Genomic DNA, 56,600 nt, shown 5'->3' on the forward strand with positions numbered 1-56,600 from the left:
GCGACTCGCGGAGATCGCCGCCCGCGATGAACGGGATGCCCGGCGCGAAGCGGCGCGCTGACCGCGCTCAGTCGGCGGCCGAGACCGCGATGGACGCCGTGCCGTCGGGGAGGATCGTGATCTTGCCGGTGAGGAAGAACGGCACGAGCTCGTTCACGTCGTAGACCGAGCCGTCGAAGATCGAGCGGATCTGCACGTCGATCTTCGCGACCGCCTGCGTGCGGGTGATCGCCCAGCCGGCACCGTCGGGCTCGAGGGTCACGACGGGGTTCTCCTCGATCTTCCACGTCGGGGGCTCGACGATGCGGTTGCGCACGTAGTAGCCGAACGGGCACCCCGTGGGCTGGAGGACCTTCTGCGTCGCGCACTGCGCGAGGAAGTCGTCCACCTCCTGCTGCACGACACCGATGAACTTCTCGGTCGGCTCCGCCTGGAACGACACCGGGATCTCGGCGAGGGGCGTGTCCGAGAGGACGGCGACGCCGGGGCTCTTCGTGGCGGCCGTGTCGACGGTGATGGAGTACAGCCCGGGCGAGAAGGCGAGCAGCGGGATCGGTTCGAGGGGGTCGGCGTCGCTGCCGTCGGGCGAGACCTGGCGCTTGTCGATCGAGAAGCCGTTCACCTCGAACTGCATCGAGCCGCGCACCGCGAGCTCGATGACCGCGAGCGGGCTCTGCGCGAAACGCCACCGGGGGAGGAGACCGCTCTCGTCCTCGTCGCGCTCCACCTCGAACGTCGTCGTGCCGGCGTGGCCGCCCACCCGGTACGACACGGTGACCGTCGTCGTGCCGTCGGCATCCGTCGTCTCGGAGACCGGTTCGACGTCGGACAGCGGCGTCAGGGTGTTGCTGCGCAGCAGGGCGCCGCTCGCGTCGGCGGGCAGCTTCGCCGCGGCGAGGGTCGACGACGTGGTCGAGACGCCGGGGACGAGGAGCGCGTCGGTCGCGCGTCCGTCGGCGAGCAGGTGCAGGTAGTCCAGGACGAACGCGGTCGGACTGTAGAGCTGTCGGTAGAGCACGGCGGAACTCGCGCCGATCGCGCCGACGAGCAGGATGCCGACGACCCCCAGCACCGTCAGGTCGATCGCGAGCTTGCGTCGGCGTCGAGGCCCCGCGACGGTGGCCGTGCGGGTGGCGGCGACGGTGGCGTCCGGCGCAGCGGCATCCGCTGTCTGGTCGGTACCGTCGTGTTCCACGTGCCCAGTCTAGGAAAGCCCCGCTGGTAGCTAGCATGGTTCCGGTGAGCACGCCGCCCCTGTCTCCTGAACAGGACGCGCTCTTCCGTCTGATCGAGGACACCCGCGAGCACGTGTTCGTGACGGGACGCGCCGGGACCGGCAAGTCCACGCTGCTCCAGCACCTGTCGTGGAACACGAGCAAGCAGATCGCGGTCTGCGCGCCGACCGGCGTCGCCGCCCTCAACGTCGAAGGCCAGACGATCCATTCGCTGTTCAAGCTGCCGATCGGGCTCATCGCCGACAGCGAGATCGAACAGACCGAGGCGACCCGCAAGATCCTGAACGCGATCGACACGCTCATCATCGACGAGGTGTCGATGGTCAACGCCGACGTCATGGACGCGATCGACCGCTCGCTCCGCCAGGCGCGACGCAAGCGCGCCGAGCCGTTCGGCGGCGTGCAGGTCGTCATGTTCGGCGACCCGTACCAGCTCTCGCCGGTGCCGCCCCGCGGCGATGAGCTGCGCTACATCCAGGACCACTACCGCTCGTTCTGGTTCTTCGACGCGCAGGTGTGGGCGGGCCCTCGAGCGGATGCCGGTGCCATACGCTCCGACGGTCTGCTCGACCTCGGGCGGGTCGGCGCTCCGCTGCACATCGCCGAACTCCGCAACATCCACCGCCAGTCCGACGACGCGTTCAAGACGATGCTGAACGCGGTGCGCCACGGGATCGTGACCGCCGACATCGCAGGCGCGCTGAACGCGGCCGGTGCGCGGAAGCCGCCGGAGCCGGCAGCCGATGAGGTGCCGATCATCACCCTGGCCACCCGCAACGACATCGTGTCGCGCATCAACCAGCGTCACCTCGACGCCCTGCCGGGCCCCGCGCAGACGGCTCGTGCCGAGATCAGCGGCGACTTCGGCCGCGGCGACGCGTCGTACCCCGCCGACCAGGAGCTGCAGCTCAAGGTGGGCGCTCAGGTGATGTTCCTGCGCAACGACATCGGCGGCTTCGGCGGCGACGGCCCGCGCTGGGTGAACGGATCGATCGGCACCGTCACGCGCATCGCGGGCGGAACCGTCCGCGTCGAGCTCGACGGCGAGGAGCACGACGTCGAGCCGACCGTGTGGGAGAAGTTCCGCTACGCGTACGATCCCGGCACGCGCAAGCTGACCCGCGAGATCGTGGCGGAATACACGCAGTTCCCGCTGCGGCTGGCGTGGGCGGTCACGATCCACAAGTCGCAGGGCAAGACCTACGACCGGGCGATCATCGACCTCGGCAACGGTGCGTTCGCCCCGGGGCAGACCTACGTCGCGCTGTCGCGGCTCACGACGCTCGACGGGCTCTACCTCTCGCGCCCGCTGCGCCCCGCCGACATCCTGGTCGACCGTGACGTGCGGCGCTTCATGGCCGGGGTGCGGGCGGCGCAGAACGCGGGCTGACAGGCGGCATCCGTCGCCGTGCGACGTGCGAGCGGAGGGAGCGGACGGGTGTGCTGTAATCATTGAGACGAAAACCGGGGGTGATCTGCGCGTGGCAGGACGTGTGTCGAGGCGAGTGCTCGCTGCAGTGACGGCGCTCGGCCTCGCGATCGGTCTCGGCGCCTGCGCTCCCGAACCCGACCGGGTCGACATCGGCGTGGACCAGGTCGACGGTGCTCTGCCGTCCGATCTGACGGCGCAGATGCAGGAGCTCACGCAGACGGCCATGACGTCGATCGGCGCCAGCGGCGCGATCGTCTCGGTCTCGGTGCCCTGGTCGGGCGAGTGGACCGCGGGCGTCGGCACCTCCGGCGTCGGAGGGCCCAAGGTCGACCCGTCGATGACGTTCAAAGCGGTCAACGCGACCCGCCCGATGACGTGCGACCTGCTCTACGCCCTCGTCGAGAAGGGCACGGTCAAGCTCGACGACACCATCGGGAAGTGGCTCGACTCGTACCCCGGTGAGAGCACGGTCACGCTGGCCCAGCTCTGCGACAGCACCAGCGGCATCCACGGCTACCTGAACGAGATCTTCTCGCGTGTACTCAAGGTGCCCGAGCGCATCTGGAACCCGCGCGAGCTCGTCGCCTACGGTCTCGGTCAGCCCGCGTCGTTCGCGCCCGGAGCGCGTTTCGGCGAGTCCGACACCGGCTACGTGCTCCTCGGCCTCGTCCTCGAGCGCGCGTCGGGGCAGTCCCTCGACGAGCTGTACGACGAGTACGTCTTCCAGCCGCTCGGCATGAGCTCGACGTCGGTGCCGATGGGCATCGGCGGCGGCGACCGCCTCAAGGGGTCGTACCTCGACTCGGGTGAGGACGGCAAGCCGAACTGCAAGGCTCCGCTCGACATGACGGATCTGACCTCGAGCGTGGGCTCGTCCGCCGCGGGCGCGGTCTCGACCGTGTCCGACCTGTCGACCTACGTCCGGGCTCTCGCCGTCGGCGCGCGCCCCTACGACACCGACCAGCGGTTCGAGGGCGCCCCGCCCATCAGCGACAGCCTGCCCACCTGGTTCACGGCGAAGGGCGGCGCCTATCAGGGCGGCAGCCTCGTCGGGCAGTACGGCTCGCTCCCCGGTTACATGGTGGCCGCCTTCGCCGACCGCCAGACCGGCATGTCGGTGGTCGTCGTGCTGAACGACTCACGGGCGTCGTCGAACGTCGCGCGCCTGCTCGCGTGGCAGCTCGCGGCACTCGCGTCGAAGGCGCCGGCCGCCGACGGCCGCACGGCGCCCGAGGTCGGCCTGCCGTGGACGGTCGAGAGCCTCGGCGAGGAGCTCGCCGGTTACGCCATCTGCGGCGGGTGAACGCGCGCAGCACGTCGACGACCGCCATCGGGCTGGTCGTCGTGGGTCTGTGCTGCCAAGAGGTGGGTGCCTCTCTCGCCGTCGTGCTGTTCCCTCAGGTCGGCCCGCTCGGCATGGTGATGCTGCGGCTGGTCTTCTCTGCCCTCATCCTCGGTCTCATCGCCCGCCCATCGTGGCGGGGACGGACGCGCGCGGCGTGGGTGGGCGTCATCCAACTCGGTCTCGCCTTGGCCGTGATGAACGGGTTCTTCTACCTCGCCCTCGAACGGCTCCCCCTCGGGGTGACGGTGACGATCGAGGTGCTGGGGCCGCTCACTCTGTCGATCATCGCGAGTCGGCGGGCCTCGGCGTGGATCTGGGCGGGGCTCGCGCTCGTCGGCGTGCTCGCGCTCGGCGGCGGCGGGTTCGACCGCCTCGACCTGCTCGGTGTCGTGTTCGCTCTCGGGGCGGCGGTCACCTGGGCGCTCTACATCCTCGCGTCGGCCAAGGTCGGCGCGGCGTTCCCGAAGCTCGACGGGCTCGCCTTCGCGATGGCCGTCGGGGCGGTGGTCTCGCTGCCGTTCGGCATCGCGGACGCAGGGTCGGCGCTCCTGCGCCTCGACCTCGTCGCGCTCGGGGCCGCCGTCGCGTTGCTGTCGTCGACGATCCCCTACGCCCTCGAGCTCATCGCGCTCCGGCGCCTTCCCGCGGCCGCGTTCGCGATCCTCATGGCGCTCGCCCCCGCGACGGCCGCACTCGCGGGCTTCCTCCTGCTCGGGCAGCACCTCACCGCGCTCGAACTCGTGGGCATCGCGCTCGTCATCGTCGCCTCGGTCGGCGCGGTCCGCTCCGCGGGTCGTGGTGTCGAGGACGTCGCCGAGCCGATCGGCTGAAACCCGTTCAGGCCACGTCGACGGGAGCGCGGACGGCGGCGAGGTAGCGCTCGACCACGACGGCGGCGACGGCCGCGTCGGGTGCCAACGGGGTCGTGACGGCGTCGGCGCCGGCCCGGGCGATGACGTCGGCGAAGAAGCCGGGGGCGAGGACATAGCTCGCGGCCACGACGCGGCGGGCTCCGGCATCCCGGGCCCCAGAGACGGCTGCGTCGATGCGCGTCCCTCCGCCCGCGGCGAAGCCCACGGACACCGGCGCGGCGACGCGTTCCCGCAGCAGATCGGCCATCGCGGCGACGTCGACGGATGCCGCCGGATCGCTCGACCCCGCGGCGGCGAGCACCACCGCATCGCCCGGTGCGAGGCCGACCTCGCGGAGCCGCGTCGCGAGCAGGTCGGCCAGAAGGGGATGCGGACCGAGCGCGGCGGTCGCGGTCGCGCGGTGCCCGGCATCCGTCACCGCGCGGGCGATGTCGACCTTGGTGTGAAAGCCGGTCGACAGGAGGAGGGGGACGACGATCGCGTCGCGCGGGGCGGTGGCGCGGACGACGTCGTCGATCTCGGGCTGCTGCACGTCGACGAACGCCTCCTCCACTGCTACGCCCGGAAGGAGCAGGCGCACGTTCTCGACGAGGTCGGAGATGGCGGCGCGACCGTCGAGCGAGCTGGTGCCGTGCGAGCAGGCGATGAGGACGGGTGTCATGGTGTCTCTCCCGGGGTGACGACATCGAGGCGGTACCCGCGTTTGACGACGGTGCGGATGAGGGTCGGGATGCCGAGGGCTTCCCGCGTGCGCGCGATGGCCACGTCGACGGCGTGGGTGCTGTCGCCGGTTCCCGACCGGGGGAGGGCTGCGGCGAGCTCGCCGCGCGAAACGACACCGCCTCGCGCGGCGAAGAGCAGGGCGAGGATGGCGGCGGACGTGGGTGACAGGGTGAGGAGCGCGCCGCCCAGGACAGCGGCGCCGCTGCGCAGCTCGAGTCGCCCGGCGGTGGTCTCCAGGGCAGGCGCGCCGCCACCCCCGAAGTGGGTGACGACGGCGCGCACGAGGGAGCCGAGGCGGCCCCGCTCGGCGATGAGCGGAGCTGCGCCGGCGTCGACGAGCGGACCCGCGGTGATCGGCCCGACCGCGGCGAGCAGGAGCGTGCCCGCCGTCGACCGGCGGACGATCGCCTCGAGCGCGCCTTCGCGACGGGCGGTCGCGAGCCACTCCGCGGCGCCGGGCGCGGAGGTGAAGAGGACGGCGTCGACGTCGCCCTGCGCGGTCTGGGTGACCGAGCGGGCGACGGCGGCCGCGTCGGGCGGTGGCCCCCAGCGGTAGACCGTCAGGCTGACGACGTCGGCGCCTGCGGCCGAGAAGAGCTCATCGAGCCCGTCTGCTCCCGACCCGTGGTGCTGCACGGCGACGCGGCGACCGGCGACGCCCTCTGCCAGCAGGAACGCCCCGAGTTCCTCGGAGGTCTCGGACTCAGCCACCCAGTCCGCGGTGAGACCGGCCTGCTGGATCGCCCCGCGTGCCTTCGGTCCGCGCGCGACGATCTGCGCACCCGCCAGGGCGGCGTGGAGTGCGCCCTGGAGCCCGGCCTCGTCGGCGGCCTCCATCCAGCCGCGGAATCCGACACCGGTGGTGGCGACGACGATGTCCGGCGGATCATCGATCAGCGCGCGCGTCGCGCCGATGAGCGCGTCATCGTCGATGTGCGACTCGATCGTCAGCGCGGGGGCGTGCCGCACCGTCGCCCCGTGCCGCTCCAGTGCGGACGCGAGCTCGGCGGACCGACGATCGACGGCGATGACGATCGTGCAGCCGCCGAGCGCGGCCGAGAGGGCGGGGCGGACGGTCGTCACCGAGGCGGTTCCCCCTTCCCCGCGGCGACGGGCGCGGGCAGCAGGAGCCCTGCGGCGGCGACGTCGCCCACCACGATGACGGCGGGATTGCTCACTCCCGCGGCCGCGGCATCCGTCACCGCGTCGGCGAGGGTCGTGCGGGTGGTCCGCTGCGTGGGCGTGTGGCCGCGTTCGACGATCGCGAGTGGCCGATCCGCGGGGGCGCCGGCGGCGAGGGCGGCGGCCACGAGCTTCGGCAGGGCGGCGACCCCCATGAGCACGACGGTCGTGATCGTGTCGTCCGCGAGCGCGGCGCGGGTGGCGGGGGTGACGGGACCTTGGCCGATCGTCACGTGGAGTCCCGCGGCGGTCCCGCGGTGGGTGACCGGGATGCCGGCGGCTTGGGGGACCGAGACGACGCTCGTCAGCCCCGGCACGACCTCGACGGGCACGCCCGCAGCCAGGCACGCCGTGACCTCCTCGCCGCCGCGCCCGAAGACGAACGGGTCGCCGCCCTTCAGGCGCACGACGCGCTTGCCGGCCTTGGCGTGGGCGACGAGGAGGGCGTTGATCTCCTCCTGCGGAACCGGGTGGTTTCCGGGCGCCTTGCCGACGTCGATCACCTCGACGTCGGGGTCGAGCTCGACCAGGATGTCGGTGGGCCCGAGCCGGTCCGCGATCACGACGTCTGCCTCGGCGAGCAGGCGTCGACCGCGGACGGTCATGAGGTCGGCGGGGCCGGGACCTCCGCCGACGAGGTCCACGCGCCCGGCGGCCTTCCGGCGGCGACGGAGCGGCAGCATCCCGTCGCGCAGGGCCGCCCCGATCGCGTCACGCAGTCGAGCGGATCGGCGCGGGTCGACGCCGGCGTCGGAGGCGACCGCGACGATGACATCCCCCGAGCGGGTCTCGGCGGTGAGCCTCGCCGTCCCGTGAGCGCCGTCCGACGCGTTCACGCAGAACACGCGAGCCGCCTCGCACCACGCCGCGACCGTCGCATCGACGGATGCCTGGGCCGTCGCCGCGTGCACGAACCACGCCTCGGCGACGTCGCTCTCACGGGCGGTGCGCGCGATCCACGCGACCCTGCCGGCATCGACGTGCGCGCGCATCGCGTCGCCCAGCGCGGGAGCGACGACGGTCACGAGCGCGCCCTCGTCGAGGAATCGTCCGACGCGACGCCCGGCGACGGCGCCGCCGCCGACGAAGACGACGCTGCGGCCCGAGAAGGTGAGCCCGAGCATGGTGGTCATGACTGCTCCCCCCGCAGGTAGACGATGCCGTCCGCGACGGCGGCGGGCCATACGCGCAGGGTGTGCTGCTCTTTGCCGTTCGTCTCGAGGCAGACGCCCGTACGAAGGTCGAACACCTGCTTGTACATGGGCGACGCGACCGTGGGGACGTCCCCGCGGGTGCCGACGATGCCGCGCGAGATGACATGCGCGCCGCTGTAGGGGTCGAGGTTCTGCACGGCGTGCACGCGGCCGGCGTGGGTGAGGAACAGCGCGATCTGCGTGGCGCCGAGGAGGGCGGCCCGACCGCGCTCGGTCTCGAGGTCGGTCACCGCGCAGATCGCCGTCCAGCCCGCGGGTGGGGCCGCGGCATCCGTGTCGTGCGTCACCGTCGTCACCGCCGCACCTCCAGTGTCGTACCGGCGATGAGCACACCGGCGTCGCGGTCCTCGGGCGTCGCGGGGCGCGCCTGGCCGCGCTCGGCGGTGTACGCCAGCGACGGGTCGGGAGTCGTGGGTGCGTTGACGAACGAGGCGAACCGGCGGAGCTTCTCGGGGTCGTCGAGGGTCGCCTTCCACTCGTCCTCGTAGTTCTCGACGTGCCGGGCCATCGCGGCATCCAGGTCGGCGCAGATCCCGAGCGAGTCGTCGAAGATCACCCGGCGCAGCTCGTCGATGCCGCCCTCGAGGTCCTCGAACCAGGGGGCCGTGCGCTGCAGCCGGTCGGCGGTGAAGACGTAGTACATGAGGAAGCGGTCGATCGCCTGCAGCAGCCCGGCGTCGTCGAGGCCTTCCACCAGCAGCACCGCGTGGCGGGGCGTGAAACCGCCGTTGCCGCCGACGTACATGTTCCAGCCCGCCTCGGTCGCGATGACGCCGACGTCCTTGCCGCGGGCCTCGGCGCATTCGCGCGCGCACCCCGAGACACCGAGCTTGATCTTGTGCGGTGACCGCAGCCCCCGGTACCGCAACTCCAGCTGGACGGCCATGCCCACGGCATCCTGCACGCCGTAGCGGCACCAGGTCGAGCCGACACAGGACTTCACGGTGCGCAGGGACTTGCCGTAGGCGTGACCCGACTCGAAACCCGCGTCGACGAGGCGCTTCCAGATCTCCGGCAGCTGCTCGAGGCGCGCGCCGAACATGTCGATCCGCTGCCCGCCGGTGATCTTCGTGTACAACCCGAAGTCCTGCGCCACCTGCCCGATCACGACGAGGCCCTCGGGGGTGATCTCGCCGCCGGCGATACGGGGGACGACCGAGTAGCTGCCGTCCTTCTGCATGTTCGCCATGACGTGGTCGTTCGTGTCCTGCAGCGTCGCGTTCTCGCCGTCGAGCACGTGCCGACCGGTGAGGGTCGACAGGATGCTGGCGAGCACGGGCTTGCAGATGTCGCAGCCGCGCCCGGTGCCGAACCGCTCGATGACCGCGCTGAATGTCGACAGCCCCGAGACGCGCACGGCGTCGAAGAGCTGACGGCGCGACATCGCGAAGTGCTCGCAGAGCGCACTGCTGAGGGCGGCGCCGGTCTTCGCGAGCTCGCTGCCGAGGAGCTTCGTGATCATGCCCACGCACGATCCGCAGGCCGCCCCCGCTTTCGTGCAGGCCTTGATCGCCTTCACGTCCGTGCAGCCCTCGTCGTGGACGGCCGAGCGGATTCCGCCGGCCGTGACGCTGTTGCAAGAGCAAACCAGCGCCTCATCGGGCAGCTCGCCCGTCGGGGCGGCGACGCCGTCCTGCGGCATGAGGTACGCGACCGGATCGCCGCCGAGCGCGCCGCCGACGAGGGGGCGGAGCGAACCGTAGGCCGACGCGTCGCCGACCAGGATGCCGCCGAGCAGCGTCTTCGCGTCGTCCGAGAGGACCAGCTTCTTGTAGACCCCGGCGATCGGGTCGGCGTAGACCACGTCGAGTGCGCCGGGCGTTTCGGCGAACGCGTCGCCGAAGCTGGCGACGTCGACGCCCGAGAGCTTGAGCTTGGTCGAGACGTCGAAGCCCGCGAAGGACGCCTCGAGTCCGAGCAGCCGCGCAGCCGCCACCTCGGCCATGGCGTAGCCGGGTGCGACGAGCCCGACGCACTGGCCGCCGAAGCTCGCCACCTCACCGATCGCGAGGATGCGCGGGTCGGACGTGTCGCAGCCGCCGTCGATGACGACTCCGCCGCGCGGATCGACCGCGAGCCCGGCGGCGCGGGCGAGCTCGTCGCGGGGACGGACACCGACGGTGAACACGACGACGTCGGTGCGCTCCCACGAGCCGTCGCGGAACTCGAGGCCGATCAGCTGACCGCTGCGGTCGGCATCGAGCCGCGTCGTCAGCGCCGAGGTCCGCACGCCGATCCCGCGCTGCTCGATGAGCCGACGCAAGGCGTCGCCGGCGGGCAGGTCGAGCTGCGCCGACATGAGGCGGTCCGAGGACTGGACGACGGTGCAGTCGACATCGAGGCCCTGCAGTGCGCCGGCTGCTTCGAGTCCGAGGAGCCCGCCGCCGATGACGGTTCCGGTGAGCCGGCGTCCGAGCTCGGCCGACCGGCGCTCGACGAAGCGCTCCAGCGCCTCGACGTCGTCGAGGGTGCGGTAGACGAAGCACCCCTCGTGGTCGTAGCCGTCCACCGCGAGCCGGGCGGCGTACGAGCCGGTCGCCAGGACGAGCCGGTCGTAGCCGATGCGCTCGCCGCGATCGGTCACGACCTCCGCGAGGCCCCGGTCGATGTGGGTGACGGTCGCGCCCCGGACGAAGCGCACGCGCTCGTCTGCCAGGGGCGACGCGTCGAGTTCGAGGTCCTCGGCGGACGCGCCGGCGAAGAACGAGGTGAGGCCGACGCGGTCGTACGGATGCCGCGGCTCCTCGCCGATCACGGTGACCCGCCACGCCTCGTCGGTGCGGCTGAGCAGGCTCTCGACGAAACGATGGGCGACCATCCCGGCACCCACCACGACCACGTGGGGCGGGGTGGGGCCGGTGGAGCTCATGTCGCGACCGTAGGCGGACGACGTTGCAGCCGAGGTCCCGTCGTGTTGCGGGCTCTTTACGGGGCGGGCCACGGTCGTCACCGGACGGCGACGGGCGCGTCCGCCGCGGCGGCGCGGGCGGCATCCTCACGGCGCGAGGCGCGCACGCGGCGGGGGGCCGCGGGGCGTCCGTACGTGAAGAACAGCGGCAGTCCGACGAACAGCAGTCCGCCGACGAGGTTGCCGACCACCGTCGGGATCTCGTTCCAGATGAGGTAGTCGCCGATCGTGAAATCACCGCCCAGCAGCAGACCCGAGGGGAACAGGAACATGTTCACGATCGAGTGCTCGAAGCCCATGAAGAAGAAGAGCATGATCGGCATCCACATCGCGACGATCTTGCCGATGACGTCCTTCGAGACCATCGCGAGGACGACGCCGGTGGCGACCATGGCGTTGCAGAGGACCGCGCGGACGAACAGGGTCAGCATGCCGTTCGCCCCGTGCTCGGCATAGCCGACGGTGCGGCCTTCGCCGATGTGGCCGATCGCCTGTCCGACCTCGTTGGGCGGGGTGGAGAACCCGTTCGTGAAGACGATCGCCATCAGCACGGCGATCGCGAAGGCGCCGATGAAGTTGCCGAGGAACACGAGTCCCCAGTTCCGGAGGATGCCGCCGAGCGTGACACCCGGGCGCTTGTCGAGCCACGCCAGCGGGGCGAGCACGAACACGCCCGTCAGCAGGTCGTAGCCCAGCAGGTAGAGCATCACGAACCCGATCGGGAACAGCACGGCACCGAGGAGCGGACTGCCGGTGGTGACGCTGATCGTGACGGCGAAGGCGGCCGCCAGCGTGAGGATCGCGCCGCCCATGATCGATCGGATGAGGGTGTCGCGGGTGGAGAGCATGACCTTCGACGCGCCGGCGTCGATCACGGTCTGGACGAGCTCGGTGGGCTTGACGTACGTCATCGCAGAATCCCTTTCAGTCGTGGAGCCGGGTGTGAGGCTCGACGCTAAAGGGCGGGTGTTTCCCCCGATCGCGCGGGGATCGACCGCTTTGGTTACCTCTTCCTCTCAAACGAAGAGGTCGCGATGTGAGAAAGGAGGGGTCTCAGGCGTCGTCCGGCTCGTCGTGACCGACGGAACGGGCTTCGAGGTAGGCGCAGAGCTCGGCGGCGACCGCGAGCTCGACGGCCATGCCGTGGAGCTGATGGCTGTTGAGGATCGTCGTCTCGGGCTGCGGTTCGATCGTCACGCGCCACGGGGCACCGCCGATCTCGACGGGCTCCATCGAGATCGAGACGGATGCGTTCTCGAGAGGAACGATGACGAGCCCCGTGTCGCCGCCGTCGGAGCCGTCCTGCACGATGACCTTGATGCGGTCGCCCGCGCCGCGGGCATCGTGGAAGTCGGACACCCACGCCTCGAGGGTTTCTTTACTGCGGAACGGCATCGGGACTTCCCCTCGTGGTCGGGCGGGAGACTAGCGGATCCGAAGAAACAGTGCCACGGGAACTGGGCCGCTCCTCCCCATCACCTATTCTCGACCATGGCGTCGGATACGGCGCGAACGACAAGGAGTGGATGTGGCGGACGGCGAAGATCGAACCTCCGCTGCGGGTGAGTCGAAGACCGGATATTGGTACGACGAGGCCCCCGGCCACCGTGATCGAGCCCGTCGAGTGCTCGAGGCGCTCCGAACCTATCGAGCTGCCGAGGCGGCGATGAGGCGCCGGACGCGGGACTCCATGGCGATGGGGGAGAACGAGCTCCTCGCCCTGCGCTATCTCTTGCGTCAGCCCGACCATTCTGCGCGACCGGCTGAGCTCGTCAAGTACCTCGGTGTCACCTCGGCGTCGATCACCACGATGCTCGACCGGCTCGAGAAGACCGGACGCATCGAAAGGTTGGCGAATCCGACCGATCGTCGCAGCATCTTCGTGCGCGCGACTCCGCATGCGAACGAGGAGGTGCGCGAGACGCTCGGACGCATGCACGGACTCATGTACGACGTCGCCGTGGGCATGAGCCCAGAGGCGCAGGAGCATGTCGTGGAATTCCTCCGACAGATGTCGGACGCCGTCGACGGCGTCGACCCAGTGGTCACCGAGGAGACGGTCGACGCCTGACGACCGGGATGCTGTACCCGGCTCGGGGCGTCAGCGCAACGCCCACGGGCAAACCCGTATCACCGCGCATAGTGGGGGTATGAGATGCATCACCTACGCCGGCGAGACCGTGGTCACGACCGATGACGTGGCGGAGGCTCTCATCACCCTGACCGCCGCCGTCGCCGAACTCGGACGGGCGGATGCCGTCACGATCCCCATCGTCTTCGAGAAGAATCACGAGATCGGCGAGGCATCCCTCGTCATCGGCGTGGGGAACGACGTCCTGTCGGTGGCGACCGAATGGGAAGGTCCCGAGCCGGACTTCGCGTTCGCTGCGGCCCAGCTGCGCCACCATCCGCATTTCCCTCGCGAGGCCGAGAGCTCGGGCGAACAGGCCTACGAGATCGAACCCGACACCTACTGGGACCCCGACCTCGACGGTTTCGGATCCCGCTGAAACGTTTCTCGACACGACGACCCCGCGCCTCGGCGTGACTCTAGGCTGAGCCCTGGTTCACGTCTGAGCGAAGGGGCTCTCCATGCCGGTGTCCGCGTCACCCGTCCCTGTGTCGCCGCTGTCCGAAGCGGTCTTCCTCTCGGCCGAGGCCGCTGAAGGCGTCGCCCCGAGGTTCACTGCGACCGTCCCGCTCAGGGCGCCCCGCGACGACGTCGTCGCCGCCACGCTGTGGGCGACCGCCCGGGGTGTGTACGAGGCCGAGGTCGACGGCGTGCCGGTGACGGACTCGGTGCTCAACCCCGGGTGGACCTCCTACGAATGGCGCCTGACGTACCAGCAGTTCGACGTCACGGATACGGTCCGCGGCGGGCACGGTGACGTGCGGCTGGCGCTGATCCTCGGCAACGGGTGGTGGCGTGGCCATCTCGGATTCGGCGACGCCGATGCGGACTACGGCGACGAGATCGCGGTCGCCGCGACCCTCGAGGTCGTCTATCGGGACGGGTCCGTGCAGCGGGTGTCGACATCGGATGCCTGGGGTGCCGCGGCATCCGATGTCACCCGCAACTCGCTCTACCGCGGTCAGAGCGTCGACGCTCGATTGCGCGAGGGCGGTGCCCCGCTGGCCGTGCGCACGAGCGAGATCGATCACGGCGTGCTCGCCCCGCAGACGTCGCCGCCGGTGCGGCGCCACGAGGCGGTTCCCGCGCAACGCGTCTGGCGCTCGCCGTCGGGTCGGACGCTCGTGGACTTCGGACAGAACCTCGTGGGATGGCTGAGATTCACCGTCCAGGGGTCGCGCGGCGACCTCATCCGCATCCGTCACGCGGAGGTGCTCGAGGACGGCGAGCTGGGTGTCCGGCCGCTGCGTTCGGCCGACGCGACCGACGAGTTCGTCCTCTCGGGCGGGGTCGACGCCTTCGAGCCGACGTTCACGTTCCACGGCTTCCGCTACGCGGAGGTCGAGGGGTGGCCCGGTGAGCTTCGCGCCGCCGATCTGGAGGCCGTCGTGGTCCACTCCGAGATGGCTCGCACGGGTCGGTTCTCGTGCTCCGATCCGCTCGTCACCCCGCTCGTCGACAACTCGGTGTGGAGCCAACGCGGCAACTTCCTGAGCGTCCCGACCGACTGCCCGCAGCGGGACGAGCGGTTGGGGTGGACCGGCGATATCGCGGCGTTCGCGGCATCCGCGTCGTTCTCCTTCGACACCGCGGACTTCCTCGACAGCTGGCTGCAGGACCTGCGGCTCGAGACCGAGCACGCCCCCGACGGCGCCGTGCCGTTCGTCGTGCCGGCCGTTCTGAAGTACGCGAACTTCCCCGCGGGTCACCTGAGCGAATGGGCCGGTCCGACCGCGATCTGGGGGGATGCGGCGGTGTGGGTTCCGCAGGCGCTGTGGCAGGCCTACGGAGATGCCGATCGCCTCGCGGCGCACTACCCGGCCATGGCGATGCACCTGTCGTCGATCGAGCCGCTGATCTCGGAGCGGGGCCTTTGGGAGCGCGGCAACCAGTTCGGCGACTGGCTCGACCCCGACGCGCCTCCCGAGGATCCCGCTGCCGCGAAGGCGGATGCCGCGGTCGTCGCCACGGCGTGCCTGTACCGGTCGGCCTCGTTCGCCGCCGAGGCGGCCGCCGTCCTCGGGAACGATGCCGAGGCGCACCGCTGGCGCGGCCTCGCCGCGCGCACGCGGGACGCGTTCGTCCGCTACTACGTCGACGACGACGGCATCGTCCGGTCGGACTGCGCGACCGTCTATGCCCTCGCGATCACGTTCGGCGTCCTCGAGGGCGACCTGCGGAGCCGGGCCGCCGCGCGCCTCGCCGAGATCGTCCGCGAGTCCGGATTCCGGGTGACGACCGGGTTCGCCGGCACGCCCTACGTGACGTGGGCACTCTCCGAGACCGGGCACGTCGACGAGGCGTACCGGCTGCTGCTCGAGAAGGAGTGCCCGTCCTGGCTCTACCCGATCACGATGGGCGCGACGACCGTGTGGGAGCGCTGGGACTCGATGCTTCCCGACGGGTCGATCAACCCCGGCGAGATGACGAGCTTCAACCACTACGCTCTCGGCGCCGTCGTGGACTGGATCCACCAGGTGGTCGGCGGGCTTCGGCCTGCCGCCCCCGGCTACGCCCGCGTGCGCGTCGAGCCTCGGCCCGGGCCGGGCATCGAGTGGGCCGAGACCTCGCTGCGCACCCGGCAGGGGGATGTCAGCGTCGCGTGGCGGGTCGCATCGGGGGAGCTCACCGTCGAGGTCGCGCTCCCCGATGATGTGCCGGCCGAGGTCGTCCTCCCCGACGGGCGGACGGTCGAGGTCCTCGGCGGGGGACACGTCTTCACGAGCACGCTCTGACCCGCGGTGCTTCCGATGAGACTCATCAGAGGGCGGGCGTAGCGTTTCCCGTGAGGGATGCCCCGACCCGAGGCATCCGTCTATCGATCAGCAAGGAGACCCCATGCCTACTGTCGCCGCTTACGCCGCGCCGTCCGCGACCGACCCGCTCGTCCGCACGACGATCGAGCGCCGCGAGACGGGACCCCGCGACGTCCTCATCGCGATCCGCTACGCCGGGATCTGCCACTCCGACATCCACCTCGTCCGCGGCGACTGGGGTCCGGTGACCTACCCGCAGGTCGTCGGCCACGAGATCGCCGGCGAGGTCGTCGAGGTCGGCTCCGAGGTCACGGACTTCGCCGTCGGCGACCGGGTCGGCGTCGGCTGCATGGTCAACTCCTGCCGCGAGTGCGAGAACTGCCTCGCCGGCATGGAGAACTACTGCCTGAACGGCAACACCCAGACCTACGGGTCGGTCGACCGCGACGGCACGATCACCCAGGGCGGGTACTCGACGCACGTGGTCGTCGACCAGGACTTCGTCCTGCGCATCCCCGAGGCGCTCCCGTACGAGTCGGTCGCGCCGCTGCTGTGCGCCGGCATCACGACGTACTCGCCGCTCGCGCACTGGAAGGTCGGCGCCGGCTCCAAGGTCGCCGTCGTGGGCATGGGCGGGCTCGGACACCTCGCCGTCAAGATCGCCACCGCCATGGGTGCGGAGGTCACGGTCCTGTCGCAGAGCCTGTCGAAGCAGGAGGACGGCAAGCGGTTCGGCGCGACGCACTACTACGCCACGAGCGACGCGTCGACGTTCACGACCCTCGCCAACACGTTCGACCTCATCATCAACACCGTGAGCGCGCCGCTGAAGCTCGAGGACTACCTGCGTCTGCTGCGCCTGGACGGCACGATGGTCAACGTCGGCGCACCGTCCGAGCCCCTGTCGCTGCGCGTATTCACCCTGTTCGGCAACCGCCGCTCGTTCGCCGGCTCGAACATCGGATCGATCGCCGAGACCCAGGAGATGCTCGACTTCTGCGCCGCGCACGGCATCGCTCCCGAGACCGAGCTGATCGGTGCGGACGAGATCAACGACGCTTACGAGCGCGTGCTGCGCTCCGACGTCCGCTACCGCTTCGTGATCGACATCGAGACGCTGAAGGACTGAGTTCGCATACCCGATGGGACGGCGTCATCCGGGGGTGTTACCCTCGCGACAGAGCGCGACGTCGTCCCGCCGGGGGCACCGGCACGCCGTCGCGCCAGGAGGACGAACACATGCCGTACCGCAGTCGCGAAACCTTGCAGCTCTGGTTGGACGAGTTCGTCGCCGCGCGGCAGGACGGGGACCTCATCAAGGTCGTCATCCAAGACGACTCGTGGGGGGATGACGGGGGTCTCGTCGTCGTTCCGCTGCGGAACGCGTCGACGACGGTCTACGTCCGCCCTCCGATGAACGAGGATGCGCGCTGGCGCGTCGTCTTCGAGCCTCAGCTCGACGAGGTCGCGCTGTCGGCGGAGGAGACCGCCGCGCTCGTCGCGGAACTCGGGACCGCCGCGGATCTGTGCGGCTACCTCGAGGTGCGCTCGGTCGCCCACATCGAGGCGTCGCCGACCGCCTGACACGCAGGGGCGGCTCCGCCCCGCACGAGCGTCCTCGCGGGGGCGGAGCAGTGTCGTCAGTGGGCGGAGTAGCCGCCGTCGACGAGGTGGTAGCTGCCCGAGATGAAGGATGCCTCGTCGCTCAGCAGGAAGAGCGTGAGCGCTGCGACCTCGGCATCCGTTCCGAGTCGGCCGGCGGCGTGCTCCTTCTCGAGGGCCGACAGTGCGTCACCCGGGAGGCTCGCGCGCACGAGCGGGGTGTCGATGAAGCCCGGGCCGACCGCGTTCGTGCGCACACCCTGAGCCGTGTACTCGAGGGCCGCCACCTTTGTGAGGCCGACGAGGGCGTGCTTGCTGGCGACATAGGCCGCGTTCTGCGCGAGGCCAACCGAGCCGAGCACCGACGCCATGTTGACGACCGCGCCGCCGCCGGCAGCCACGATCGCGGGCAGCTGGAACCGCAGCCCGTAGAAGACGCCATCGAGGTCGACTGCGCGAACTCGGTCCCACGCCTCGATGTCGTAGTCGCCGATGTTCTGCGGGGCCGCGCCGATGCCGGCGTTGTTGACCGCGAGGTGCAAGGCGCCGTAGGTGTCCTGCGCGTAGCGGACGGCCGTCTCGGAGTCCTGCCATTTCGCCGTGTTCTGAGCGAACGCGGATGCGGTGCCCCCGGCATCCGTGATCTGCGTCACGACCTTCTCGGCCGCGTCGAGCTTGATGTCGGTGACCACCACCGACGCGCCTTCGGCCGCGAGCTTGCGGGCGATCTCCGCGCCGATGCCGCTGCCGCCGCCGGTGACCAGTGCCGTCTTGCCGTCGAACCGTGCCATTGCGTTACCTCTTTTCGCAGGCCTGACGCCGTGACTCTCGCGGCCGGTGCCATGCATCTGAATACAACGGATGCCCGGCGTTGGCATTCCTGCCCAGCGCGGAAAAGTGGGTATCAGAGGTACTGGTCCCGCGCGGCTCGCCGGATCGAGTGATCGCGGATGTCATCCCAGTCGAGCACCACGACGCCGTGCTGGCCCACGGGGTCCGCGCAACGGTCGAGAAGGCGCTCCGTCAGCGCCGGGACGTCCCCGCACTCGCTGACATCCAGGAACGTGACCTCGACGTCGCGCGCATTGTCGCGCTCCAGTTCCGCGTGGACACGCGCACCCAGCGCGGACGCGATCCGGTCGAACGCCAGTGCATGTCGTGGCGCGAGAGTCACCGCGAACACGAGCTGTCGCACCCCGACATGCCGCTTCGTCTCGACAGCCGCCAAGGTCGCGAGCGCACGCAGACGATCCTTGCCCGTCACGCGGGAGTAGTCGCGCAGATCGGCGAAGGCGACGACCGCGCGCGGGCGGCTCACCTCCTCGCCGTCGAGGGGTCGGCGGGCGGTGATCCCGCGGGCGACAGCGGTGTCCGTGTCGCCGAGTGTCACTACGGGGTGTTCCATCACTGGCTTTCGTTCGAAGGGAACGGTCGAGCGACCGCTGCCGACCAGACTTCCCGGCTCACCATTTCTCGTGCGCAGGCGACGTTACCCCTGGTGCGGCGATGTGGGCGCAGGTGCTTCCTGATAGATGTCGGGCGTGCCGTCGGCATCCTCGTCCACGGTCTCTTCGGCTGCGATCCGGCGGTAGCGGCGGTTGCGGGCGATGAGGATGCCGGAGGCGATCAGCGCCGCGAGTACGGACGCGATCATGATGGCGATCTTCGCGTCGTCACCCTCGGTCGAGCCGGCCGGGAAGCTGAGCTCGGCGATCAACAGCGAGACGGTGAATCCGATGCCGGCCAGCAGCGCGACGCCCAGGAGGTCGACCCACCGCAGCGCCGGGTGCAGCCGGATCTTCGTCACGAGTGTCAGCGCCCGGACGGCGAGCAGGATGCCGATCGGCTTGCCGAGCACGAGTCCCGCGACGATGCCGAGGGCGACCGGATCGGTGGCCGCGCGGAGGATGCCGTCGGTGCCGCCCACGGCGACTCCGGCGGCGAAGAAGGCGAAGACGGGTACGGCGAAGCCGGCCGACAGCGGGCGGAAGCGGTGCTCGAACTCGTGGGCGAGGTCGGCCGCGCGGGGGCCGTCGGTCGCGCCACGCGCAGCCTTGACCGGGATCGTGAAGGCGAGGGCGACGCCGGCGATGGTGGCGTGCACGCCCGACGCGTGCAGGAACGCCCAGGCGACGAACCCGATCGGCAGGAGAACCAGCCAGGCCGCGAACGGGCGGCCGGCGAACAGCGACCGGTAGCGCTGCGCGATGAATCCGTAGAGTGCGACGACCGCAACAGCCACCGCGAGCGGGACGACCGCGATGTCCTCGGTGTAGAAGACCGCGATGATGCCGATCGCGATCAGGTCGTCCACCACGGCGAGGGTGAGCAGGAAGATGCGCAGCGGGCTCGGCAGGTGCGACCCGACGAGAGCGAGGACGGCGACGGCGAACGCGATGTCGGTCGCCGTGGGGATCGCCCACCCCTGGACCAGCCCCTCCTGCCCGCGCACCACGGCGACGTAGATCAGAGCCGGCACGGCCACGCCGCCGATCGCCGCCGTCACCGGGACGACCGCCGTGCTGAACCGCCGTAGATCGCCGACGACGAGCTCGCGTTTGAGTTCGAGTCCCACGAGGAAGAAGAAGATCGCGAGCAGGCCGTCGGCCGCCCATGCGCCGAGGGAGAGCTCGAGATGCCACGGTTCATGGCCGACGCGGAAGTCGCGCAGGGCGAAGTAGCTGTCGGATGCCGGTGAGTTCGCCCACACGATGGCTGCGACGGCGGCGATCACGAGCAGAGCTCCTCCGACGGCCTCCTTGCGGAGGATCGCCGACACGCGGGCGGCCTCGGTGTGACCGCGCCAGCGTGGCGCGCGCAGGTCGGTACGGTCAGTGCTCGGCGTGTTCACGGGGCGGTCCTCCGGAAGGGTCGACAGACAGAAATGTCGACCAGACTTCCCGACGCGCCGCGACCAGTTTACCGTCCGACCGCCTGTGGGCCGGGGGTGGCATCTTCCTCGGTGGCGCGCCGAGCCGCGGCATCCTTCGTTGCACTTTTGTTCGGTCGGCTCGCAAAAAAGTCGCGACGGTGCGAGGCGGGTCGGGGAAAGTCCTGCACACGTGTGCATTCCGCACCGGGTTCATAGGAATCTCCATAGATTGGCGGTCGCGCGACGGGAATGAGCCCGGCGTGGATATCGGGCCCGATGTGGGGTCCGCGTGTGAAGGAGCACCTTTCGATGAGGCATCGAACTTTCCGGCGCAACACCTTCTGGTTGGCCATCTCACTTGTGCTGATGCTGGTCTCCAGCGTCGGCGCGTCGCTCGTGCAAACCGTCGGCGGGAGCGTCGCCGTCGAGGACCTGCGGTGGGAGGCCGCCTCTGGTCGCCAGATGAGCGCCCTGCTGTTCAAGCCGGCTGCGGTCTCGGCGGAGGATCCGCGCCCGGCGATCGTGGTCAGCCACGGGTGGTGGAACAACCGCGAGATGCAGGACGCCAATTACGTGGAGCTCGCCCGGCGCGGCTATGTCGTGCTGTCGATCGACATGTACGGGCACGGCAACTCCGACCCGCTCCCCGCCGGCCAGGAAGCCGTCGGCGGCACCGGCATGTACGACGCCGTGAAGCTCATCGCCGACCTGCCCTACGTCGACCCGAGCCGGATCGGCGTGACCGGCCACTCCAACGGCGCGCGTGCGGCGAACTTCTCGGTCGCGCTCGACAACGAGGCCGAGACGCCACTGATCGCCTCGGTCCTCCTCGTCGACAACGACCCGGTGTACGTCGACGACACCGGCGCGTTCACGAACATCTACGGAAGCCGCGACACCGGCGTCATCCAGGCGCAGTACGACGAGTTCTTCTTCCGCAGCTATGACGCCGAGGGCAACGCACTCACGCCGCCGCGCGAATACCTCACCACCCCCAACGCCCAGTCGTTCCTCCACTTCGGGCAGGACCCGTCCGAGGCGTCGGATGTGCGCGAGGCCGGGCAGGTCTACACCCAGGACATCGACGGCGCCGAGGCGATGCGCGTCGTCTGGTCGCTGCCGCAGACGCACCCGTGGTCGACGATCTCGAGCACGGCCGTCGGGCACCTCGTCGACTTCTTCGACGAGTCCCTCGGCGCACCGAACCCGCTGCCGGCAGGAGATCAGAACTGGCAGCTCAAGGAGATCCTGACGACGTTCGGTCTGATCGGCTTCGGCATCTTCCTCGTCGCGTTCACACGGGCGCTGCTGTCGACCCGTGCCTTCGCGGGGCTGCGCGTCTCGGAGCCGATCGCGGCGGTGGCGAACACGCGCCGCGGTCTGGTGTGGTTCTGGGGCGGGCTGGTCGTCACGGCCGTCTTCTCGATCCTCAGCTACGTGCTGCTCAGCCAGGCCGAGTGGGCCGGTGCGATCGCGTTCGGTTCGGTGAACCTCATCGCCCCCGGTGTGCCGTGGTTCATCGGCATCTGGGCCGCGATCAACGGTGTCGCCGGTCTCGTCATCATGATCGTGTCGTACCTGCTGTTCGGTCGCCGCAGCGGTCAGGACCTGCGGGCCGTCGGTGTCATCCCGGGCTGGCGGCGCTTCGGTCTCGGCGTGGCGCTTGCGCTGACGACGACCGTCGCCGCGTTCGGGATCGTGTTCGTGCTGGACTACTTCTTCAAAACCGACTTCCGGTTCTGGGTGATCGCCGTCAAGGCCTTCAACCCCGAAATGATCGGGTACTCCCTGATCGTCCTGCCGCTGTTCCTCGTCTACTTCATCGCGAACTCGGTGGCGATCAACTCGTTCAACCGCTTCACGCTGCGGGGACGCGAATGGGTGAACACCGCACTGCTCGCGCTGTTCAACTCGCTCGGACCGATCGTGCTGGTCGTCGCGCAGTACACGACGTTCTTCATCACAGGGGAGACGATCGATGGCTTCGGTGGCATCTTCAGCATCTGGCTGTTCCCGGTGGTCGTCATCCTCGCCGTCGCCGCGGTCATCAGCCGGAAGATCTACCGCGAGACGAACAACCCGTACATCGCCGGCTTCCTCAATGCAGCGGTCGTGACCGTTATCAGCGTCACGAACTCCCTCGTGATGAGCTGACGAACCGGTGCCCGGGACGGCGAGGCCGTTCCGGGCACCGAGTCAATGTCGAGCCGCTGACGATGCGGCGGGCGGCTAGCCCGCCGTCGCGAGGAGGCGCAGGCGACTTGCCATGCGGAACGCGTCGGGTCGACGCGAGGCTGCCGCGAGGAAGTCGTTCAGGTCGACGTCGGCGTAGAAGTCGACGGGCAGGTCCTCGGCGACGAGCACGTCGATGAGGTTGATGAATCGCTGCTGCGCCGGCGGGTCGACCGCGTCGAAGCGGGGGACACCCGTCACGGTCCACCGGTCGAAATCCTGCGCCCATCCCAGGTACTCGATCGTCGACGTCGGGGTGCGGCAGAGCTGATCGAATGTCAGCGTCAGCTCGCCGGCATCCGCTGACGTCACCGGGAAGACCCGGCCGTTCAGAGTGAGGTGTTGCGGCGGAGTCGTCGCGCGCGGCGGGGTACGCGTCGACCAGGTTCCCGACGCGAATCCTCGTGTGTGGTTGTCGGCGATCGTCCGGTAGTCCGTCGGTCCTTGGAGCGGCATCACGTCCATGTTCGTCTCGATGAGGGCGATGCCGGGGACGAAGATGTGGTGCCAGTCCGGGTCGGGGAGGAGGTCCTCGGGCGCGTAGTTGGAGGTCGCGAGCACCGTGACCTTGCGGGTGAAGGCGTGATCGAGCAGCCGGGTCAGAAGCCGCGCGTCTCCCGGATCGTGCACGTGCAGCTCGTCGAAGAAGAGCAGTCTGCTGTCGCCGACGGCATCGTCGATCGCCCGCTCCGCCGCGTCGGGCTCAGTGCGGTGCCGCTGGATACTGCGGTGCAGTTCGTGGAAGAAGCCGTGGAAGTGGACACGACGCTTCTCGCGCAGCGGGATGGCGGCATACGCGGCATCCGCCAACCAGGACTTGCCGCGGCCGGCGTCGCCCCACAGATAGAGGCTGCGGGCTTCTCCGGTCGCCAGCTCGCCCCCGAGCGCCGCCAGCCGATCCAGGACCGCCCGCTGCCGCGGGTCGAGCGCGAACCCCTGAGCGGATGCCGCGGCCTCGACCGCGTGGACGAGTTCGTCTCTGCTCAGCACGGTTCCAGCGTGTCACGCTGCGAGCATTCCTTCTGCGTCCCGATCGTTACTCAAACGGGTGGTGCCGCCGCCGCGGAGGCCGATAGCTTCGACGCACATGCGAGCTCCATGGGGTGTGGCGACGGTCCTGACCGCGGTCTGCGTGACTCTGCTCGCCGGATGCGCGCCCGTCGCGGAGAAGTCGCTCGGGATCACGGCGGACGACGTCGCCTCCGTCGAGTACTACGAGTACCCATGGGGCGACGTGCCCGACACGATCGACAGGTTGACTCTCGATGTCCCCGAAGTCCTGAGCGAGTTCGTGCGCGCGTACTCCGACATGCCGGTGACCGACGCCTCTCCGTCCGATCTGAACGACCTCACCGGTGGGCAGACGCAGTCGACTCGGTTCGTGTTGACGGACGGGCGGAAGATCGAGATCACTGCTGTCTGGCTCGGGCCGGCAGACGTCATCGTGCTGTGGCCGGATGGGGCCGTGTCGAAGACCGAGTGGGGTTCTCCGGAACTCTTCGACGCGTACGAGAGTGTCGGGACCGTTGACGAGGTGGATGCCGCGGAGCGGCCGGCAGCTACCTTGGGGCGATGAGCCCCGCATCCGCTGATCCCGGAAAAATCGGCCGGGAGGACGGTCGGAAGCCACACGGGACGAGGCACGAGAAGTCACAGTGGAGGGGCTGACGGGAATCGAACCCGCGCTATCTGCTTGGGAAGCAGATGTTCTGCCATTGAACTACAGCCCCAGCGCACCCGGAGGCGCCCCGTAAGCCTAGCAAGGCTCGGGGACACTCGCCCGTCGCGGTGCTCAGGGGTTCGTCGGAGGCACCGGCGGAGCCTGCGGAGGCGTCTGCGGCGGAACCGGCGGCTGAGTGGGGCGCGGCGGCTGACCCGCCTGCGGTGCCTGACCGGGGTAGGGCGGCTGAGCTCCCGGATGCTGAGCGCCAGGCTGTCCACCCCCGGGGTAGGGCGCGCCGGGGCGGGGAGCGAAGGTCATTCCGCTCTCCTGCATCGCGCGCAGCATCCCGTTCTTCACGGCGGTGCGCTGGATCAGGTAACCCACCCAGATCGCCAGGGCGAACGTTCCCACGTAGAGGACGACCGCCCTGATGATCAGGCCGGCGCCGAGCCCCGCGTAACTTCCGTAGTTGTCCATGCCCGGCACTGTAGCGAGGGCTGCGTCGTCAGTCCCGCACCTTGACGGAGGCCAGAGCGACCAGCACGCCGAGCACCGCGACGAGCCCGGCCAACGCCACCCATCCCGCCGCGGTCCACGCGGCGGCGCCGACGGTGCCGAGCACACTCGAGCCGATGTAATACGCGACGCTGTAGAGCGCGACGGCGTGCTGCCGACCAGAGCCGCCGGCCCGCGCCGTCGCGGCGTTGGCCGTCGCGTGGGCGAGGAACATCCCGGCCGTGATGAGGAGGACGCCGACCACGATGACGGCCACCGGCGACGCCAGCGTGACGGCGGCGCCGACGGTCATCGCGGCCCCGCCGGCGACCAGCGGCATCCGTGTCCCGAAGCGCTGGACGAGCGCGCCAGCCAGTCGCGAGGTCACCGTGCCCGACAGGTACGTCAGGAACACGAGCGAGACGGCCGTCGCCGACAAGAAGTAGGGCGCCGCCTCGAGGCGGAAGCCCAGCGCGTTGAAGACGGCGACCATCGCCCCCACCACCATCGCGCCGATCGCGTACAGCGGCAGTGCGCGCACGTTGACGGCCTGCCGTCCGAGGATGCGCAGGCTGCGGCCGAACGGCACCGGCCGATGCTCCTCGGTCGGCGGCAGCAGCACCGCGAACAGCACGGTCAGCGCCGCCGCGAGGATGCCGAGCAGCTCCAGCGACAGCCGCCACCCGACGAGCTCGCCGACCGGGGCGGCGACGAGGCGTCCCGCGAGACCGCCCACGCTCGTCGCGGCGACGTACGCTCCCGCCGCGACCCCCGCGCGCTGCGGGCCGGCGGCCTCGTGAACGTAGGCGACCGCGAGAGCCGGGATGCCGCCGAGCGCCGAGCCGAGCAGGAATCGGCCGACGAGCAGCCCGGCGAACCCGGGCAGCAGCGGCGATGCGACGGCGATGACCGCCGCGGCCACGGCGGCGACGCGCAGCATCCGCCTGCGTCCGAACCGGTCGGCGACCAGCGCCCACGGCAGGATCGAGAGCGCGAGCCCGAGGGTCGCGGCCGACACGACCCACGACGCGTCGGCGGCGGTGAGCCGGTACGTCTCGGCGATGCCCGTCAGCAGGCCCTGCGGCGCGTAGAGCACCCCGAAGGTGGCGATCCCCGTCGTCCACATCGCGGCGCCGAGCCGGCGGGGCGACGCGGTGAGGGGAGGGATGCCGACGGTCGTCACCCGCTCCACGGTAGGCATCTGTCGCATACAGATCCAATACCCATACGCGTGGAGCGATAGCGTTCCTGCATGAGTCGTGATCGCCTGGCCGAGCTGCTGCCGCATCTTCCGCTGCTCGACGCGCTGGGAGACGACGAGCACGTCACCCGCGCGGCCGAGGCCCTCGGGGTGCCGCAGCCGACCGTGAGCCGTGCGCTCCGCCAGCTCGAGTCGCGGCTCGGCGTCGCCCTGGTCGCGCGGGATGGCCGCGGCATCCGACTCACCGACGCCGCGCGTCGGATGCTGCCCGGCGTGCGCGTCGCCCTCCGCGCCGCGCAGGATGCGCTCGACTCCCTCGACGACGCCCGGTCGACCGTCGGGCTCGCATTCCAGAACTCGCTCGGTGAGAACCTCGTCCCCCGGCTCGTCCGGCGGCTGCGCGAGGAGCGCCCCGACATCCGGGTGCAGCTCTGGCAGGGCGCGCGCGACGGGTGCCTGGCCGAACTCGACTCCGGACGGACCGACCTCGCGATCGTCTCGGGGGCCGCCGCGACGCATCCCTCCGGAGAAACGCTCCACCTCTACGACGAGCCGCTCGTGGTCGTCATCCCCGAGGGACACCGGCTCGCGACGGCCGCGCGGGTCACGCTCGCGGACGTCGTCGGCGAGACGCACGTCACGCTCAAGCCGGGGTACGGACTGCGCCGCACGCTCGAGCAGCTCTCCGCCGCCGAGGGCGTGCCGCTCGACATCGCCTTCGAGGGCGACGATCTGCGCACCCTGCACGGCCTCGTCGCCGCCGGGCTCGGCATCGCGATCGGCCCCGAGGTGCCGCATCCGCTCGACGGGTGCGTGCAGCGGCCGATCGACGATCCGCGCGCCGCGCGCGACATGGGCGTGGTCTTCCGGGCAGGCCCCCGCCCGCCTGCGGTCGACGACGTCATCGCCGTGCTCCGGGAGCTCACCCGGTCCTGACGCCCGGCAGAATCGAGGCATGCGCGCGATGGTGATGGAACAGATCGCAGGACCCCTCGTCGTCACCGAGGTCCCCGACGCGGTCGCGCCCGCGGGCGGCGCGGTCATCGAGGTCCACGCGACGGGGCTGTGCCGCAGCGACTGGCACGCCTGGGTCGGACACGACGACATCGCCCTGCCCCACGTTCCCGGGCACGAACTGGCGGGCGTCGTCGTCGAGGTCGGCGCGGGCGTCGAGAAGTGGGCGGTCGGCGACCGGGTGACGGTGCCGTTCGTCTGCGGATGCGGCCGGTGCGAGTGGTGCCGCAGTGGCAACGCGCAGGTCTGCCCCGACCAGCAGCAGCCCGGCTTCACCCACTGGGGATCGTTCGCCGAGCGGGTCGCCCTCCACGCCGCCGACCGCAACCTCGTCGCCGTGCCGGAGTCGATCTCGTTCGCCGCTGCCGCCGCACTCGGATGCCGCTTCGCCACCGCCTACCGCGCGCTCACCGCCCGTGCGCAGCTGGCCGCGGGGGAGTGGGTCGTGATCGTCGGGGCTGGTGGGGTGGGCCTCAGCGCCGTCATGATCGCGAAGGCGCTCGGCGCGAAGGTGATCGCGGTCGACCGGTCGACCGCGGCGCTCGACGTCGCCCGCACGCTCGGCGCGGACGAGGTCATCGTCGCGGACGGGCGTGACGTGCCCGAGGTCGTCCACGCGGTCACGGGCGGCGGGGCCCACGTCTCGGTCGACGCCGTCGGCAGCGAACAGACCTGCGCCGATGCCATCCACAGCCTGCGCCGCCGGGGCCGGCACGTGCAGGTCGGGCTGCTGCCCTCGGCATCCGGCCTCACCCCTGCACCGCTGGCACGGGCCATCGCGTGGGAGCTCGATCTGCTCGGCAGTCACGGCATGGCGGCCGAGGACTACCCCGGGATGCTGGACCTCATCGCGCGCGGCACGCTCCACCCGCAGGACCTCATCGAGCGGACCGTGTCGCTCGAGCAGGCCGCCGAGCTGCTGCCGGTCATGGACTCGGCCTCGCCGGCGGGGATGACGATGATCGACCCGCGGCTCACGCCTTCGGCTTGAGCAGAGCGCCCAGTGCGACGCGCATCGCGGCGACGGGGTCCGTGCCGTCGGCGAGCCACCGCACCTGGATGCCCTCCCACGTGCCGATCACGAGGTCGGCGAGCATCGTCGCGTCGGCCGTCGTGGTCAGGCGTCCGGCCGCGCGGTCGTGCTCGATCGCGTCGCGGTAGTCGGGGATGACCGACGCGTAGCGCTGCCGCAGCCACTCGTGCGCCTCGTGGTCGGCGTGCGTCGCCTCGGCCTGGACGACCGTGAACATGCGCACGAGCTCGCGTCGGGCGATGTTCCGCTCGACGATCGCGAGCACCGTCGGGATGAAGCCGTCCCGCGCGGAGCGCTCGAGGAAGTCCGTGTCGGCGGCATCCTCCTGCGAGAGGACGGCCGCGAGCAGCGACACCTTCGTGGGGAAGTGGTGCATGACGGTCGTGAGGCCGAGGTCAAGCTGCTTCGCGATCTGGCGCAGCGACCCGCCCCGGTACCCGTGCGTGCCGAAGACGGCCGTCGCGGTCGCGATGATCTCGCTGCGCCGCGCGGCGGACTTCGCGTACGGTCCGCGGGCCGGTGCATCGGTCATAGTCGAACAGTAGATCACGTGAAACCGTGCACCTGCACGTTTTTGGGCTAGCGTGGTCGCGTGCAGAACTATCGCTGGGTGAAGGACGGCTCGCAGGAGCCCGGGACCATGCGCTACGGCGCCGACTACAACCCCGAGCAGTGGCCTCGCGAGGTGTGGGACGACGACATCCGTCTCATGCGCGAGGCGGGCGTCAACATCGTCTCGCTCGGCATCTTCTCGTGGGGCCTGCTCGAACCGCGTCCCGGCGAGTTCGACTTCGCGTGGCTCGACGAGATCATCGAGCTGCTGCACGCGAACGGCATCGACGTCGACCTGGCCACCGCGACCGCGTCGCCGCCGTCGTGGATGGCCCGGCAGCATCCCGAGATCCTGCCGCAGACCGTCGACGGCACGATCCTCTGGCCCGGCGCCCGCCAGCACTGGCGGCCGACGTCGCCGATCTTCCGCGAGTACGCCCTGCGTCTCGTGCGCGCGCTCGCCGAGCGGTACGGCGACCACCCCGCCGTCGTCGCGTGGCACATCTCCAACGAGCTCGGATGCCACAACCTCTACGACTACTCCGATGACGCCGCGCGGGCGTTCCGCGTGTGGCTCGAGGCCCGCTACGGAACGATCGAGGCCCTCAACGACGCATGGGGCACGGCGTTCTGGTCGCAGCACTACGAGGAGTGGGACGAGATCCTGCCGCCGCGATCGGCGCCGACGATCCGCAACCCCGGGCAGCAGCTCGACTTCGAGCGCTTCTCGTCGGATGCCGTCCGCGACCACCTGCGCGCCGAGGCGGCCGTGCTCGACGAGGTGACCCCCGGCATCCCGCGGACGACGAACTTCATGGTCGCCCAGAACGTCCGCGACATCGACTACCCGACGTGGGTGGACGACGTCGACTTCGTCTCGAACGACCACTACCTGCGACCCGGCGAGTTCGGCCGCGACGACCTCTCGTTCTGGGCCAACCTGACCGGCAACATCGCCGGCGGACTGCCGTGGTTCCTCATGGAGCACGCGACGAGCGCCGTCAACTGGCGCGAGGTCAACACTCCCAAGCGCTCCGGCGAGCTCGTGCGCGACGCCCTCACGCACGTCGGGCACGGCGCCGACGCGGTCTGCTACTTCCAGTGGCGACAGTCGCGCGCCGGCGGCGAGCGCTACCACTCCGGCATGGTGCCCCACGCGGGCGAGAACAGCCGCGTGTTCCGCGACGTCGTCGCCCTCGGCGGGGCGCTCCGCGACCTGTCGCCGGTCACCGGTTCGCGTCGCGAGAAGGCGCGCGTCGCGATCGTCGTCGACTACGAGTCGTGGTGGGTGAGCGGGCGCGACGCGCACCCGTCGGACTCGCCCGCCTACGACGACGAGACCCTCGCCTGGTACCGCGCGCTGCTCGACCTCGGCGTCCGCGCCGACGTCATCCCGGTCGGTGCGGCCTTCGACGGGTACGAGGTCCTCATCGCCCCGATGCTGCACGTCGTGCCCGACGCCCTGCGGTCGCGTCTCGAGGCGTACGCGGATGCCGGTGGCCACCTCATCACGACGTACTTCTCGGGCATCGTCGACGAGAACGACCGCGTCTGGCTCGGCGGCTACCCCGGCGCACTGCGCGAGCTGCTCGGCGTCATGGTCGAGGAGTTCGTGCCGCTGTTGCCCGGCGAGCGCATCGCCCTCGCCTCGGGAGCCGTCGCGCACGGCTGGACCGAGCGGATCGTGCACGTCGGCGACGACGTCGAGGTCCTCGACACCTACGCCGACGGCGACCTCACCGGTGCGCCCGCAGTGACCCGGCGGAGCCTGTCCACGGGCGGGTCGGCGACCTACGTGTCGGCCGACATCGGACGGGACGGCGTCCGCGCGGTGCTCGCAGGGCTGGGGCTGGACGCCCTCGCCGGCGACCCGCGGTCGGCGGACGGCCGGCTCGACGTCATCGAGCGCGGCGACGGCGAGGCGCGGTACGTCTTCCTCTCCAACCGCACCGACGACGAGGTCTCGGCGCCGGTGGCCGGCGAGGTGCTCGTGGGTGCGGAGGCGGCATCCGGTGTCGTCTCGGTGCGGCCGCGGAGCGTGGTGGTCGTCCGCGTCGCGCGCTGAGGGTGCGATGCGCCGGGTGGCTGGCCGCGTGCTGCCTTCGGCGGCCAGTAGGCTGGCCGCGTGCTGCTCAGCGACCGCGACATCCGAGGCGAGATCGACGGAGGCCGCATCGGCCTCGACCCGTGGGACCCGACGATGGTCCAGCCGTCGAGTGTCGACGTGCGGCTCGACCGGTACTTCCGGCTGTTCGACAACCACAAGTACCCGTTCATCGATCCGTCCGAGGACCAGCCCGAGCTGACGCGTCTCATCGAGGTCGCGCCCGACGAGCCGTTCATCCTGCACCCGGGTGAGTTCGCGCTCGGCGCGACGTTCGAGCAGATCACGCTGCCCGACGACGTGGCCGCGCGCCTCGAGGGCAAGAGCTCCCTCGGTCGCCTGGGTCTCATCACCCATTCGACGGCGGGCTTCATCGATCCCGGCTTCTCGGGTCATGTGACGCTCGAGCTCGCGAATGTCGCGACGCTCCCCATCAAGCTGTGGCCGGGTATGAAGATCGGGCAGTTCTGCTTCTTCCGCCTGAGCTCGCCGGCCGAGAACCCCTACGGCACCGGCCCGTACAAGAACCGGTACCAGGGTCAGCGGGGGCCGACGGCATCCCGTTCGTTCCAGAACTTCCACCGCACCGACGTCGGGACGACCGACGCCGGTGCGAAGGGGAGCTGACCGCGCTCAGTCGCGCTGCGCCTGCTCGTAGCCGCGGCTGAAGCCGCGCTCAAAGGCCTCGGCGACGGCGGGGTGCGGCGCGAAACCGCGGCGCTCGCCGTGGCCGCAGTCGCGACCGTGTTCGCCGTGCCCGTGCCCGCCGTGGCTGTGCCGCGGGCCGAACCCGTGTCCGTGCCCGAACCCGCCGCGCGGGCCGAAGCCGCCGTGCCGGTGGCCGCGCCCGGGGCGGGGCGGCATCGGCTGCGATTCGTCCCAGCCGAGTTCCCGCGCGATCGCGTCGAGCGAACGCAGCAGAGTGTCGTAGTCGTCCTCGGGGACGGCGGTGGAGATGCGGGCCTGGAGGTCCGCTCCGTCCGACGCCGTTTCGTCGTGGAGCTCGCGCGCCAGCAGGCGGTGGACGAGCTTGAGTCGGAATCCGAGGGTGTCGTTGATCGAGGTGTTCATGGGTGTCCTTCCGAGACGTCCTGTCATCGGCGGACTGTCCGCGATGACCATTGCATGTCACTGTGCAAGTACATGCAGTGTGACATGTATCCATGTTGCATGTCAAGTGACATGGATGCCGCGCCGAGCGGTATCGTCGAGGGGTGACCGATCCCACCGGCGACCTCGACGCGCTCCTCGCCGCCTTCGCGCAGATGCGCGGCCGCGGTCCGCACCGCCACCATCCCGGCGGACTCCACGCGCACGGACCTCACTCCGACGGCGGCGGCCCGCCCTGGATGCGGGGGGAGCGCGGATTCGGTCCCGGTGCGCGCCTCGCTGGCGCCCCTGCCCGCATCCGGTTGCTCGACGCCCTGGTGCACGCGGAGAACCCGCTCTCGGTGAGCGAGATCGCCGAGGCGATCGGCGTCGACCAGCCGCGGGCCTCGCGTCTCGTGCAGCAGGCGGTCGAGCTCGGCTTCGCCGCGCGCGAGGCCGATCCCGACGACGCTCGGCGCACCCGCATCGCGCTCACCGCCGAGGGTCGACGCCGCGCGGGCGATTTCCGTGGTGAGCGCCGCGAGCGGCTCTCGCAGGCGCTGGCCGACTTCACGGCCGAGGAGCGCGCGGAGCTCGTCCGCCTACTCGGCAAGCTCGCGGCATCCTGGCCCCGCGACTGAGGCGCTAACCCGGCCGGCCCCCGGAACGCAAGAAGGTGAGCGGATCCCCCTCCGTCAGTAGCCTGGCGGCATGTCCGACAGCGCCTCATCTTCAGAGACCGTCGCCCACCCACCCGCGTCGCGGGCGAAGGCCAGCGTGTGGGTGATCGCGCCGGCAGCCGTGGTGGCGGTCGTCTTCAGCGCGTTCGCGATCGCGCTTCCGGCCCAGGCCGAGGCGTTCTTCGGGACGATCCAGGGTGCGATCATCGACACCTTCAGCTGGTACTACGTCCTCATCACCGCCTTCTTCGTCGCCTTCTGCCTCTTCCTCGGGTTCAGCCGGTTCGGCGACATCCGCCTGGGCAAGGATGACGACAAGCCGGAGTTCTCGACGGGTGCCTGGTTCTCCCTTCTCTTCGCCGCGGGGATGGGGATCGGCCTCGTCTTCTATGGCGTGAGCGAGCCGCTCAGCCACTTCGTCGACCCCAAGCCCGGCGTCGAGGGCACGTCCGCGCAGCTCGCGCAGTCGGCGTTGACGCAGACGTACCTGCACTGGGGCGTCCAGGCGTGGGCCGTCTACGTCGTCGTCGGCATCGCCCTCGCGTACGCGATCCACCGTCGCGGACGCCCGCTGTCGATCCGGTGGGCGCTCGAGCCCATCCTCGGTCGGCGTGTGCGCGGCGGGTGGGGCAACGCCATCGACGCGATCGCCCTCGTCGGCACGCTGTTCGGCGTCGCGACGAGCCTCGGTCTGGGTGTGCTGCAGATCAGCTCCGGCCTCGACAGCGCGGGGATCATCGAGGACCCCAGCCTGCTCGTGCAGGTCATCATCATCGCCGTCATCACGACCGCTGTGCTCTTCTCGGTACTGTCGGGCGTGACCAAGGGCATGAAGTGGCTGTCGTCGCTGAACCTCATCCTCGCCGGGCTCCTGCTGCTGTTCGTCCTCTTCACGAACGACACCTTCTACCTGCTCCGCGAGTGGGTGCAGTCGATCGGCTCGTACCTGCAGAACTTCGTGGGGCTGAGTTTCAGCGTCAGCGCGTTCCAGGGAGCCGAAGGCCAGGCGTGGCAGGCGACGTGGACCTCGTTCTACTGGGGCTGGTGGATCTCGTGGGCGCCGTTCGTCGGCATCTTCATCGCCCGCGTCAGCCGTGGTCGCACGGTGCGCGAATTCGTCATGGGAGTGCTCATCGTGCCGACGCTCGTCGGTGTGCTCTGGTTCGCGGTCCTCGGCGGCTCCGCGATCAAGCTCCAGCTCGACGAGCCGGGCGTGATGACGCAGGCCGACGGATCCGTGAACGTCGAGGGCGCGCTCTTCCAGCTGTTCCAGCACCTCCCCGCGCCGCTCCTGCTGACCATCGGAGCGCTCGTCCTCATCGCACTGTTCTTCGTGACGTCGGCGGACTCGGGTGCGCTCGTCATGGGCATGATCGCAACGGGCGGCGACCCCGAGCCGAGCAAGCCCGTGCGGACGCTCTTCACGCTCATCACCGCGCTCCTCGCGATCGCGCTCCTGATCGCGGGTGGGTTGACCGCGCTGCAGACGGCGGCGATCATCATCGCTCTGCCGTTCAGCATCGTCATGCTGCTCATCTGCTGGTCGACCGTCGTCGCGTTCCAGCGCGAGAGACGCATCTACGAGAAGGCGGAGCGCGCGCAGCTGCTCGATCACATCGGGGAGCACTACGGCCTCGAGGTCGAGTCCGAGAACGAGCGAGGCATCCGACTGCCCTGGGGCCGGAAGCGGGCCGACTGACCCGCCCCGGCGGTCCTCAGGCGGTCTCGAACAGGAGCGCGAACGACGCGTCGCGGGCCGGCAGGCGGTGACGCGGCAGCACGCCGGGGCCGCACGTCGCCGTCCCGACGCCGGACTGCGCGATGTCGATCGACACGTGGGTCGCGGTCGGCGTCGGCAGGAGCGACGCGTGCGACGTCGTGCTGAGGGTCGTCCGGTCCCACGGTGACACGGTCAGGGCGACGCCCGCGTCGAGGGCCTCGCCGCCGACGACGCTCACGCGCACGCCTCCCTCGGTGGTGCGGATGACGGCGGTCCGCACACCGCGTCGCGATCCACTCTCCTGCGGCCGCACGTGCGGGGTGACGAGGTCGTCCGCGTCGGCCTCGAACCAGCCGAACTGCACGCCCGACGCGGTGTCGGGGTAGCTCGGACCGGGGCCGTACCCGGCGAACTCCATGCCGACGGGCGCCCCCGCGAACGTCACGTCGATGCCGAGTCGGGCCCAGTCGACGGTCCACGAGAAGGGCGCCTTCTCGATCCAGGAGTTGTCCCACGAGCCGATGCTGCGCAGGTCCAGCTCCAGCAGCAGCCCTTCGGGAACGGTCGACCAGCGCCACAGCGCGTCGACGCCGCTGTCGAACGAGGGCGCGCCGACGCGGGTGTCGGCGACGAGGGCCGTGGCATCCGATTCGACGCTCCGGACGCGGGTCTGCATCCGGTCGATGCGCGCGAGAGCCCAGCGTTCCGCCATCGGCGGGAGCGTCGGCTCGTCCCACCCGGGGAAGAGATCGTTGTCGGTCGGCGCGCGCCAGATCCCGATGCCCGGTCCGTCGACGACGCCGAGCGAGCCGAGACGCAGGGGACGGCCGCGGCGATCGAACTCGTCGGGCTCGGGCGCCGACGCCTGCCCCACGCGGGGAGTGCCGGCGGCGACGTGCTGACCGGTCGCGACGACGTGCCCGGCCGACGCCCAGCTCGTCCCGTCGCGCAGCACGGCGTCGACGGTGAGGACGTCGGCCACGGTCGAGCCCGACACGACGCGGGCCTCATCGGGGAGGGGCACCTCGGCTCGCTGGCGCGGTCCGACGGCAGGAACGGTCAGCTCACCGTGCGCGACCGTCTCGCCGTCGACCTCGCGCCGCCACCGGAAGGCGAGGTGGCTCGTGTCGACGTGGTCGTAGCGGTTCTGCAGCCGGATGCGGCGACGCGCGGCATCCACCTCGATCACGACGGGCGCGACGATCGCGGCGTAGTCGACGAGGCCGGGGCGCACATCGCGGTCGGCGCTGATGAGGCCGTCGATGACGAAGTTGTGGTCGTGGACGGACTCGCCGAAGTCGCCGCCGTAGCGGAAGGCCCGGCGGCCATGCTCGTCCTCGACCGCGATCGCGTGCTCGATCCACTCCCAGATGAAGCCGCCCGCCAGGCGTGGGAACCGCTCGTAGAGGTCCCAGTACTCCTTCACCCCGCCCGGGCTGTTGCCCATGGCGTGCCCGAACTCGCAGTGCACGAAGGGGAGCGACCGGCGCCGCAGCTCGGCCGCGCCGATGTCGGCGGGCGCGATCTCATCGGCCTCCTCGCCGATCCGCCGGACCTCGTCGTGCGAGGCGTACATCCGCGAGTACACGTCGGTGTCGCGGCTCGAGTGATCGCCCTCGTAGTGGATGAGGCGGGTGCCGTCGTTCTCGCGCACCCACCGCGCCATCGCGCGGATGTTGCAGCCCGCGCCCGACTCGTTGCCGAGCGACCACATGATCACGCTCGGGTGGGTGCGGTCGCGCGTGACCGTGCGACGGATGCGGTCGACGAAGGATGCCTCCCACGCCGGGTCGTCGCTCGGGTTGCCGCGCCACGACACGTACTCGTACTCGTGCGTCTCGAGGTCGCACTCGTCGATGACGTACAGGCCCAGCTCGTCGGCGAGGTCGAGCAGCTCGGCGTGCGGCGGGTAGTGGGACGTCCGGACCGCGTTGATGTTGTGCTGCTTCATCAGGACGAGGTCGCGGCGCGCCAGCTCGGTCGTGTGCACCCTTCCGCGGTCGGGATCGTGCTCGTGGCGGTTGACGCCGCGGAGCATGATCGGGCGACCGTTCAGTGTCAGGACGCCGTCGTCGGCGCGGACACGGCGGAAGCCGATGCGCACCGACACGGTCTCGGATGCCGTGCGGAGGGTCGCGGTGTAGAGGCGCGGCGTCTCGGCGGACCAGGCCTCGACCCCGCCCGCGTCGACCGTGCTGCGCCCGGCGGGGACGCCCTGGCGGACGCCGAGCTCCGCGATCTCGAGCACGGCGTCGGCCGAGGTGGCGACCTCGACCGCACCCCGCCCGGTCTCGTGGTCGAAGTCGCCCGTGACGACCGCGTCGTCGATGCCGCCGACGGGGCGGGCGAGCAGGGTGACGCTCCGGAAGATGCCCGGCAGCCACCACATGTCCTGGTTCTCGAGGTAGGTCCCGTCCGAGAACTGCGCGACGCGCACGGCGACGACGTCCCCGGTGCCGGTGAGGTGGTCGGTGACGTCGAACTCGTGCGTCAGGCGGCTGCCCCGGGTCGAGCCGAGGCGCGTGCCGTTGACGAAGACGTCGGCGGCCGACTCGATCCCGTCGAAGCGCAGGAGCACGCGGCCCCCGGCATCCGTCACCTGTCGGATCGCGTCGTCGACGTCGATGCGGCGCACGTAGTCGCCGACCGGGTTCTCGTCGGGCGGATAGGGCGGGTCGATCGGGAAGGGGAACTGCACGTTCGAGTAGGCCGGGGTGCCGAACCCGCTCATGTTCCAGTGGGCGGGCACGGCGATCTCGTCCCACCCGTCCGTGTCGCCGGCGGTCCAGTCGTCGTGCGGTGCGAGCGCGGGGGACGGCGAGAGGCGGAACCGCCAGCGGCCGTCGAGCGACTGGGTCGGAGCGTCGGACGTCAGGCGCGTGCGGGGAGCGATCGATCCCTCGCCGGGCCCGATGCGGGCGACGTCGAAGACGGGCGCGCTCATCGGGCGGCCTCGACGGGAAGCGATGCGGGGCTGAGGCGCGAGGCGGCTGCGGCGTCGAGGACGAGCGTCACGTGACCGTGGCGCTGCAGGAAGGATGCCGGGAGCTCCGCGGTCTGCGGCCCCTCGACGGCCCGCGCCACGGCGTCGGCCTTCGACTCGCCCCACGCGATCAGGACGATCTCGCGCGCGTCGAGGATCGTGCCGATGCCCTGCGTCAGCGCTCGCGTCGGGACGAGCCCGGCGTCGCCGTCGAAGAAGCGGCTGTTGTCGGCGACGGTGCGCGGAGCCAGGTCGACGACCCGTGTGCGGGAGTCGACGGCGGAGCCCGGCTCGTTGAACCCGATGTGGCCGTTCGCGCCGATGCCGAGGATCTGCAGGTCGACGCCGCCGGCGCCTGCGATCGCCGCCTCGTACCGTGCGGCGGCCGCGGCGGGATCGGCGGCGGCGCCTTCGGGGACGTGCACGCGGGCGGAATCGAGGCCGAGCGGCCCGGTCACCTCGCGCGCGATGACGGCGTGGTAGCTCTCGGGGTGGTCGACCGGCAGGCCGACGTACTCGTCGAGCGCGAACGCCGCCGCCCGCGAGAGGTCGAGACCCGCCTGCACGCGGTCGGCGAGCGCGCGGTAGAGCGGCTGCGGGCTCGACCCGGTCGCGACGCCGAGGACGGGAGCGGGTCGGTCGGCGACGGACGAGGCGATGATCGCGGCGGCGATCTCGCCGGCGCCGGCGGCATCGGGGGAGAGCAGGATCCTCACGAGAGCACCTTTCGGGGGGACGGGGCGTCGGAGTGGGCGAGTGCGAGCGCGAGCGCGCCCGCGACGGGGGGTTCGTCGAGGACGTGCAGACGGAGGGCCTCGTCGTGGCGCTGCAGGTCGGCCCGCAGCAGCTCGGCGAGCAGAGGTTGCGCGGTCATGACGCCGCCCGCGGCGATGACGTCGGTGCCCTGCGCGCCACGGCCGCGGATCGCCGTGACGGCGTCGGCGAGATGGGTGGCGGATGCCGCGATCACTCCGTGCGCGATCGTCGATCCGGCTGCGGCCGCGTCGAAGACCTGGGGGGCGAAGCCGCCCCACGAGGCCTCGCTCGCGCTCGCCTGGAAGCGCAGCGCGAGGTCGACGTGATCGAGGGCGTCGAAGGCGGCGAGGAAGCGCGCCGCGAGCGGGTCGCTCATCGCGCTCGCGCCGTCGCGGTCGACGGCGCGCAGCAGGGCGACGGCAGCGCGCCGCGAGATCCCGGGCGCGCTCGCGTCGTCGGCGATGAGCCAGCCGTAGCCGTCGGCCGTCACGGGCTCCCCGTCGACGTCGAAGCCGACGATCGCCGAACCCGTCCCCGCGATGACGCAGACGGCCGCCTCGAGCCCCATGGCCGGGGCGAGGAGCACGGCGTCGTTGACGACCGCCACGACCCCCGGCATCCGATCGCCGAGCAGAGCCGTGGCCTGGTGACGCTGCCGGGTGCTGTCGATGCCGTGGGCGCCGACGACGGTGACGGCGGGCGCGGTGCCGACCGTGTCGGTCACGAGCCGGGCGAGGCGGTCGAAGTTCTCGGCGTCGTCGAAGATCGCGCCGACGCGCCAGATTTCGCTCGGGACGATGCGGTCGACGACCTCGCCGTCCACGAGGGCGCGCAGCTGCGTCTTCGTGCCACCGACGTCGACACCGACGATCGCGTCGGGGGTCGGGTACCGGATCTCAGGCAAGGTAGACCGCCCCTTTCACATGGTCGATGGTGAGCTGGCCGATGCCGACGAGGGCCGCGTCCTCGCCGAGCGCCCCCACGACCAGCGCGGGAGGACGGGGGATGCGGCCGGCCAGCCGTGACGCGACGCCCTCGATGAGCCGGTCGGTCCGTCGCGGCAGGCGCCCGGCGAGGATCACGACACGGCAGTCGAGGATCACGGCCAGAGCGGCGACCGACATCGCGATGTGGTCGAGCAGCCGCTCGGCGCGGGCGTCGTCGCCCTGGTCGAGGACAGCCATCGTCGAGGCGTCGTCAGGCGATCCGGCGCCGAGCGCGAGCACGCGCGTCTCGAGATCGCCGCCCGTGCCCTGATCCTGTCCGAACGCCGTCGGGTCGGTGATGAGGTAGCCGATCTCACCCGCGGCGGAGCCCGCTCCGCGCACGAGGCGGTCGCCCGAGACGATCCCGGCGCCCACGCCGATCCCGAAGACGAGGGCCGCGAGGTCTCCGGTGCCCTGCCCGGCGCCCCGGGTCCACTCGCCGATCGTGACGGCGTTGGCGTCGTTCTCGACGACGACGGGGAGTCCCGTGCGCCGGTGCATCAGATCGCGGATGGCGACGCCGTTCCAGTCGAGCTCGACCGAGTCGCTGACGGCGCCGTCGGTGTCGACGACACCCGGCACCGATACGCCGATGCCCTGCGCGGGCGTCCCGAGCTCGGCGGCCGTTCGGATGAGCCTGTCCGCGAGCCGGCCGATGCCGTCGAGTCGAGAGGATGCCGACGGCATCCCGTCCTCGCCGCGAAGGGATTCGCGGGCCTCGTGGCGGATGTCGCCGTTCAGGTCGATGAGCGCCCCGCGGGCGACGGTCGCGGTGACGTCGAGGGCGACGACGGTGCGCGCCTCGCCGAGGGGGCGGTACCGGTGCGTCGGGCGACCGACGCCGCTGGCGTCACGCTCCACGGCGAGGAGCCCGTCGGCGACCATCCGGGCGCACAGGCGGTGGACCGTCGCCGAGGCGAGTCCGGTCGCCTCGATGAGTTCGGCGCGGGTGAGGGAGCCGCCGGCCTGCAGGGCGTCGAGGATCGCGGTGCGGTTGATGCGGGTGACGTCGGCGTTGGTCGCCGTGCCCCTGCTCGCCGCGCGTTCGCCGCTCATCATTCCCCTGACGCCCTTTTCGTCTTACTCTGAGATAAAAGCAGACGGATGCCGCTCCCGCAAGACCACCGGCACCGTCCCCGACATCGGAGCAGCCGTGGCCCCCATCCTTTCCCCGTCCACCGAGTCCCTCCGCGCGGCGGGAAGGTTCGGCCTCGGTGCCGCACCCCTCGGCAACCTGTTCCAGGAGATCGACGACGCCGAGGCCACGGCGATCGTCGACGGCGTCTGGGACAGCGGCATCCGCGTCTTCGACACCGCTCCCCACTATGGACTCGGCCTCAGCGAACGACGCCTCGGCGCCGCGCTCGCCCGCCGACCGCGCGACGAGTTCGTCCTCTCGACGAAGGTCGGACGGCTGCTCGAACCCGACCCGAGCGGTGCGGGGCGCCTCGACGACGAGGGGTTCGTGGTCGAGGCGACGACCCGGCGCCGGTGGGACTTCTCGGCCGACGGTGCGCGCCGCTCGCTCGAGTCCTCGCTCGAGCGGCTCGGGATGGACCGGGTCGACATCGTGCACCTGCACGATCCCGAAGGGCGCGTCGACGAGGCGATCGATGGAGCGCTCCCCGCCCTGGTCGCCCTCCGCGACGCGGGCGTCATCTCGGCCGTCGGCGTCGGGTCGAAGGACCCCGCCACCCTCACCCGCATCATCGAGACCGACATGGTCGACGTCGCCATGGTCGCGGGGCGGTACACGCTGCTCGAACAGCCCGCCGCCGCCGACGTCCTGCCCGCGGCGCTCGCGCACGGGGTCGCGGTGATCGCGGTCGGCGTCTACAACTCGGGGCTGCTCGCGACCCCGCATCCCGATCCCGCCGCCCCCTATGAATACGGCACGGCGCCCGAAGCCGTCTATCGTCGAGCTGTACGGCTCGCGGACGCGTGCGCGGCGCGCGGAGTGCCGTTGCCCGTCGCCGCCCTGCACTTCCCGTTGCGGCATCCTGCCGTGGTCAACGTGACGGTGGGGCTCGGCAAGGCATCGCACGTCGCGCAGACAGCCGGATACATGAACGAGCCGCCGACCGAGGACTTCTGGCGCGGCCTCGCAGAGGAGGGCCTGGTGCCCGAGGGAGAACGATGACAGAGCACGTCCTGTGGTACCGCCGACCCGCGGAGACCTGGAACGAGGCGCTGCCCCTCGGCAACGGTGCGCTGGGGGCGATGTGCTTCGGAGGTGCGACCGACGCCCTCCTGCGCCTGAACGACGAGACGCTCTGGTCGGGAAGCCCCGCGAGCGAGCTCGTCGCGCCCGTCGTCACGGCGGATGAGGCGCGCGACGCGCTCGCCGAGGCCCGCGCCGCCGTCGCCGACGGGCGTGAAGAGGATGCCGACCGTCACGTCCGCCGCCTGCAGCACCGCCACGCGCAGTCGTTCCTTCCGTTCGCCGACCTGCGCCTGCGCATCGACGGCGCGACCGCCGACCAGGTCGAGGACTACCGTCGCGAGCTCGACCTGGCGACGGCGACCCACGTCGCCGCCGGCACCCGCGCCGGCGCGGGGCTGAGCCACCGCACGTGGATCAGCGCCCCGCACGGCGTGCTCGTCCACGAGCTCGAGAGCGACGAGCCGATCGACGTCCGCGTCGAGCTCGAGACGCAGCTGCGCGAACTCGGCCGCGTCGAGATCGACACCGCCACCACCCTGCTCGTGCAGGCACCCTCCGACGTGACGCCCCCGCACGACGAGGTCGACGAACCCGTCGTGTACGAGGACGACGCCGCCTCGGTGCGGGGAGCCCTGCACGCGCGCATCGTCACCGACGGCACTCCCGTGCGCGGCGGACGCGTGCTGCGCGCGACCCGGGTGACCGTCGTCCTCGCGACCGCGACGACCTTCACCGGTATGGGACGGATGCCGGCAGGCACCGAGCGTGCCGCGGCCCGCCGCGCGACCGAACGTGTCGACACCGCGATCGCCGCGGGTCTCGACCAGGTGCGGGCGGCGCAGCTCGCCGACCACGCGAGGTTGTACGCCCGGGCCGAACTCGCGATCGGCGTCGCGGCGGACCCGGAGCGCGACACCGCCGAGCGCCTGCGCGACCTCGCCGGGGCCGACGGGGGCGGCGCGGTCGACATCGGCCGCGACCCGGGGCTCGCCGCCCTCCTGTTCCACTACGGCCGGTACCTGCTGATCTCGTCCTCGCGACCCGGGGGACTGCCCGCGACCCTGCAGGGCATCTGGAACGAGGACCTCCGCCCCGACTGGAGCTCGAACTACACGACGAACATCAACGTCGAGATGAACTACTGGGGCGCCCACACCGCCAACCTCAGTGAGGCCGAGGAGCCGCTCCTCGGCCTCATCGAGGCGCTCGCCGACAGTGGCGCCGAGACGGCGCGACGGCTGTACGACGCCCCCGGCTGGGTCGCCCACCACAACACGGATGCCTGGGGCTACACCCAACCCGTCGGTGACGGCGTGCACGACGCCGCCTGGGCGTTCTGGCCGATGGCGGGCTTCTGGCTCTGCCGGCACCTCGCCGAGCGCGACGCGTTCGGTGTCGCCGACGAGGCCGAGCGCCGCCGCGCGTTCCGTCTGCTGCGGGGGGCGACCGCCTTCGCCCTCGCCTGGATGACGCGGGCCGAGTCGGGCGAGCGCGGCACCGCGCTGTCGACGTCGCCCGAGAACACCTTCCGCACCCGCGACGGTGGTTCGGCTGCCGTCGCCGAGTCCGCCACCCTCGACATCGTGCTGCTGCGCGCGCACCTCGACGAGTTCCTGCGCCTCGCGCACCACCTCGGCCACGAGGACGATCCGCTCGTCGCCCAGGCGCAGGACGCCCGTGCCGGACTCCCCGAGATCCCGATCGAGGACGGTTCGATCGCCGAGTGGCCCGGCGGCCGCGAGGCCGTCGACCCCCATCACCGGCACCTGTCGCCGCTCGTGTTCGCCTACCCGGGGACCGAAGCCCTCACGCCCGAGCTCGGGGCCGCGGCATCCCGCTTCCTCGATCTCCGCGAGGACGAGTCCACCGGATGGTCGCTCGCCTGGAAGATCGCCCTCCGCGCCCGGCTCGGGCAGCCGGATCGCGTCGCGGACCTGCTCGCGCTCGTGTTCCGCGACATGTCGATCGACCGCGGCGACCAGTCCGGCGGCCTCTACGACAATCTCCTCGCGGCCCACCCGCCGTTCCAGATCGACGGCAACCTCGGGTACGTCGCCGGCCTCGCGGAGTGCCTCGTCCACTCGCACGGTGACGCGATCACGCTGCTGCCGTCGTGGCCGGCGCCGCTCGGAGCCGGTTCCGTGCGCGGTCTCGTGGCCCGTCCCGGTGTCGAGATCGACCTCGCGTGGGATGACACCGGTGCGGTGACCTCCGCCCGCGCGCGTGCGCGCGTCGCTTCGGCGCACGGCGAGCACACGTTCCGAGCGGGCGAGCGCGAGATCGAGGCGACGCTCGACGACGCGTGGAGCGTCCTCATCGGCGAGTGATCGGGTTCGCACAGCGCGTGTCGGGAATGCGCGCCCGGCGCATGCGTTCTCCCGGCGTATGACACACGTAGGAATCATCGGAGCAGGTCACATCGGTTCGGCTGTCGCGCGCGGTCTCGTCGCGCAGGGGCACCAGGTCGCGATCAGCAACTCGCGCGGTCCCGAGACGCTCAGCGATCTCGTCGCCGAACTCGGTGAGAACGCTCAGGCCCTGACCGCGAAGGATGCCGCAGCCTTCGGCGAGTGGGTCGTCGTCACGATCCCCCTGAAGGCCATCGACGGACTCCCCGTCGACGAGCTCGCCGGCAAGTTCGTCGTCGACACGAACAACTACTACTGGGAGCGCGACGGTCACATCGCCGAGCTCGACGAGAAGAAGACCACCACGTCGCGCATGCTGCAGGAGCGCCTGCAGCAGTCGACCGTCGTGAAGGGCTTCAACCACATCCCCGCCGCCGACATCCTCACCGACGGCGCCCCCGCCGGCACTCCCGGCCGCCGCGCGCTGGCGACCTCGAGCGACTCCGCCGACGCCGTCACCTTCATCACGAAGATCTACGACGACTTCGGCTTCGACACCGTCAACGTCGGCGGCCTCGACGAGAGCTGGCGCGTCGAGCGCGACCAGCCGGCCTACGTCGTGCGCCAGACCGCCGACGAGCTGCGCGAGAACCTCGCCCGCGCGGAGCGCTGAGCCCCGGCGTCCCTCGTCGACCCGACGCGACCTGCGTCCATTCGCGGTGAATGGATGCCGGATGCGTCGGGTCGACGCGTTCGCGGGAGCTGCCGCGGTCAGCGCAGGTGCGCCGGCCGCGGCAGCTTCACGAAGAGCATGAGTACGAGGCCCACGACCAGCACGATCGCGATGCCGAGGATGCCCCAGTAGGTCGCACCGAAGACGGCGATGAACAGCGTCCACATGCCCGGAGCCAAGAAGCTGACGACGCGTCCGGTCGTGGCGTAGAGGCCGAACACCTCGCCCTGCATGTGCTCCGGCGTGACGCGGGCGAGGAGTGAGCGCGTCGACGCCTGTGCAGGGCCGACGAAGGCGCAGAGCGCGAGCCCGAGGATCCAGAACGGGAGCTTGCCCGCGTCGTGCAGCAGGAACACTCCCAGCGCCGAGACGACGAGCCCCACGAGCGACGTGAGGATGATCGCGCGGGCGCCGTACCGATCGTCGAGGCGGCCGGCGAGGACCGTCGAGATGCCAGCCACGAGGTTGGCGGCGATGCCGAAGAGGATGACTTCGTTCGGCGAGAACCCGAATGCCACGGCCGCGAGCACACCGCCGAAGGCGAAGACGCCGCCGAGGCCGTCACGGTAGACGGCGCTCGCGAGCAGGAACCACGCCGTCGGTCGGTGCGAGCGGAACAGGTCGCGGATCGAGCGGAAGAACGCCCGGAACCAGGCGGCGAATCCGAGCGGCGGCTCACCCGGGGGAGCCGGCGGCTCGGGGACGTTCCGGAAGAGCGGGATCGCGAAGACGATCGTCCATACCGCGCAGCCGACGGCGATCAGGCGGTAGGCGAGGCCGCCCGACGTGTCGAGGCCGAACCACTCGACGGCGTTCAGGACGACGACCGCGACGAGGGCCAGGATGCCGCCGATGTAACCGAGTCCCCAGCCGAGGCCCGACACCTTGCCGACGGTGCGCGGCGTCGAGACGCTCACGAGCAGGGCGTTGTAGTTGACGCCGGCGATCTCGGACGCGACGGCACCGAGCGACACGAGGATCGCGCCGAGCCAGAAGTACGACGGGTCGGCGAAGACGAAGAACAGGCTGAACTGCAGCAGTGCGAGGAGGGCCGTCGCGATGAGCAGCCACCGCTTCTTGCGGCCCTTGCGGTCGGCGACCTGTCCGAGGATCGGCGCGAGCAGCAGGATCGCCAGTCCCGCGATCGTCGACACGAGTCCGTAGCCGGTCGACAGGTCCGCCAGAGCAGACTCCTTGATCGGGTCGTCGTCGGCGAGGCGGGCGACGTTCTCGGGCAGGAACGTGTCGGACACGAGGTACAGCGACACGAAGACGAAGGTCAGGATGACCGAATTGAAGGGCTGCGTGGCCCAGTCCCACATCGCCCAGGACGCGACGTTCCTGCCAGGGACGGGACGCTCCTCGAGGTCCTGGAACATCACGGGGAGGGCGCCGCTGTCGGCGGTGGCGGGGATCTCGGGCGTCCCGCCGGTGGAACGCGTCATGAGCCGCACCCTACCGCGCGTTCACGGCGCGCCGGTGACGTGGCGCGTCAGGCTTCCCGCGGGGGATCCCAGACCACGGGTGTGACGGTGCCGTCGCGCCAGTCGCGGCGGAGGACGCTGTAGGCGACGGATGCCAGCAGTCGCCCGTCATCGGTCGGCCACCCCTCGCGGTAATAGGCCTCCTGCACCCAGCCGCAGCGGACGAACACCCGCCGCATCGCGATGTTGTCCTCCCGTGTCTGCCCTTCGAACCTGTTGACCTCGGGCATCGTCGTGAAGACGTGGTCGGTCGCCACGCGCAGGACGTCCACCGCGAGCCCGCGGCCGCGGTGCGCGGCATCCAGCCGCAGATCGAACAGGGGAGCGTCGTCGCTGAGGTCCTCGAGCCGGAAGAACCCGATCCGGCCGTCCGTGTCCGAGTCGATCCAGAACGAGGCGTGATCCTCGTCGGCGTACGCGCCGTCGTCGATCGCCTCTGCGATCTGCGCCGCCGTGGGATCGGTCCGCACGTGGAACGGGAACGACTGCGACGTCATGAACGAGATCAACGCCTCGCGGTCGGCGCCGGTGGGATCGAGGGGCGTCAGGCGGATCGGCATCCGTCCACGCTAACGGCGATCGCGATCACGCCGAGCCTGCAAACTTGATATGTATCGGCTCAAGTTGGTTTGACGGTCGGCGAGGGCCGGAGTAGCCTTGAGTCATCGCGGCTCAGGTTGTGGCCAGAGCCGCCGGAAGACTTCAGATCTACGCAATCGCCACACGAAGGAGAATCACATGGCACGTGCAGTGGGAATCGACCTCGGAACGACCAACTCGGTCGTCGCCGTCCTCGAAGGTGGCGAGCCGAAGGTCATCGCCAACGCCGAGGGTCTTCGCACGACCCCGTCGGTCGTCGCGTTCACGAAGGACGGCGAGGTGCTCGTCGGCGAGACCGCCAAGCGCCAGGCCGTCACGAACGTCGACCGCACCCTGACCTCCGTCAAGCGCCACATGGGCACCGACTGGAAGACCCAGGCGATCGACGGCAAGAACTACACGCCGCAGGAGATCTCGGCCCGCATCCTCCAGAAGCTCAAGCGCGACGCCGAGCAGTACCTCGGTGACACGGTGACGGATGCCGTCATCACCGTCCCCGCCTACTTCAACGACGCCGAGCGTCAGGCCACGAAGGAGGCCGGTGAGATCGCGGGCCTCAACGTGCTCCGCATCATCAACGAGCCCACCGCTGCCGCTCTCGCGTACGGCCTCGACAAGGGCAAGGAGGACGAGCTCATCCTCGTCTTCGACCTCGGTGGTGGAACCTTCGACGTCTCCCTCCTCGAGGTGGGCAAGGACGACGACTTCTCGACCATCCAGGTGCGCTCCACCGCCGGTGACAACCGCCTCGGTGGTGACGACTGGGATCAGCGCATCGTCGAGTACCTGATCAAGCAGTTCAAGGACACGAGCGGTGTCGACGTCTCGGGCGACAAGATCGCCCTGCAGCGTCTGAAGGAAGCCGCTGAGCAGGCCAAGAAGGAGCTCTCGAGCTCGCAGTCGGCCTCGATCAACCTGCCCTACCTCTCTCTGACCGACTCGGGCCCCGTGTCGCTGTCCGAGACCCTGAGCCGCGCGAAGTTCGAGGACCTCACCAAGGACCTCCTCGACCGCACCAAGAAGCCGTTCGAGGACGTCATCCGCGAGGCCGGTATCAAGGTCGCCGACATCGACCACGTCGTGCTCGTCGGTGGATCGACGCGTATGCCCGCCGTGAGCGAGCTCGTGAAGAAGGAAGCCGGCAAGGAGCCCAACAAGGGCGTCAACCCGGACGAGGTCGTCGCTGTCGGCGCCGCCCTGCAGGCCGGTGTCCTCAAGGGTGAGCGCAAGGACGTGCTGCTCATCGACGTCACCCCCCTGAGCCTCGGCATCGAGACCAAGGGCGGCATCATGACCAAGCTCATCGAGCGCAACACGGCCATCCCGACCAAGCGCAGCGAGACCTTCACGACCGCCGACGACAACCAGCCGTCGGTGGCCATCCAGGTCTTCCAGGGTGAGCGCGACTTCACCCGCGACAACAAGCCGCTCGGCACGTTCGAGCTCACCGGCATCGCGCCGGCACCCCGCGGCATCCCGCAGATCGAAGTCACGTTCGACATCGACGCGAACGGCATCGTCCACGTGTCGGCGAAGGACAAGGGCACCGGCAAGGAGCAGTCGATGACGATCACCGGCGGCTCGTCGCTGCCGAAGGACGACATCGAGCGCATGGTGCGCGAGGCCGAGGAGCACGCGGCCGAGGACAAGAAGCGCCGTGAGGCCGCCGAGGTCCGCAACCAGGCCGAGACGCTCTCGTACTCGATCGAGAAGCTCCTCAGCGAGAACGCCGACAAGCTGCCCGAGGACGTGAAGACCGAGGTCCAGGCCGACGTCGACGCGCTCAAGACGGCGCTCGCGGGCGACAACGACGACACCGTCAAGGACGCCTACGACAAGCTGAACGCGTCGCAGACCAAGATCGGCGAGGCGATCTACGCCGCGAGCCAGGCCGACGCCGCACAGGCGCCGACCGATGCTCCGGCCGGCGAGCAGGCGGCATCCTCCGATGAGGATGTCGTCGACGCCGAGGTCGTCGACGACGAGGACGAGAAGAAGTAAGCATGGCGGACAAGGACTTCGAGAAGCCGGACGAGGGCGACGACGTCGCCGCGACCCCGGCCGAGGAGTCGGTGGAGCCCGCCGGGGATGCCGACACGGAGCCGGCCGCGCTCACGGTCGACGACATCCTCGGCGCGGCCCAGTCCGACGAGGCTGCTGTCGCGGATGCACCGGAGGAGGAGCACGACCTGCTCCTCGACCTGAAGCGCGTGCAGGCGGAGTACGCCAACTACCGTCGCCGCACCGAGGAGCAGCGCGAGGTGGAGCTCGCGCGCGCCAAGGGCGCCGTCGCGAAGGGGATGCTCCCCGTGCTCGACGACCTCGACCGCGCTGAGAAGCACGGCGACCTCGCCGAGGGCAGCGCGCTGGCGGCGATCGCCGAGAAGATGCGGGCCGTCGTGGCCCGCCTGGGAGTGGAGCGTTACGGCGCTGCGGGCGACGCGTTCGACCCGCAGCAGCACGAGGCGATCTTCCAGGCGCCCACGCCCGGCACGACCGAGCCGACGATCCTCGAGGTCGTCGAGATCGGTTACCGCCTCGGTGACCTCGAGCTGCGTCCGGCGAAGGTCGTGGTCGCGGTTCCGGCTGAGTAAGGGGCGCTGATGGCCAGTCAGGATTGGTTCGACAAGGACTTCTACAAGGTGCTCGGGGTGTCCAAGGACGTCTCCGACGCCGACCTGAAGAAGACGTACCGCAAGCTGGCTCGCACCTACCACCCCGACTCGAACGCGGGGGACCCCGCGGCCGAGGCGAAGTTCAAAGAGGTCAGCGAGGCGTACTCGGTGCTCAGCGACAAGGAGCAGCGCGCCGAGTACGACCAGCTGCGCGCCATGGGGTCGGGGAGCGCCCGCTTCCAGCCCGGGGCGAGCGGCGGGTTCGAAGACGTGTTCAGCCGGTTCCAGCCGGGTAGCGCGGGCGGCCAGCAGGCCGACTTCGATGACCTCTTCGCGATGTTCGGGCAGCAGAGCGGCGGACGGTTCGGTTCCGGTCGCTTCGGGCAGCCGAGCGGCGGATTCCGCGGCTTCGGCGGCCCGCAGCGCGGGGCCGACGTCACCGCCCGCACGACGCTCGACTTCACGACGGCCGTGAAGGGTGACACCATCACGCTCCAGGGCGACGACGGCAAGCCCATCAAGGTGAAGATCCCCGCAGGGGTCTCGGACGGGCAGAAGATCAAGCTGCGCGGTCGCGGCCGGCCCTCGCCGGACGGCGGCGAGGCGGGTGACATCGTCCTCACGGTCGGTGTGCGCCCACATCCCGTTTTCACGCGCGAGGGGCTGAACCTCCGCATCCATGTTCCCGTCACGTTCACCGAGGCGGCGCTGGGTGCGACCATCGAGGTCCCGACGCTCGGCGGCGACAGCGTCAAGCTGCGCGTCGCGCCGGGGACCCCGTCCGGGCGCGTGCTGCGCGTGAAGGGCCGCGGGGTGCAGACGGCGAAGGGCACCGGCGACCTGCTCGCCGAGGTCCAGGTCGCCGTCCCGACCCACCTCGACGGACCCGCGCGCGAAGCGCTGGAACGCTTCCACGAGTTGGAGCCCAAGGAGAACCCGCGCGCCGATCTGATGGCCAAGGCGCGCGAGTGAGGTGAGACGCATGGCGAACGAGCAGGTCGACGAAGACGCCCCGATCCTGGCGATCGCGGTGGCCGCTGAGCTCGCCGGCATGCACCCGCAGACGCTGCGTCAGTACGACCGGCTGGGACTCGTGGTACCGGCGCGCACCCGTGGCGGGTCGCGCCGGTACTCCCTCCGTCACGTCGCGCAGCTGCGCGAAGTGGCGCAGATGTCGGCTGACGGCGTGAGCCTCCCGGCCATCTCGCGCATCATCGAGCTCGAGAACCAGGTGCGGATGCTGCGCCGCGAGGTCTCGGGACTGCAGGGTCGCCTGCGCGACGAGGTCGCCGCACGCCGCGGTGCCCGCGTGTTCGCCGCCGGCGCGACCGGCTCGGTCGTGACGCTCCGCCAGGGCACGCGCGTGCGCCGCGCGACCGACGTCGTCCTGTACCGCCCCCACCCCCCGACCGACTGACGCGCCGGCGCCGGCGTCGGGTCGTCGAAAGGTCGCAGATGGTCGCCCGGCGACATCGAAAGCGGCCATCTGCGACGTCTCGAGGCGTCTGCACGGGGCGCGCCGCCCGTGGGGCTTTCCACAGGGGGGGCGGATTCGGGGTGGGGCCGGTGGTGAGGGGTGGATCGTGGGCGGATGCCGAGCGTCCTTCCCCCGGAGCTGCCGGACCGCTTCCTGGTCGGGTGGGCGATCGACGCGGGTGTGACACGCCGTCGCTTGCGGCATCCATCACTCGCGGCGCCGTTCTACGGCATCCGCTCGCGCGAAGCGGCGGACGACGTCAGAGCACTCGCCCTCAGCTACCTGCCCAAGCTGCGGTCCGGCGAGCACTTCTCCCATGCGACGGCCCTCGTGCTCGCCGGCGGCTGGGCTCCTGATCGGCTCCGACTCGCCCTCGATGTGACCGCGATCCCACCGACCGTGCGGGCTCGCGGCGCGGGAGTGCGCGGGCACCGTTCGCAGACGGCGCACGTCCGATTCGTGGACGGGATGCCGGTGGTGGACCCGGCCGCTGCGTGGTGCCAGGCGGCATCCCTTCTCAGCGATCGAGAGCTCGTCGTGGCGGCGGACGCGCTCCTCCGTCGCCACAACCCTGTGCTCACCGTCGGGGCTCTGGAGGCTGAGGTCGCTGATCGGGACGGGTCACGCGACGTGCGTCGACTGCGACGTGCGCTTGAGCTCGCGGAGCCAGGCACGGATTCCGTCGCGGAGACGCTCCTTCGACTGGACGCGCGAGACGCAGGGCTCCCGCCGTTCCAGGTGAACGCCGAGATCAGGGATGCACGCGGGCGGTTCCTGGCCTACGGTGACCTGGTCCACGCGCCGACGAAAGTCCTGCTCGAATACGACGGGCAGCAGCACCGCCTCGATGACCGCCAGTACTCGCGCGATGTCGATCGCCTCGACGACCTCGCCACCGCAGGGTGGCGCGTGATCCGGGTGAACCGCTCGCACCGTGGTGCCGCGCGTCGCGGCATCCTGGAACGCGTTCGAACCACCCTGATCGAGCGAGGCTGGCGCGCCGAGACGTCGCAGATGGTCGCTGAGCGGCAGCGAAAGTGACCATCTTCGACGCCTCGCCGACGGCCGAGCGGATGCCGGGGGTCAGGCGGGGTCGATGCGGAGGGTGCCGGGGCCCTCGCCGACCGTCAGGTCGGTCACGAGGCGGAGCGAGCGGGCGAGGGCGTCGACGGCGGGGATGACGGTGCCGAAGCGCTCGCGGTCGGAGATGACGGCGGTGAGGGTGACGAGGTGGGTGCCGGTGTCCCACGTGTACGACGCGAAGGGCGTCTGGCGCGGGTTCGGCGGCAGGGGCATCTCGAGCTTCTCGGCCACGCCAAGCGGGGAGCCGGTGAAGCTGACCGTGTCGTCGTACTCGATCGGCATGCTCGCGCGCATGGTCCGCAGCTGGGGCGTGAGCTCCTGCACCTGCGCCATCGCGACGAGGAGTTCGGGGTCGTCCTTCCACACCCACGCGAGCAGGCGACCGTCGGCGCGGCGCATGAGGGCGGGGATCGCCTGGCTCATCGCCCACGCGGCGACCTTGCTGCCGGGCTGCTCGCGACCGAACGCGGCGTTCGCCTGGGCGAGCAGCATCCCGATCGCCTTCTTGCGGGCGCGGCGCCCTCGGAACCCGAACGAACCGGTGATCGGGACCCACTGAGCGGGGTCCACCTGGGCGGAGAGGCGGAGGCCGGTGAGAGGCGTCATCGCTCCAGCGTAGGTTGCTAGGATCCGCCTATGCTGCGCGCCCCCCACGTCCGCAGCGCCGTCGCAGTGATCGTCGCGATCGCGCTCAGCCTCGCCCTCCCCGTCTCGCCGGCCTCCGCCGCGGGCACCGTTCCCGCCAAGCCGGGGCTCGTCAACTATGTGGGCGCCTCGCTCACATCGCTGACCGTCGACTGGGCCGACATCCCCGGTGCGACGAGCTATTACGTCTACGCGAACACCAGCCACGACCTGGTCACCCGACCCGCGCAGCCGATCAACCAGAAGGTCACCTCCTCGAAGGCGACCGTCACCGGGCTGAAGCCGGGGGTCGCCTACTTCATCCAGGTGCGCGGCGTCTCGGCCACGGGCATGGGGCCCCGGTCATCGCCGGTGGCCCACGAGACGATCACGGCGCAGGCGACGTTGCCCGCGGGCTCGCCGAGCTACCTCGCGGTCAGCTGGAACGTGTGCTCGAACGTCTGCTCCGGTTTCTCGACGCGCAAGAACGTCATCAACAAGCGCATCACCGAACTCGCCCCCGACATCGTCGCCCTGCAGGAAGCGTCGAAGTACACGACGCCGCCCAGCGGCTACACCTTCGCGTACAACGGGCAGAACGACATCCTCATCCGCAACGGCCGGTTCACCCGCGTCGCCGCCAAGTCGGGCGGCGCCACCTCGGGCGCCGTGCTGTTCCCGTCGCAGTACGCCTCGGCGGGCAAGGGGATGTCGTGGGCCGCCGTCCGGCACAGTTCCGGCGCCTACCTCCTCGTCGTCGACACGCACCTCGTGGTCGGGACGTCGGCATCCGTCGTCCGTCAACGCCAGTACGAGGCCGGCAAGCTGGCGGATGCCGTGACCGCGACGCTCACGAAGCTCAACAAGACGCACCGGTCGCTGACCGACTGGACGAAGGCGCCCGTCATGATCGTGGGCGACCTCAACACGCACAAGTCGCGCGTGGGTGACGGCACCATGGCCGCACTCGAGAAGCGCGGGTGGCACGACGCGTACGACCAGGCGCGCACCCTCAGCCTGCAGCACTACAACACGGCGAACCCGACCATGTCGCTGACGCCCTTCACGAGCGTGACCTGGGGCGACCACATCGACAAGGTGCTCGTACGGCCCTCGCGGTCGGTCGTCTACTCGTGGAAGAACGCGGGGAAGACCGCGGGCGGCAAGTGGATCGGACCACTCGGGTCGGACCACCATCCGCTCGCCGTCCGCGTGGGCCTCCGCTGAGGCGCGCCGATCCTCCACCGGAGGACGCCCCGGTCCCGGGCTAGAATCGAGCCCCGGCGCCCCGCACATCCCTGCGCCCCATCGGCGAGAAAGCCCCTTGCCTCCGACGCACAGATTGGCCCGTACCCCGTGACCATGACGCCCCCGGACGATCCCGCCCCCGAGCGCGGACCCCTCACCATCGTGATCGCGGCCGACACGTTCGCGCCCGACGTCAACGGAGGGGCTCGCTTCACCGAGCGCCTCGCCGCGGGCCTCGCCGCACGCGGTCACGACGTCCACGTCGCGACGCCGAGCGTCGGGCACCGCAACCACGGCGTCTTCACCGAGGACATCGAGGGCCAGCCGCTCACGGTGCACCGCCTTCCCGGCTGGCGCTACCGGCCGCACGACTGGCTGCGGTTCGTCCTGCCGTGGATGGGCAAGCACTACTCGCGCCGGCTGCTCGACGAGGTCGACGCGGATGTCGTGCACAGCCAGTCGCACATCGTGATCGGTCGCGCCCTGACCCGTATCGCGAACCAGCGTGGCATCCCCGTCGTCGCGACGAACCACATCATGGCCGACAACATCCTGGACTTCACGCTGCTGCCGAAGTTCCTGTACGACATCTTCCTGAAGATCGCGTGGGCCGACGCGGAGCGCACGTTCAAGATGTCGCGCGCGGTGACGACCCCCACCCGCAAGGCGGCGGAGTTCCTCGAGAACACGATCGACATCTCCGGCGTCGTGCCGATCAGCTGCGGCATCCGCCAGAGCAACTACACGCCGAACCTCGAGCCGCGTGAGAACCGCCGCCGGGTGCTGTTCGTCGGCCGCCTGACGACGGAGAAGCACGTCGAGGTCACCCTCGAGGCGATCACGAAGCTGCCCGACCTCGACATCCAGTTCGAGATCGTCGGCGGCGGCGATCAGCGCAAGAGCCTCGGTCAGGTGACCGAGCGTCTCGGCCTGGCCGACCGTGTGACCTTCCTCGGGCGGGTGTCCGAAGAGGAGCTCCGCGCCGCCTACACCCGCGCCGACGTCTTCGTCATCGCCTCGGTCGCCGAGCTGCAGTCCATCGCGACGATGGAGGCCATGGCCTCGGGTCTTCCCGTCATCGCGGCCAACGCCGTGGCGCTGCCCCACCTCGTCCACGACGGCGAGAACGGCTATCTGTTCGAGCCGGGCAACGCCGACGAGCTGGCCGAGAAGATCCGCACCGTGCTGACGGCGGACCAGGCCGAGTACTCGCGGATGCAGCAGGCCTCGCTCCACGGCGTCGAGATCCACGACATCGAGCGGACCCTCGACACCTTCGAGAAGCTCTACCGCGGCGAACCGCTCGGTGGCTGAGATGCGTCTGTTCTTCGACGCACGTTACATCCGCACCGACTTCCACGACGGCATCAGCCGCTACTCCGCCGAGCTCGCGCAGGCAGTGGCGGATGCCGCATCCGCCTACCGCACCGAGGTCACCTATCTGATCCACGACGAGCGGCAGCGCGCCTTCCTGCCCGCCGATGCGATCACTCTGACGATCCACGCGCCCACGTCGGCGAAGGAACCGTTCTCGTCGCTGCTGCTGAACCGCCACAGGCCGGACGTGCTGTTCTCGCCGATGCAGACGATCGGGTCGGCCGGCCGGCGGTTCCGCCTCGTCCTGACGCTGCACGACACCATCTACTACCGGCACCGGACGCCGCCGCGGGCGCTGCCCTGGTACGTGCGTGTCGGCTGGCGGCTGTTCCACCTGTCGTACTGGCCGCAGCGGTGGACGCTGAACGCCGCCGACCTCGTCGCGACCGTCAGCGAGACGAGCGCGCGCCAGTTCGCGCGCGTGCGTCTGACGAAGCGCCCGGTCGTCGTGATCCCGAACGCGCCGCAGCGCCTCGCCGAACTGCTCCCCGACGGTGCCGCCGTGGGCTCCGGCCCCGTTCGGAACCTCGTCTACATGGGCTCGTTCATGCCGTACAAGAACGTCGAGACGCTCGTCACGGCCATGCGGGAGCTGCCGGATCACACCCTCCACCTGCTGTCGCGCATCACGCCCGAGCGTCGCGCCGAGCTGACGGCGCTGGCCGGCGGGGCGTCGGTCGTCTTCCACGACGGGGTCACGGATGCCGCTTACGCCGCGCTCCTGGCAGACGACGCCGCTCTCGTCACGACGAGTCTCGACGAAGGCTACGGGCTGCCGGTGGCCGAAGCGCTCGAACTCGGGGTGCCCGCGGTGGTGACCGACATGGAGATCTTCCGCGAGGTGGCCGGAGACGGCGCGCTCTACGTCGATCCGCTCGATCCGGAAGCCGTCGCCCGCGCCGTGCGGTCGCTCGATGAACCCGGGATGCGGGGGCGACTCGTCGAGGCGGGGACGCGTCACATCCGCTCGTTCGAATGGGCTCGGTCGGCGAAGATCCTGCTCGCCGCGGCGACCGATCTGACGCGGCGCTGAGCCGGGTCAGGGGCCGGGGTCAGATGCCGCCGGCGCCGCCCGCGTTGCTGCGGTTGTCGACGTAGACGGCCGTGGCCTTCGCCATGCGCGCTTCGGAGTCGGCACCGCGACGCGCAGCCGCGCCGTGACCCTCTTCATCGGTCACCGAGCGGTCGAGTCGCGCGCGTCGACGTGCGACGACAAGGCTCAGGGCGACGATCGCGACGACGACGGCTGCGAATCCGAGTTCCATGGTCACAACCTAGCCGTTACCGCAGCGGGTGGAGAAAAAGAGGTCAGAGGAACTGTCCGCCGACCGTGGAGGAGAGGAACCCCAGGACCGTCCCCACGAGGGTCGCGGCTGCGAGGCCGATCGCGATCCCGCCGAGGAGGCGGGCCCCGGCATCCCGGCGCACCGCGATGAACCCGAGGATGAGGGCGACGACGGCGAGGGCGCAGGTGAAGAGCGAGAACACGGCGTTGACGATGCCGTACAACTGCGGGTCGTAGACCGACCGATACAGCTGGATGGTGATGGCCGGCCAGAGTCCGCCGAGGAGTACGGGAGCCGCCGCCACGAGCAGCGCGGCGATGGCGAAGCCGCGGCCGCTTCCGGCACCGCCCGCCGGAGGAGGAGTGCCGTACGGGTAGGACGGCTGCCCCTGGGGTGGGTACTGGGGTGAGTACTGCGGCGGCTGCTGCGCGTCCGGCGGGACGGGGTCGGTCATGGCTGTCCTCTCGCGGGGCCCCGAGTCTAGGGGCGTGGTCCCGCGGGGCGGAAGGGGGTGCTCCGGGGGACATGCCGCCGTCGTGGCAGGAACGCTATGCTTGCTCGCATCCTGCCACCAATGGCCGCATCGACGCTGCTCGCAGGAATCCTGCCAGCCGAACACCATCCGGGGAGAACGCCATGATCCGCACCGTCGCCTGCGTCGTCCAGAGCGGGTTCGCGCCCTTCGAGTTCGGGCTCGCCTGCGAGGCGTTCGGGCTCGATCGCAGCGACGACGGCATCCCGAACTTCGACTTCCGGATCGTGACCCCTGATCCCGGCGCGA

General features: G+C 70.7%; 54 protein-coding genes and 1 tRNA gene (2 of these 55 cut by a window edge). 29 read left to right on the top strand and 26 right to left on the bottom strand.

Annotated elements, in window-relative coordinates; translation table 11 throughout:
• Nucleotides 1–61, top strand: partial view of a cytochrome c oxidase assembly protein gene (locus tag H286_RS0112615; protein WP_020098435.1) — the end only. The gene continues 1,931 nt to the left of window position 1, outside the view; the window shows 61 of its 1,992 coding nt (coding positions 1,932–1,992); its start codon lies off the left edge, out of view; it ends in the stop codon at nt 59–61.
• Between the two features lie 6 nt (nt 62–67).
• Here the strand turns inward: H286_RS0112615 and H286_RS0112620 are convergent, their stop codons facing one another.
• Nucleotides 68–1,195: a hypothetical protein gene (locus H286_RS0112620; protein ID WP_020098436.1), complete on the bottom strand. Its 1,128-nt coding sequence runs from the start codon at nt 1,193–1,195 to the stop codon at nt 68–70.
• A 35-nt stretch (nt 1,196–1,230) separates the two neighbouring features.
• Between H286_RS0112620 and H286_RS0112625 the strand changes: the two genes are divergently transcribed.
• From H286_RS0112625 to H286_RS0112635, 3 genes are all read left to right on the top strand, one after another.
• Nucleotides 1,231–2,625 (top strand): ATP-dependent DNA helicase, encoded by a 1,395-nt coding sequence (locus tag H286_RS0112625; protein WP_018187639.1) that lies wholly within the window; start codon nt 1,231–1,233, stop codon nt 2,623–2,625.
• A 91-nt stretch (nt 2,626–2,716) separates the two neighbouring features.
• The gene (locus H286_RS0112630; RefSeq protein ID WP_231370962.1) at nt 2,717–3,970 is read left to right on the top strand and encodes a serine hydrolase domain-containing protein; all 1,254 of its coding nucleotides are present in this window, start codon (nt 2,717–2,719) and stop codon (nt 3,968–3,970) included.
• A complete protein-coding gene (locus tag H286_RS0112635; protein WP_020098438.1) occupies nt 3,967–4,842 on the top strand; it encodes an EamA family transporter in 876 nt (291 codons plus the stop codon). The genes H286_RS0112630 and H286_RS0112635 overlap by 4 nt, the downstream gene beginning before the upstream one ends.
• Nucleotides 4,843–4,849: 7 nt before the next feature.
• Here the strand turns inward: H286_RS0112635 and H286_RS0112640 are convergent, their stop codons facing one another.
• The 7 genes from H286_RS0112640 to H286_RS0112670 all read right to left on the bottom strand — a co-directional run bounded on the left by H286_RS0112640 (nt 4,850) and on the right by H286_RS0112670 (nt 12,306).
• The gene (locus H286_RS0112640; protein ID WP_020098439.1) at nt 4,850–5,545 is read right to left on the bottom strand and encodes a sirohydrochlorin chelatase; all 696 of its coding nucleotides are present in this window, start codon (nt 5,543–5,545) and stop codon (nt 4,850–4,852) included.
• The gene (locus H286_RS0112645) at nt 5,542–6,690 is read right to left on the bottom strand and encodes a uroporphyrinogen-III synthase (RefSeq protein ID WP_020098440.1); all 1,149 of its coding nucleotides are present in this window, start codon (nt 6,688–6,690) and stop codon (nt 5,542–5,544) included. Before H286_RS0112645 ends, H286_RS0112640 begins: the two co-directional genes overlap by 4 nt.
• Nucleotides 6,687–7,922: a uroporphyrinogen-III C-methyltransferase gene (cobA, locus tag H286_RS0112650; RefSeq protein WP_020098441.1), complete on the bottom strand. Its 1,236-nt coding sequence runs from the start codon at nt 7,920–7,922 to the stop codon at nt 6,687–6,689. Before cobA ends, H286_RS0112645 begins: the two co-directional genes overlap by 4 nt.
• Entirely contained in the window at nt 7,919–8,299 is a 381-nt protein-coding gene (gene nirD / locus H286_RS0112655) for a nitrite reductase small subunit NirD (RefSeq protein WP_018187633.1), read from the bottom strand. Before nirD ends, cobA begins: the two co-directional genes overlap by 4 nt.
• Complete coding sequence (nirB, locus tag H286_RS0112660) at nt 8,296–10,872, bottom strand: nitrite reductase large subunit NirB (RefSeq protein ID WP_196800640.1); 2,577 nt, start codon at nt 10,870–10,872, stop codon at nt 8,296–8,298. Before nirB ends, nirD begins: the two co-directional genes overlap by 4 nt.
• A 77-nt stretch (nt 10,873–10,949) precedes the next feature.
• Nucleotides 10,950–11,822 (bottom strand): formate/nitrite transporter family protein, encoded by an 873-nt coding sequence (locus H286_RS0112665; protein ID WP_018187631.1) that lies wholly within the window; start codon nt 11,820–11,822, stop codon nt 10,950–10,952.
• Between the two features lie 142 nt (nt 11,823–11,964).
• Complete coding sequence (locus tag H286_RS0112670; RefSeq protein ID WP_020098443.1) at nt 11,965–12,306, bottom strand: hypothetical protein; 342 nt, start codon at nt 12,304–12,306, stop codon at nt 11,965–11,967.
• A gap of 271 nt (nt 12,307–12,577) precedes the next feature.
• On the opposite strand from H286_RS0112670, the gene H286_RS0112675 reads away from it, so the two are divergent.
• The 5 genes from H286_RS0112675 (at nt 12,578) to H286_RS0112695 (ending at nt 17,382) form a co-directional block, all read left to right on the top strand.
• Nucleotides 12,578–12,982 carry a MarR family winged helix-turn-helix transcriptional regulator gene (locus tag H286_RS0112675; RefSeq protein ID WP_231370963.1) on the top strand — a complete coding sequence of 135 codons (405 nt, stop codon included), beginning with the start codon at nt 12,578–12,580 and terminating at the stop codon, nt 12,980–12,982.
• 79 nt (nt 12,983–13,061) lie between these two features.
• Nucleotides 13,062–13,421: a hypothetical protein gene (locus H286_RS0112680; RefSeq protein WP_020098445.1), complete on the top strand. Its 360-nt coding sequence runs from the start codon at nt 13,062–13,064 to the stop codon at nt 13,419–13,421.
• Between the two features lie 82 nt (nt 13,422–13,503).
• Entirely contained in the window at nt 13,504–15,777 is a 2,274-nt protein-coding gene (locus tag H286_RS0112685) for an alpha-L-rhamnosidase (RefSeq protein ID WP_020098446.1), read from the top strand.
• 103 nt (nt 15,778–15,880) lie between these two features.
• Nucleotides 15,881–16,927, top strand: coding sequence for an NAD(P)-dependent alcohol dehydrogenase (locus H286_RS0112690; protein ID WP_020098447.1), 1,047 nt, complete (start codon nt 15,881–15,883; stop codon nt 16,925–16,927).
• Nucleotides 16,928–17,037: 110 nt separating this feature from the next.
• Nucleotides 17,038–17,382 (top strand): hypothetical protein, encoded by a 345-nt coding sequence (locus tag H286_RS0112695; RefSeq protein ID WP_018187625.1) that lies wholly within the window; start codon nt 17,038–17,040, stop codon nt 17,380–17,382.
• Nucleotides 17,383–17,438: 56 nt separating this feature from the next.
• On the opposite strand, the gene H286_RS0112700 is transcribed toward H286_RS0112695, so the two are convergent.
• The 3 genes from H286_RS0112700 to nhaA form a co-directional block, all read right to left on the bottom strand.
• Nucleotides 17,439–18,191 carry an SDR family NAD(P)-dependent oxidoreductase gene (locus tag H286_RS0112700; protein WP_020098448.1) on the bottom strand — a complete coding sequence of 251 codons (753 nt, stop codon included), beginning with the start codon at nt 18,189–18,191 and terminating at the stop codon, nt 17,439–17,441.
• Nucleotides 18,192–18,304: 113 nt separating this feature from the next.
• Nucleotides 18,305–18,805, bottom strand: coding sequence for a hypothetical protein (locus H286_RS0112705; RefSeq protein WP_231370964.1), 501 nt, complete (start codon nt 18,803–18,805; stop codon nt 18,305–18,307).
• Nucleotides 18,806–18,889: 84 nt separating this feature from the next.
• Nucleotides 18,890–20,251: a Na+/H+ antiporter NhaA gene (gene nhaA, locus H286_RS0112710; RefSeq protein WP_020098450.1), complete on the bottom strand. Its 1,362-nt coding sequence runs from the start codon at nt 20,249–20,251 to the stop codon at nt 18,890–18,892.
• A 330-nt stretch (nt 20,252–20,581) separates the two neighbouring features.
• Here nhaA and H286_RS0112715 point away from each other — a divergent pair, with 330 nt between their 5' ends.
• Nucleotides 20,582–22,426 carry an alpha/beta hydrolase family protein gene (locus H286_RS0112715; RefSeq protein ID WP_231370965.1) on the top strand — a complete coding sequence of 615 codons (1,845 nt, stop codon included), beginning with the start codon at nt 20,582–20,584 and terminating at the stop codon, nt 22,424–22,426.
• A 75-nt stretch (nt 22,427–22,501) separates the two neighbouring features.
• On the opposite strand, the gene zapE is transcribed toward H286_RS0112715, so the two are convergent.
• Entirely contained in the window at nt 22,502–23,494 is a 993-nt protein-coding gene (zapE, locus tag H286_RS0112720; RefSeq protein WP_020098452.1) for a cell division protein ZapE, read from the bottom strand.
• 97 nt (nt 23,495–23,591) lie between these two features.
• Here zapE and H286_RS0112725 point away from each other — a divergent pair, with 97 nt between their 5' ends.
• Complete coding sequence (locus tag H286_RS0112725; RefSeq protein ID WP_231370966.1) at nt 23,592–24,080, top strand: hypothetical protein; 489 nt, start codon at nt 23,592–23,594, stop codon at nt 24,078–24,080.
• 80 nt (nt 24,081–24,160) lie between these two features.
• On the opposite strand, the gene H286_RS0112730 is transcribed toward H286_RS0112725, so the two are convergent.
• The 3 genes from H286_RS0112730 to H286_RS0112740 form a co-directional block, all read right to left on the bottom strand.
• Nucleotides 24,161–24,234: transfer RNA gene (locus H286_RS0112730), tRNA-Gly, on the bottom strand.
• Between the two features lie 62 nt (nt 24,235–24,296).
• On the bottom strand, nt 24,297–24,644 hold the full coding sequence (locus tag H286_RS0112735; RefSeq protein WP_028497514.1) for a hypothetical protein: 348 nt from the start codon (nt 24,642–24,644) through the stop codon (nt 24,297–24,299).
• Between the two features lie 28 nt (nt 24,645–24,672).
• Nucleotides 24,673–25,872: an MFS transporter gene (locus tag H286_RS0112740; protein ID WP_231370967.1), complete on the bottom strand. Its 1,200-nt coding sequence runs from the start codon at nt 25,870–25,872 to the stop codon at nt 24,673–24,675.
• Between the two features lie 42 nt (nt 25,873–25,914).
• Here H286_RS0112740 and H286_RS0112745 point away from each other — a divergent pair, with 42 nt between their 5' ends.
• Nucleotides 25,915–26,799, top strand: a complete 885-nt coding sequence (locus H286_RS0112745) for a LysR family transcriptional regulator (protein ID WP_020098455.1) — start codon at nt 25,915–25,917, stop codon at nt 26,797–26,799.
• 19 nt (nt 26,800–26,818) lie between these two features.
• A complete protein-coding gene (locus tag H286_RS0112750) occupies nt 26,819–27,868 on the top strand; it encodes a zinc-binding dehydrogenase (RefSeq protein ID WP_020098456.1) in 1,050 nt (349 codons plus the stop codon).
• Here the strand turns inward: H286_RS0112750 and H286_RS0112755 are convergent.
• Complete coding sequence (locus H286_RS0112755; protein ID WP_018187612.1) at nt 27,852–28,442, bottom strand: TetR/AcrR family transcriptional regulator; 591 nt, start codon at nt 28,440–28,442, stop codon at nt 27,852–27,854. The two genes, H286_RS0112750 and H286_RS0112755, sit on opposite strands and share 17 nt — an antisense overlap.
• Before the next feature lie 60 nt (nt 28,443–28,502).
• Between H286_RS0112755 and H286_RS0112760 the strand changes: the two genes are divergently transcribed.
• Together H286_RS0112760 and dcd are read left to right on the top strand one after the other, a co-directional pair.
• Nucleotides 28,503–30,527, top strand: a complete 2,025-nt coding sequence (locus tag H286_RS0112760) for a beta-galactosidase (RefSeq protein ID WP_020098457.1) — start codon at nt 28,503–28,505, stop codon at nt 30,525–30,527.
• A gap of 60 nt (nt 30,528–30,587) precedes the next feature.
• Entirely contained in the window at nt 30,588–31,193 is a 606-nt protein-coding gene (gene dcd / locus H286_RS0112765) for a dCTP deaminase (protein WP_020098458.1), read from the top strand.
• Nucleotides 31,194–31,199: 6 nt separating this feature from the next.
• Here the strand turns inward: dcd and H286_RS0112770 are convergent, their stop codons facing one another.
• Complete coding sequence (locus H286_RS0112770; RefSeq protein ID WP_020098459.1) at nt 31,200–31,637, bottom strand: hypothetical protein; 438 nt, start codon at nt 31,635–31,637, stop codon at nt 31,200–31,202.
• Nucleotides 31,638–31,780: 143 nt separating this feature from the next.
• On the opposite strand from H286_RS0112770, the gene H286_RS15180 reads away from it, so the two are divergent.
• Together H286_RS15180 and H286_RS14635 are read left to right on the top strand one after the other, a co-directional pair.
• A complete protein-coding gene (locus H286_RS15180; RefSeq protein ID WP_020098460.1) occupies nt 31,781–32,296 on the top strand; it encodes a MarR family winged helix-turn-helix transcriptional regulator in 516 nt (171 codons plus the stop codon).
• Nucleotides 32,297–32,366: 70 nt separating this feature from the next.
• Nucleotides 32,367–34,034 carry a BCCT family transporter gene (locus tag H286_RS14635; RefSeq protein ID WP_036324491.1) on the top strand — a complete coding sequence of 556 codons (1,668 nt, stop codon included), beginning with the start codon at nt 32,367–32,369 and terminating at the stop codon, nt 34,032–34,034.
• Between the two features lie 16 nt (nt 34,035–34,050).
• Here H286_RS14635 and H286_RS0112785 read toward each other — a convergent pair whose 3' ends face one another.
• The 4 genes from H286_RS0112785 to H286_RS0112800 are packed head-to-tail and all read right to left on the bottom strand — an operon-like array spanning nt 34,051 to nt 39,836.
• Nucleotides 34,051–36,999, bottom strand: a complete 2,949-nt coding sequence (locus H286_RS0112785; RefSeq protein WP_020098462.1) for a glycoside hydrolase family 2 TIM barrel-domain containing protein — start codon at nt 36,997–36,999, stop codon at nt 34,051–34,053.
• A complete protein-coding gene (locus H286_RS0112790) occupies nt 36,996–37,754 on the bottom strand; it encodes a glucosamine-6-phosphate deaminase (protein ID WP_020098463.1) in 759 nt (252 codons plus the stop codon). Before H286_RS0112790 ends, H286_RS0112785 begins: the two co-directional genes overlap by 4 nt.
• The gene (locus H286_RS0112795) at nt 37,751–38,698 is read right to left on the bottom strand and encodes an N-acetylglucosamine kinase (RefSeq protein ID WP_020098464.1); all 948 of its coding nucleotides are present in this window, start codon (nt 38,696–38,698) and stop codon (nt 37,751–37,753) included. Before H286_RS0112795 ends, H286_RS0112790 begins: the two co-directional genes overlap by 4 nt.
• Nucleotides 38,691–39,836 carry an ROK family transcriptional regulator gene (locus H286_RS0112800; RefSeq protein WP_231370968.1) on the bottom strand — a complete coding sequence of 382 codons (1,146 nt, stop codon included), beginning with the start codon at nt 39,834–39,836 and terminating at the stop codon, nt 38,691–38,693. Before H286_RS0112800 ends, H286_RS0112795 begins: the two co-directional genes overlap by 8 nt.
• A 97-nt stretch (nt 39,837–39,933) precedes the next feature.
• Here H286_RS0112800 and H286_RS0112805 point away from each other — a divergent pair, with 97 nt between their 5' ends.
• The 3 genes from H286_RS0112805 to H286_RS0112815 are packed head-to-tail and all read left to right on the top strand — an operon-like array spanning nt 39,934 to nt 43,965.
• Entirely contained in the window at nt 39,934–40,920 is a 987-nt protein-coding gene (locus H286_RS0112805; protein ID WP_020098466.1) for an aldo/keto reductase, read from the top strand.
• A complete protein-coding gene (locus H286_RS0112810; RefSeq protein ID WP_020098467.1) occupies nt 40,917–43,271 on the top strand; it encodes a glycosyl hydrolase family 95 catalytic domain-containing protein in 2,355 nt (784 codons plus the stop codon). The genes H286_RS0112805 and H286_RS0112810 overlap by 4 nt, the downstream gene beginning before the upstream one ends.
• A complete protein-coding gene (locus H286_RS0112815) occupies nt 43,168–43,965 on the top strand; it encodes an NAD(P)-binding domain-containing protein (protein ID WP_442852496.1) in 798 nt (265 codons plus the stop codon). The genes H286_RS0112810 and H286_RS0112815 overlap by 104 nt, the downstream gene beginning before the upstream one ends.
• A 98-nt stretch (nt 43,966–44,063) precedes the next feature.
• Here the strand turns inward: H286_RS0112815 and H286_RS0112820 are convergent, their stop codons facing one another.
• Together H286_RS0112820 and H286_RS0112825 are read right to left on the bottom strand one after the other, a co-directional pair.
• Complete coding sequence (locus H286_RS0112820; protein ID WP_020098469.1) at nt 44,064–45,470, bottom strand: MFS transporter; 1,407 nt, start codon at nt 45,468–45,470, stop codon at nt 44,064–44,066.
• A 47-nt stretch (nt 45,471–45,517) separates the two neighbouring features.
• On the bottom strand, nt 45,518–46,069 hold the full coding sequence (locus H286_RS0112825) for a GNAT family N-acetyltransferase (protein ID WP_020098470.1): 552 nt from the start codon (nt 46,067–46,069) through the stop codon (nt 45,518–45,520).
• A 178-nt stretch (nt 46,070–46,247) separates the two neighbouring features.
• On the opposite strand from H286_RS0112825, the gene dnaK reads away from it, so the two are divergent.
• The 5 genes from dnaK (at nt 46,248) to H286_RS0112850 (ending at nt 51,242) form a co-directional block, all read left to right on the top strand.
• Complete coding sequence (gene dnaK / locus H286_RS0112830; protein WP_020098471.1) at nt 46,248–48,110, top strand: molecular chaperone DnaK; 1,863 nt, start codon at nt 46,248–46,250, stop codon at nt 48,108–48,110.
• A 2-nt stretch (nt 48,111–48,112) separates the two neighbouring features.
• Complete coding sequence (locus H286_RS0112835; RefSeq protein WP_020098472.1) at nt 48,113–48,703, top strand: nucleotide exchange factor GrpE; 591 nt, start codon at nt 48,113–48,115, stop codon at nt 48,701–48,703.
• 9 nt (nt 48,704–48,712) lie between these two features.
• The gene (locus tag H286_RS0112840; protein WP_020098473.1) at nt 48,713–49,696 is read left to right on the top strand and encodes a DnaJ C-terminal domain-containing protein; all 984 of its coding nucleotides are present in this window, start codon (nt 48,713–48,715) and stop codon (nt 49,694–49,696) included.
• 10 nt (nt 49,697–49,706) lie between these two features.
• Nucleotides 49,707–50,141, top strand: a complete 435-nt coding sequence (locus tag H286_RS0112845; protein WP_018187594.1) for a heat shock protein transcriptional repressor HspR — start codon at nt 49,707–49,709, stop codon at nt 50,139–50,141.
• Between the two features lie 174 nt (nt 50,142–50,315).
• Nucleotides 50,316–51,242, top strand: a complete 927-nt coding sequence (locus H286_RS0112850; protein WP_020098474.1) for a hypothetical protein — start codon at nt 50,316–50,318, stop codon at nt 51,240–51,242.
• Nucleotides 51,243–51,284: 42 nt separating this feature from the next.
• On the opposite strand, the gene H286_RS0112855 is transcribed toward H286_RS0112850, so the two are convergent.
• Complete coding sequence (locus H286_RS0112855; RefSeq protein WP_018187592.1) at nt 51,285–51,890, bottom strand: hypothetical protein; 606 nt, start codon at nt 51,888–51,890, stop codon at nt 51,285–51,287.
• Nucleotides 51,891–51,920: 30 nt separating this feature from the next.
• Here H286_RS0112855 and H286_RS0112860 point away from each other — a divergent pair, with 30 nt between their 5' ends.
• The 3 genes from H286_RS0112860 (at nt 51,921) to H286_RS0112875 (ending at nt 55,566) form a co-directional block, all read left to right on the top strand.
• A complete protein-coding gene (locus tag H286_RS0112860; RefSeq protein ID WP_020098475.1) occupies nt 51,921–53,135 on the top strand; it encodes a fibronectin type III domain-containing protein in 1,215 nt (404 codons plus the stop codon).
• Nucleotides 53,136–53,270: 135 nt separating this feature from the next.
• Nucleotides 53,271–54,470, top strand: a complete 1,200-nt coding sequence (locus H286_RS0112870; protein ID WP_028497515.1) for a glycosyltransferase — start codon at nt 53,271–53,273, stop codon at nt 54,468–54,470.
• Between the two features lies 1 nt (nt 54,471).
• Nucleotides 54,472–55,566, top strand: coding sequence for a glycosyltransferase (locus H286_RS0112875; protein ID WP_028497516.1), 1,095 nt, complete (start codon nt 54,472–54,474; stop codon nt 55,564–55,566).
• Between the two features lie 19 nt (nt 55,567–55,585).
• Here the strand turns inward: H286_RS0112875 and H286_RS0112880 are convergent, their stop codons facing one another.
• Nucleotides 55,586–55,798 (bottom strand): hypothetical protein, encoded by a 213-nt coding sequence (locus H286_RS0112880; protein ID WP_018187588.1) that lies wholly within the window; start codon nt 55,796–55,798, stop codon nt 55,586–55,588.
• Between the two features lie 43 nt (nt 55,799–55,841).
• Complete coding sequence (locus tag H286_RS0112885) at nt 55,842–56,273, bottom strand: hypothetical protein (RefSeq protein WP_020098478.1); 432 nt, start codon at nt 56,271–56,273, stop codon at nt 55,842–55,844.
• A gap of 182 nt (nt 56,274–56,455) precedes the next feature.
• On the opposite strand from H286_RS0112885, the gene H286_RS0112890 reads away from it, so the two are divergent.
• Nucleotides 56,456–56,600 carry the beginning of a GlxA family transcriptional regulator gene (locus H286_RS0112890; RefSeq protein WP_020098479.1) on the top strand. 824 nt of this gene lie beyond the right edge of the window, so 145 of the gene's 969 nt are visible here — the first part of the coding sequence; its start codon is at nt 56,456–56,458; the stop codon falls past the right edge of the window.

Source organism: Microbacterium sp. 11MF (assembly GCF_000383475.1).
Taxonomy (GTDB): domain Bacteria; phylum Actinomycetota; class Actinomycetes; order Actinomycetales; family Microbacteriaceae; genus Microbacterium; species Microbacterium aquilitoris.

Bases quoted from the DNA above. Each gene is read 5' to 3' on its own strand.
- H286_RS0112625 (WP_018187639.1), top strand. From the start codon at position 1,231: ATGGTTCCGGTGAGCACGCCGCCCCTGTCTCCTGAACAGGACGCGCTC.
- H286_RS0112640 (WP_020098439.1), bottom strand. From the start codon at position 5,545: ATGACACCCGTCCTCATCGCCTGCTCGCACGGCACCAGCTCGCTCGAC.
- cobA (WP_020098441.1), bottom strand. From the start codon at position 7,922: ATGACCACCATGCTCGGGCTCACCTTCTCGGGCCGCAGCGTCGTCTTC.
- nirB (WP_196800640.1), bottom strand. From the start codon at position 10,872: ATGAGCTCCACCGGCCCCACCCCGCCCCACGTGGTCGTGGTGGGTGCC.
- H286_RS0112665 (WP_018187631.1), bottom strand. From the start codon at position 11,822: ATGACGTACGTCAAGCCCACCGAGCTCGTCCAGACCGTGATCGACGCC.
- H286_RS0112670 (WP_020098443.1), bottom strand. From the start codon at position 12,306: ATGCCGTTCCGCAGTAAAGAAACCCTCGAGGCGTGGGTGTCCGACTTC.
- H286_RS0112675 (WP_231370963.1), top strand. From the start codon at position 12,578: ATGAGGCGCCGGACGCGGGACTCCATGGCGATGGGGGAGAACGAGCTC.
- H286_RS0112680 (WP_020098445.1), top strand. From the start codon at position 13,062: ATGAGATGCATCACCTACGCCGGCGAGACCGTGGTCACGACCGATGAC.
- H286_RS0112685 (WP_020098446.1), top strand. From the start codon at position 13,504: ATGCCGGTGTCCGCGTCACCCGTCCCTGTGTCGCCGCTGTCCGAAGCG.
- H286_RS0112690 (WP_020098447.1), top strand. From the start codon at position 15,881: ATGCCTACTGTCGCCGCTTACGCCGCGCCGTCCGCGACCGACCCGCTC.
- H286_RS0112695 (WP_018187625.1), top strand. From the start codon at position 17,038: ATGCCGTACCGCAGTCGCGAAACCTTGCAGCTCTGGTTGGACGAGTTC.
- H286_RS0112700 (WP_020098448.1), bottom strand. From the start codon at position 18,191: ATGGCACGGTTCGACGGCAAGACGGCACTGGTCACCGGCGGCGGCAGC.
- H286_RS0112705 (WP_231370964.1), bottom strand. From the start codon at position 18,805: ATGGAACACCCCGTAGTGACACTCGGCGACACGGACACCGCTGTCGCC.
- H286_RS0112715 (WP_231370965.1), top strand. From the start codon at position 20,582: ATGAGGCATCGAACTTTCCGGCGCAACACCTTCTGGTTGGCCATCTCA.
- H286_RS0112725 (WP_231370966.1), top strand. From the start codon at position 23,592: ATGCGAGCTCCATGGGGTGTGGCGACGGTCCTGACCGCGGTCTGCGTG.
- H286_RS0112735 (WP_028497514.1), bottom strand. From the start codon at position 24,644: ATGGACAACTACGGAAGTTACGCGGGGCTCGGCGCCGGCCTGATCATC.
- H286_RS0112740 (WP_231370967.1), bottom strand. From the start codon at position 25,872: ATGCGACAGATGCCTACCGTGGAGCGGGTGACGACCGTCGGCATCCCT.
- H286_RS0112745 (WP_020098455.1), top strand. From the start codon at position 25,915: ATGAGTCGTGATCGCCTGGCCGAGCTGCTGCCGCATCTTCCGCTGCTC.
- H286_RS0112750 (WP_020098456.1), top strand. From the start codon at position 26,819: ATGCGCGCGATGGTGATGGAACAGATCGCAGGACCCCTCGTCGTCACC.
- H286_RS0112755 (WP_018187612.1), bottom strand. From the start codon at position 28,442: ATGACCGATGCACCGGCCCGCGGACCGTACGCGAAGTCCGCCGCGCGG.
- H286_RS0112770 (WP_020098459.1), bottom strand. From the start codon at position 31,637: ATGAACACCTCGATCAACGACACCCTCGGATTCCGACTCAAGCTCGTC.
- H286_RS14635 (WP_036324491.1), top strand. From the start codon at position 32,367: ATGTCCGACAGCGCCTCATCTTCAGAGACCGTCGCCCACCCACCCGCG.
- H286_RS0112785 (WP_020098462.1), bottom strand. From the start codon at position 36,999: ATGAGCGCGCCCGTCTTCGACGTCGCCCGCATCGGGCCCGGCGAGGGA.
- H286_RS0112800 (WP_231370968.1), bottom strand. From the start codon at position 39,836: ATGAGCGGCGAACGCGCGGCGAGCAGGGGCACGGCGACCAACGCCGAC.
- H286_RS0112810 (WP_020098467.1), top strand. From the start codon at position 40,917: ATGACAGAGCACGTCCTGTGGTACCGCCGACCCGCGGAGACCTGGAAC.
- H286_RS0112820 (WP_020098469.1), bottom strand. From the start codon at position 45,470: ATGACGCGTTCCACCGGCGGGACGCCCGAGATCCCCGCCACCGCCGAC.
- H286_RS0112825 (WP_020098470.1), bottom strand. From the start codon at position 46,069: ATGCCGATCCGCCTGACGCCCCTCGATCCCACCGGCGCCGACCGCGAG.
- dnaK (WP_020098471.1), top strand. From the start codon at position 46,248: ATGGCACGTGCAGTGGGAATCGACCTCGGAACGACCAACTCGGTCGTC.
- H286_RS0112835 (WP_020098472.1), top strand. From the start codon at position 48,113: ATGGCGGACAAGGACTTCGAGAAGCCGGACGAGGGCGACGACGTCGCC.
- H286_RS0112840 (WP_020098473.1), top strand. From the start codon at position 48,713: ATGGCCAGTCAGGATTGGTTCGACAAGGACTTCTACAAGGTGCTCGGG.
- H286_RS0112845 (WP_018187594.1), top strand. From the start codon at position 49,707: ATGGCGAACGAGCAGGTCGACGAAGACGCCCCGATCCTGGCGATCGCG.
- H286_RS0112850 (WP_020098474.1), top strand. From the start codon at position 50,316: ATGCCGAGCGTCCTTCCCCCGGAGCTGCCGGACCGCTTCCTGGTCGGG.
- H286_RS0112855 (WP_018187592.1), bottom strand. From the start codon at position 51,890: ATGACGCCTCTCACCGGCCTCCGCCTCTCCGCCCAGGTGGACCCCGCT.
- H286_RS0112860 (WP_020098475.1), top strand. From the start codon at position 51,921: ATGCTGCGCGCCCCCCACGTCCGCAGCGCCGTCGCAGTGATCGTCGCG.
- H286_RS0112870 (WP_028497515.1), top strand. From the start codon at position 53,271: ATGACGCCCCCGGACGATCCCGCCCCCGAGCGCGGACCCCTCACCATC.
- H286_RS0112875 (WP_028497516.1), top strand. From the start codon at position 54,472: ATGCGTCTGTTCTTCGACGCACGTTACATCCGCACCGACTTCCACGAC.
- H286_RS0112880 (WP_018187588.1), bottom strand. From the start codon at position 55,798: ATGGAACTCGGATTCGCAGCCGTCGTCGTCGCGATCGTCGCCCTGAGC.
- H286_RS0112885 (WP_020098478.1), bottom strand. From the start codon at position 56,273: ATGACCGACCCCGTCCCGCCGGACGCGCAGCAGCCGCCGCAGTACTCA.